This window comes from Cohnella endophytica (assembly GCF_003628305.1).
GTDB classification, from domain to species: domain Bacteria; phylum Bacillota; class Bacilli; order Paenibacillales; family Paenibacillaceae; genus Cohnella; species Cohnella endophytica.
Genome location: NZ_RBZM01000005.1, coordinates 57,672 through 115,342, shown reverse-complemented (window position 1 = coordinate 115,342; position 57,671 = coordinate 57,672). Strand labels below are relative to the sequence as shown.

Genomic DNA, 57,671 nt, shown 5'->3' with positions numbered 1-57,671 from the left:
TCCAAGGATTCAAGACGCATTCGGCCTTCATCGCTAATTTCCAACATGATTGCCCTCCGGTCCCGCTGTCCGTCCCGGGACCTGCGAATTAACCCTTGCGCAAGCAATTTATCGGAGATCGCCGTTATCCCCCCGGAAGTAATCGATAAATCATTGACTAATTGTTTGGATTGCTGGGGGCCTTCTAAATTCAAAGTGTACAGCACAAGGAACTGCGCATAGGATAAATCCGATGTATTGTTCCGATTCCACTCGGATTCCCACATTCGCATATGGATCATGAACTTTTTTGAGTAGGACTCAAGCAGCTCTTTTCTGTTAATCATCCGTATTACGCTCCTCTAACGACATATGTACATAACTGTTCGACACCATTGCATCTATTTCCTTGAATGATATCACAAACTAGCGCCGGAATTAAAAAACGCCCGGGTAAACACCCGAGCGGAAAGATTACATGGTTTTATTCCAATCAAAGCGTTGATCGGCGAAGCATCGAATAAGAAAACAACAAATAGATCATTGTAAGAAGTGACAATCCCGATGCCGCTTCTATCGCGGTCACGTCTCCTAACCAATCTCCTATGACAGTCCAACGATCGTAGAAGCTCAGAAGAAAAAGACTAACTGTCATAATAATGAAGATCGCTAAAAAGAACGTATACAGCCCCGTCTTGCCGAATCTTCGATGAATGCTAGAGATTGCAAAACCTAGAAAGAACAAATGGAGCATCGTAGCCGCTTGTATCCAGATCTGCCCGATTCCGTTGCTATCGCTAACATAAGGCAAGTTAAAGAAATGCAGTTTCATTCCCCACCCACCGGTCAATTCGCTTTCGATATAACCCAATGCCCACAGGATAATCGCGGAGCCGACGCTTATTATCGCTATCGTTGCGAGAGTACCCAGGAAATAATCCTTTCTCCTCACGCTATAACTAATCGCGAACGGGAAGGTTTGCGCCACGCTGGCGATTCCCGCAACTAACATATAAATATGAATAGAGGCCAGACCTCCCGTGTAAATCTCCACCCCCGACGTACTCCCGATAATAAGATTCACGCTAAAGCTAATCATTAAGATTACCCAAGGGAGAATGATCCACCCCCATTTATCTTGCAGATGAATTTTCATAATTCCCGGCAATCGATTCATAGCGATATCTCCGCCTTTCTGTCCCATTTGCCATTCGTGAGATGGACGATCATTTGCTGCAAAGATACCGGCGCGATCTCTAACCCGATTTCCGCGGCTTGCCGATGTTCTTGGGCCGAAAGCTCCCCTAACAGGGTAACCGAGGCTAACCCCCCGAACGGTTCCCGGTTAATTACGTCCTTACCCGCTGTGAAAGTATCCACTTTCGAAGCGGTTCCGATAATTGTTGACGCCCTACCGCGAAGGGCATCCGCTTCCTCGTCAATAATGATCTTGCCTTTATCTATGACCAGAACGTGTTCTAACATTTGGCTGACCTCATCAATAAGGTGGGTGGATAACACGATCGTGCGAGGGTGCAAAGCATAATCTTCGAGTAGTCTGTTGTAAAATAAGCTTCTTGCCACGGCATCCAGCCCTAAATATGGCTCGTCGAATATCGTAAGCGGGGCACGGCTGGCTAAGCCGACGATAATCCCGACAGCGGATAACATTCCTCTTGATAATTTCTTGACTCTGCGTTTCAACGGGAGCTGGAACTCCAAGACTAGAGAGTCGGCGAAATCTTGATCCCAGTTCGGGAATAAGGAGGAAGCAATGCTCATGACATCGATAACGCGATAATTATCCGGATATTTCTGGCTCTCCTTAACGAAACAGATTCGGTTCAATACACGCGCGTTCTCATAGGGAGCTTCGCCGAATACTTTCAGTTCTCCGCTAGTGGCGAACAATTGCGCCGTGATCATGTGCATAATCGTCGTCTTGCCTGCTCCGTTCCGTCCTAGCAACCCGTAAATTTTATTTTCCTCGAGCTTAAAGCTGACGTTGTCGACCGCATTGACTTTGCCGTAAGCCTTCGTTAACCCTTGGAGTTCGACGACCGTGCTCATTGTTCTTTATCCCCTCTCCGAATCATTTCGGTTAATTGTTCGGCCGATATGCCAAGCTTACCCGCTTCCTTGACCATGGAGACGACGTATTGCTCGTAAAATTGTTCCTTGCGTTTCTCCATGATTTTCGTTCTGACACCCGTTGCCACGAACATTCCGATCCCTCTTTTCTTATACAAAATTTCTTGATCGACGAGTAGATTGACTCCCTTTAATACGGTTGCCGGGTTGATCTGGTAAAATGCCGCGAACTGGTTCGTCGATGGAACCTGCGACTCTTCGGGAAGATTTCCTTCAATGATGTCGTTCTCGATGCGTTCCGCGATTTGCACGAAGAGGGGGCGGCTTTCGTCCATCGATAATGTCATTTCCTCACCACCACGTTAGTCGGTTAGTTACTCATGTAATTAACTATATAACCAAAACATTCTTTGTCTACAGCAATCTTGTCGAAAATAAAAAAAGGGCTGCCGCTAGTTGCGGCAACCCCAATTATCGTATGTACTCTTCCATATCGGTCAGATCGGCATTTCTTTCCCGGTGTAATCGACGAAGCGGAACCGGGCACCCGGGACCGTATGGCGTTCGATCAGATCGAGAATTCCTCGAGCGGGCAAACGCGGATCGGTCGGCGCATTGCTTCCACCCATATCCGTTCTCATCCAGCCGGGATGTACGCCGAGCACTTGAATATCGCGTTCCTTCAAATAAACATGTAGTTGCTCGGAGAACATATTCAAAGCCGTCTTCGAGATTGCGTAAGGATAATCTCCCGGATAGGCGTTCGAGATGCTTCCCGCTTCGGAGGAAATATTGATGATGGCAGCTTGCGTTTCGGTTAGTAAAGGCAGGAAATGTTTGACGACTCTCATAGGGCCGTACAAATTAATCTCGAACGTCTTCGCCACTTCATCCATATCCAGAAGCTCGATCGGCGTATTCCGGGCTGTGAGAATCGCGGCGTTGTTCACGATGGCTCCGAGCGTTCTGCCTTCATGTTGCAAACTCGCAGCGAGTTCGGCAATGCCTTTCTCGTCCGTCACGTCGAGGCGAGTCAACGTAAGTCGTTCGCCATGCTTGTCTCCCAATAGCTTCAATCCTGAATGATCTTCATCCGGGTTGCGTACGCCGGCGATGACGGAATGCCCTCTTTCTAGCGCTTCCGCGGCGATTTCATAGCCCAATCCCCGATTGGCGCCCGTTATCAACACATTCATGCGATCTCCTCCTCTAGCTTACTTCTTATCGTTCTCGAGCAGTTCGACCAACACCTTCAGGTCTTTGAAAGTATCGATATACGCGTATCTGCCGCCCTCGTATTCCCCTTTCTGTTGAAGGGAGAAGCCTTTGCGGTCAAGCAGTTCTATTTTCTCCTTCATGCCTTCGATAACGAAAGCGATATGGTGCGGGCCTTCTCCGTGCTCGTTCAGGTAATTTCTCCAAGTGCTAGGGTGCTCGTCCGGCTCGATGAGCTCCAACTGCAGCGAGCCCATATCGAAGAAAGCCAGTTTCGCGCGCGCTACGCTCGGCTCGCCGTTATATTCGGTCTGGGCTTTGTCCAACGTATCCGTTAGAAAGGCTTCAGGCTGAGGAACTCCGAAAAATTCCGAGTACGCTTTGCTTGTTTTCTCGATATCGTTAACGAGAATTCCGATTTGCGTAATGAAGTGATTGCCGAGAAGTCCTGACATTGTCATTACCACCTTTGATTTTATTGGGGCATCCGGTTAAATCTTACGACAAGAATTCCTCACGATAAGTTGGCAGTCCAGCTTTATTTCCTTGAACTCTGCCGTGGAGCCTTCGATTCGGGCGATCAAATTCGAAGTCAACTGCTCAAGCATATCTCCGAAATTCACCCGGATCGTCGTTAGCGCAGGATGATGCCTCTCGCTAAGCGCATGATCGTCGAAGCCGATAACGGAAATGTCTTCCGGTACGCGCACTCCGTGCTCTTTGAATGCCCGAATCGCGCCGAACGCGACGCTATCGTTGGCCGCGATGATGGCCGTAGGCAGATCGCCCTTACGTTCAAGCAAGACGGTCGCCGCATCATAGCCGCCGTTTTCGTGAAAGCTCCCCGCCAGTACCCACGACGGATTGACGGACAGTCCGCGAGACGCCATCGCCGCCTGATATCCCTCGAATTTGGTTTGGCCGGACAAGCGATTTCGATCGCCGTTAATGACGCCGATATCCGTATGTCCCAATTCCGCCAAATAATCGACCGCTTGTCGCATCCCCGAATCGTTATCGAAATTGGCGACCAACCGGTTGGACTCCGGAAGTCCCGGCGGCTCTTGGTCGACGACTCCGACAATAAAGCCCTCCGAGATCAGATCTTCGATAATAGGCTCTCGATCCGACGCACCTATGAATATGCCCCCGTCGATTCTCCGTTGGAAAAAAATCTCACGTACGCTCCTGACCGTCTCTTCGTCGTGCGCGTCGCGAATAAGGTTAGTCAGCACGTAATAGCCGCATGCCGAGGCATTCTCGATGACGCTCACGATGAGCATATTGGTCAGAATATCTCCTGAGACTTTTCCCGGTCCGATGAGGAACAAGCCGATCGTCCGTGCTCGTTTACCAGCCAATACTTGGGCGGAGACATTCGGATAATAGTTATATTGCCGAATGACTTCCATGACTTTGTCGCGGGTTTGTTCGGGGACGTTGGCATAGTTGTTGACGACTCTGCTGACCGTGCTCCTGGACACACCCGCCAACCGGGCGATTTCCTCGCTCTTTATATCCTTTTTCTTCAATTACGGTTAGACCTCTTTCGTGAACGCGCGTTTACAAGCTTATCATACACAGGAATCCTTCTTGTGTAAACGCGCGTTTATAATATACCTGTGCGCAACTTACTCCACTTAAGTCGCTAAAAAGGCAGGATTCCCGCCCTCGGGAATCCTGCCTTCACTTTCCTATGCTAACGCCTAACGGCTCAGTTGACCGGTTTGCTCTCTTCAATATAATGATCCGAGATAAGATGATTCAGCTTCTTCTTCGCGGAAACCTCGATGTCGTGGTTGTTGTGGAACTTGATGCCTGCCAACGCCATCGCTTCCTTCATCGTTAATTCAATCTTAATCGTATCGTCCCCTTGAGGAATGCGTACGGTTGAATTCATTACAATCACCTCTCCAATCGGTTAATTTAATGGTTGCACCTAGCCTGCCCGAAATATGGAAATGGTATGAATTGGTCTGCGACGTAATCGAGTGATGTTAGATTTATTTGTTGATTTGGCGCACTTTCAATATAACATACCATGTCAGGTGTTGCAAGTAAAAAGGGTATCGTAATCGCCCGTTTATCGATGTTGATTTCGTATCGATAGCTCGGTAATCGATCGCTTGCCGGGATGGGAACGACAACCCTCGCATTTTGGCTTTATTTTCGCTACAATTATACCGACTTAAGTAAAGGACGGATGCAATGATGGCAACGATAGATCTATCGAACGAAAAGGCTCGGTTATGGGCGGACAAAAGATTTCATACGTGGAACTTCGAGATGCGGGAGCAATTCGGCGAGAAAATATTCAAGGTCATGCTGGACGCGGGCTTTACTTGCCCGAACCGTGACGGTTCGATCGCGGCGGGCGGCTGCACGTTCTGCAGCACGAGAGGCTCCGGAGACTTCGCCGGCAGCCGGCGCAACGACCTCGTCTCGCAGTTCAACCAGATTCGTGACCGCCAGCACTTAAAGTGGCACGAAGCGAAATATATCGGTTACTTCCAAGCCTATACGAATACTTACGCCCCCGTAGAAACGCTTCGTGAATATTATGAAGTCATTCTCGAGCAACCCGGAGTGGTCGGCTTGTCGATCGCGACCCGGCCCGATTGCTTGCCGGACGACGTGATCGATTATTTGGCCGAATTGAACGAGCGCACGTATTTATGGATAGAAATGGGCTTGCAAACGATTCACGAATCGACCTCGGAACTCATCAATCGGGCTCATGATACCGATTGTTTTGTTGAGGCGGTACAACGCTTAAGGGCGAGAGGCATTCGCGTTTGCGCTCATATTATCCACGGGCTTCCCGGGGAAACCCGCGAGATGATGCTGGATACCGTGAAAGCCGTCGCCGGCATGGACGTGCAAGGGATCAAAATCCACCTTCTGCACCTGATGCGCAAAACCCCGATGGTCCGCCAGTGGCGAGACGGCTTGCTCAGATTCCTCGATCAAGACGAATACGTGTCCCTCGTCGTCGATTCCTTGGAGCTACTCCCGCCGGAGATGATCGTTCACCGCCTCACCGGCGACGCGCCGAGGGATTTGCTGATCGGCCCGATGTGGAGCTTGCGCAAATGGGAAGTTCTCAACGCTATCGATGCCGAATTGGTTCGCCGCGACAGCTGGCAGGGTAAAGCATGGAAGGGCGTGTAAGATGGGATTCCTATCCGTCTTGAGCCAAGCCCAGCGCTGGGTGAAGGAACGTACCCTACCCGGGGATATTGCCGTGGACGCCACGGCCGGCAACGGATCCGACACTTTGTTCCTGGCACGAACAGTCGGCCCGAAGGGCACCGTGTTCGCATTCGACATTCAAGCCGAAGCGCTCGAGAGCACTCGCCGCAGGCTTGAATCCGAAGCCATGCAGGAAGAACTCGCGACGGTCGCGCTCGTGCGCGAAGGACACGAAAACATGTCGGAAGCTATCCCGGTCGAACGGCATGGCCGGATCGCGGCCGTCATGTTTAATCTCGGATACTTGCCCGGCGCCGAATCCGACGTCATTACGCACCCTGCCAGTACGTTGGCCGCCTTGGAATCCGCGTTACGCATGCTTCGCCCGGGAGGAATCGTAACCGTAGTCGTTTACCCCGGACACGAAGGCGGTCAAACGGAAGCGGACGCCGTATCTTCGTGGGCTGAAGCGGTATCTCCCGCCATCGCGCAAACGGTCGTCTATCGCTTTCCGCAAAAGCTCTATTCTCCCTATCTAATCGCCTTGAACAAAAAATAGGAGGTTATCGCTCATGGCCGTGAGTAAAATCGAGCATGTTGGCATAGTCGTTACTTCATTGGAAGTATCCATTCCGTTCTACGAGAAAGTCGTCGGTTTGAAGCACACGGAAACGTTAACGCATACGAACGGCGTGATCCGGTTGGCGTTCCTCTCCTTCGCTTCCTCTTCCGAGACCGAGATCGAGCTGATCGAAGGATATACGGGAGAAGTCGCCCGCGAAGGCCGCGTGCATCACGTCGCCTTTACGGTAGACGATATCGAGGAAGAGTACCGCCGTATTGGCACGCTTGACGTCGCAGGCGTAGACGATGAAATTACCACGCTGCCGAACGGTAGCCGTTACTTCTTCTTTAACGGTCCGGACGGCGAGTCCATCGAATTTTTCCAAACGACCCGAGGAGGCGCGAACTAAGATGAGCACACAACCCTATCCGTTACATTTCAAACCTGAATTCAAAGAAAGAGTATGGGGTGGACGGGCGCTGGAGAAATTCGGCTTCGACGTCCCTCCGGGAGCCATCGGCGAAGGATGGATGATCGCGGATCACCCGAACGGCGTATCGCACGTTACGAACGGAGCGTTCGCGGGCAAAGGACTTGACGAGATTCGCGAATCCGTCGGCGCGGAATGGTTCGGTACGAAGGGCGGCGGTTCCGGAACCGGACGTTTCCCTCTCTTGATCAAGTTGCTTGATTGCAACGACGACTTGTCGATTCAAGTGCATCCGAACGATCACTATGGCAAGCTGCCCAAAGGCGAACTCGGCAAAACGGAAATGTGGTACGTGCTCGACGCCAAGCCGGACGCCAAAATCATCTACGGGTTGAAGCCGGGAGTCGATCGCGCGAAAATGGCGAGCGCGATCGAAGAAGGACGCATCATGGATACGCTGCAGGAAGTATCCGTGAAAGCAGGAGATACGTTCTACATCCCCGCAGGAACCGTGCACGCTCTGTGCGCCGGAGTCCTCGTCGCGGAAATCCAGCAGAACTCGGACACGACTTACCGGCTGTACGACTACGACCGCCCGGGACTGGACGGCAAGCCTCGCGAATTACATATCGAAGATTCCCTGAACGTAACCGCCTATGAAGGCTCCGGAGCCGCGCGCATGACTACGGACGGCGCGAAGCCGGGCGAGTGGCTGACGCTTGCCTCGTCGCCTTATTTCAAGACGGACAAAGGCGTCGTCCGAGGACAGTGGACGTTGTCCACCTCCGAAGAAAGCTTCGTCATCCTGATCGTCTGCGAGGGCTCGGGGAGCATCGGTTGGCCAAGCGGCCTGGTCGATGCCCAAGCCGGCGACTGTTTCCTGCTCCCCGCCAACTTGGGGCAATACACGCTGGACGGTTCGATGACCGTGCTTCGCAGCCTCGTGCCTTAAGAGGAAATCGACATCGTTTGTCGAATTAAGTGTGCAGGTTGTCCGAAAGATTAGAAGCTTGCTACTCCGAAAGGACGGATCGTCGTGCGAAAAGGATTGATTTTATCTGGGCTTGGAGTCGCCGTATGGGCCGTGCCCACTCTCTTCTTCGCCCTATTCGGGAAATGGGTCGTATTGGAAGTCGGGGAAGCCTACTTCGGTTCTTCGTTGTTTCTGCTCGAAATGCTCACTTTCCTGCTTTTGATCGGGATCGCCTTGATCGTAAGGCTCCGGTTGCTGCGCGAACGGGGCTCCGCAACCCATTTCGGATTCGTGGCCGCCGTCATCGGATTGTTGCTCAATACGTATACCGCTTGGCATAGGGATTCGGTTTTCCCTTCTTTCACGGAAGGTCAGCACCAAGCTTATACCGTTTGGATGTCATTGGCTTACGCGCTGACGCTTATCGTTCCGGCGGTCGTGGACCGTCTCGTTAAGGAAACGCATGCAACGCCGCTGGATAACCCGGAAGCGCCTAACGACAATGAAGTTAAGACCGAAGCGGAGCAACCGTCGCTTCCGTTCGAAGCACCTCCGACCAGCGAAGGCCACGAAAGATGACGACTTCCGCCGAGCAGCACAAGAGCGAGGCGCCGAAAAGCGTCTCGTGCGGGATCATTACCGTGTCCGACACGCGCACGCCGGAGACGGACAAGAGCGGACAGCTTATCCGGCGATTGCTTGAGGAACAAGGACATACGGTGACGGAATACGCGATCGTCAAAGATGAGTACGAGCAGATTAAAAAGCTCGTTCGCGGCGCTGCAGCCGATCCGAACGTGGACGTCCTGCTTCTTAACGGCGGAACGGGTATCGCCGGCAGGGACACGACCTACGAGGCGGTACGCGGCGAGCTAAGCAAGGAAATGCCGGGTTTCGGCGAGATTTTCCGCTTTCTGAGCTTCACCGAAGATATCGGCTCGGCGGCGATTCTATCCCGCGCGATCGCGGGCACGATCGAGAAGACGGCCGTCTTCTCGATGCCGGGTTCGACCGGCGCCGTACGCCTGGCGATGACGCGATTGATCGTGCCGGAGCTCGGACATGTCGTTCGCGAGCTTCGTAAGGATTAGACCGTCCCTTAATAAACAAAACAACCTCCGATCTCCCGCTGACATGAAGCGGGGTCGGAGGTTGTTTGCTTTACCGGTTTAAGAAATGCGCCGAAATGAAATCAACCGCAAGACGTTGCTGATCTCCGGTGACAACATGGCCGGAGAAAGGATACGGAACGATCGTTTTCTCGCAATCGACCCGATTAAACGCCGCGTAGATCGTCTCGGGCATCGTTACCGGATCTTTTAAGCCTACCGTGACGAAAAGTGGAATCCGAATGCGATGCGCCAGATTCATATTATCGAAGTAGCTTAATGTCTCGAGCACCGTATCCAGTTGTTCCGGGTTACGCTCGATGAACGCGGCGGCCTCGGATAACGAGCTCGAGGAATTCAATATCCCGAAATCCATCTGGCACATGTTCGGAATATGCGCCACCGCGATCGCGGCTTTGTCCGACAAGGCGGCGGCGATCATCGCCAGACCGCCTCCTTGGCTCGCGCCCGATGCGCAGATACGCTCCGCATCGACTTCGGGCTGCTCACTCGCCCAATCCAATGCTTTTAACGCATCGATGGTTATCGCTTTGTAATAGAAGGAGTCCTTATCCAGAATGCCCTGGGTGATCCACCCTTTGGTCATTCCGTAATCCTGCGGCATCAGGTTGCCCGTTTCCCCCGATTGGCCCCGAACGTCAATGGCGAATACGGCGATTCCCATCAGCAAGTATGCGGCATACTCTTCGGGATATCCTTTGCTGCCCGTGTAACCATGATAGAGAACGACGCATGGCAACTTCTCCTCTTGCCGGAACTTGGGAAGCAAATACCAGCCGTGAATCGGAGTCGCATCGTAACCCTGGTATTCTACTTTGCAGGCTTTCATGTAGGCGTAAGGCGTTTCCGTTAACGTTCTCTTGGCATATAGGGGCTTGTCCGCGAATTGCTCCAACGTTAGATCCCAATAATCGTCCAAATCGGGTCTGGCGGTTAAGGGAGGAAGCAGGTTTTCTAGCTCTTCGATTCTCCTGGAGATCGCGTTGCTCGTCATTTCAGTATCGCCTCGATAGCCGATAACTCGTCTGCCGTAAAGTCCAAGCGCTGAAGCATGGCGACGTTATCGTCAAGCTGGCTTACCTTGCTTGCTCCGACCAACACGCTTGTCACTCGCTCGCCGCGAAGTACCCAAGCAAGCGCCATCTGCGCGAGCGATTGGCCGCGGGACAACGCAAGTTCGTTCAGCTTGCGAACTTTGTCCAGCTTCTCGGGCGTAATACTGCCTTCGTTCAGGAATACGGACGCGCCCGCAGCGCGGGAGTCCTGCGGAATGCCGCCCAGATATTTGTTCGTCAGCAAACCTTGTTCGAGCGGGGAGAACACGATGGAGCCGACGCCGCCTTCTTCGAGCACGTCTTGCAATCCGTCCTCGATCCAACGATCGAACATGCTGTAGCGAGGTTGATGAATCAACAAAGGCGTACCGAGCTCCTTCAGAATGCGAATGGCTTCCTTCGCTTCCGGAGCGCGGTAGTTCGATACCCCCACGTACAGCGCTTTGCCGGAACGAACGATTTGATCCAAAGCCATCATCGTCTCTTCGAGAGGCGTTTCCGGATCCGGACGATGGTGATAGAAAATATCGACGTAATCGAGACCCATGCGGGCAAGGCTTTGATCCAAGCTGGAGATCAAGTATTTGCGGGAGCCGAAATCTCCGTATGGCCCGGCCCACATGCCGTAGCCGGCTTTCGTGGAGATGACCAGCTCGTCGCGGTAAGGCTTCATGTCCGTCGCTAACAGGCGTCCAAACATTTCTTCCGCGGAGCCCGGAGGCGGTCCGTAGTTGTTCGCCAAGTCGAAATGGGTAATGCCCAAGTCGAAAGCGTGTCTGACGAGCGCGCGGCCGTTCTCGAAAGAATCGATGCCGCCGAAGTTATGCCATAGTCCGAGCGATACCGCCGGAATTTTCAGGCCGGAACGTCCGACCCGATTGTATTTCATTGTAGCGTAACGATCGGATTTTGCTTGATAGACCATGTCCCCAACACCTCTCGACTTATGATTTAATGGCTGCCGCTTGCCCGTCGGGCTGCGGCAGTGCGACTAACTGAGGACCCGCTTCTTCTCCGGAGTAGAGGAATACGAGCACCGAAGGGTTGGAACGATCCACGCGGCCTTCGTTCACCCAAGTTCCGTAATCGAACGGCAAACGGTCCAAAGTTCCTTTTTTCTGCAGCTCCCGTTCTTCCATCCCGAGCTTCTCGGCCGCATCTTTGAGAGCGGCCGTCCAATCCCTTTTCTCCAACCGTCCGTCGTCCCACCACAACTTGCGAGGCTTGTACTTATGCTGCAAATAGTAGTCGATCTTCAGCAAGCCATGCGCGACGTCGAGATCAAGCTCGGGTCTCGCGTCCTCGGTAAGGAAAGCCCATAATCGGGAGAACAGATCCTCCAATTGATGGCCGATCCGGCTCCATCCCCTTGCTTCCCAGAAATCGCCGAACGCTTGGAAAAAGTCGAACGGCGACGGATACGCCTGATGGATCAAATATTCCATCGTCCGATCCATTCTGTGGGCGTTCCAGAATTTCTCCAGCACGTCTTCCACCCGCTTGATCCGCACGATGTCGCTGAACGGCATCAGATCGTTGCCCAGCATCTCGTATGGCGCTCGCTCCGAATAGATATAGCCGAATTTCGAAGCGTCGTTACGAAGTCCGGTGCCCCTCAGCATCTTGAGGAAGCCCAGTTGAAGCTCCTCCGGACGCAGCGCGAACACGTCGTTAAACGTTTTGCGGAACGTATCGTAATCCTCATGAGGAAGACCCGCGATCAAGTCCAGATGCTGGTCGATCTTCCCGCTCCCCTTCACTTTCTCTACCGTGCGGGAAAGCTTGGCGAAATTCTGCCGCCGCTGAACGGCGATATTCGTCGGGTCGTTCGTCGATTGAACGCCGATCTCGAAGCGGAATACGCCCGGCGGCGCGTGTTCCGCCAGAAAATCCAACACCTCGGGACGCATGATGTCCGCCGTGATCTCGAACTGGAACACGCAGCCCCTATGGTTATCGATGAGAAACTGGAACACTTCCATCGCGTAATCCCGCTTGATGTTAAACGTCCGGTCCACGAACTTAATGAGCTTAGCTCCGTTATCGATCAAGTAAGTAAGCTCGGCTTTTACCCATTCGATATCGAAATATCTGACGCCGACCTCGATGCTCGACAAGCAAAACTGGCAGCTGAACGGACAACCCCGGCTCGTCTCGAAATAAACGACCCTGTTGCGCATCGGCACGAGGTCTTCCTTGAACCGGTACGGAGTCGGAATCGTATTCAGGTCGAGCTTAGGCCGCGACGGGGTAATGACGACTTGGTCGCCCTTACGGTAGGCCATGCCGAATACGAAATGATATTTTTGCTCGCCCGCGACTTGCCGAAGCAAATCCCTGAACGTCTCCTCGCCTTCGCCCATGATGATGAAATCGACGGACGAAAGACGGTTCATCCAATACTCGGTGTCGTAAGAAACCTCGGGACCGCCAAGCATGATTTTCGTTTCGGGCAACACTTTGCGGAGCATGTCGACGATGACGATCGTCTCTTCGATATTCCATATATAACAAGAAAAACCGATGACGTCGGGTTTCTTCGCGTACAAATCGGCCGCAACGTTCATCGCCGGGTCTTTAATCGTATATTCGGCTATTTCCACGTCGAACTCGCCCTGAGCGTAGGCTTTCAAATATCTCAGAGCGAGCGAGGTGTGAATGTATTTCGCGTTTAGCGTCGTTAAGACGACTTTCATGACTGATTTCCTTTCAACTCGCAGAATTCTTCTCCTCTATATTGTAGCGGAAATGAATCCTGGGGGAAACCTCTGAACGCGGGCGAAGAGGAGCAACTGCTACTTTTTGGCGTAATTGATCCAAACCGTCGTTTGCTCCAGCGTTAATATTGTCAACGTAACTTGCCATGATTTCGTATTGACTTTGTACATTTGCGCGCCGCCGCCCGCTTCCAGGTCTTGTTCGATAATTTCTAATCCTTGATCCTTCAGGATTTGACGGTAGCGCTCTCCCGTTTCTTCTATAGATTCGTCTACATTATATCGGATGTGGTAATAGCGCTCTCCTTTGTGGATGCCGGGACCCGTTTGACTTGACGTCACGTTCTGGGCGTTATCCAAAACGGGAAATTCATTGGGCGCTTCCGGAGAAGGGGCGGCGCTTTCCTGTTTTGTCTCCTCCTGTTGGGGAAGATGATTCTGGCTGTTAATCGAACCTAAAGCATTCTCATTTTTGCCTCCGCCGCAGCCGGAGACGGCTGCGGTCATAAGGACGCCTACCAAGAGTACACAAGCAAATCTAGTTGTTCTCATGCAAACGCACCTTCTCCTTCTACATGGAATGACTGCTTCCGATCAGCTTAGCCTTCTGAAGCATCCGCTGAACGATAGTCGCGGTTTCCGCTCTAGTGATGTCGCCGTAAGGCATTAGTCGTTGACCGGAGCCGATAACTAGCGCGCTCTTCGCGGCCGCGGCGACCGCGTTCCTCGCCCAAGCGGCAACGTCTGAGCCATCGGAATACCGGGATAGAACAGCATCCGCATCAGTAGCGCTAATGTTCGTGTCCAAGCCAACTAGCTTCATCGCCCTTGTGATTATCGAGATGGCTTCCTGGCGGGTAATCGTCCTCATTGCGCGGAACGTTCCGTCTTTGTATCCATCGACGATCCCGTACTCCTGTGCTTTGGCTACCGCTCCCACGTACCAATTACCAGCCGTCACATCCGAAAAAGAGGAAACTTTCCCGTTATCGGCCAGCCCTAATGCCCGCACGACGATTGCCGCGAACTCCGCGCGGGTAATGGCCGCATCCGGCCGGTAATGCGTGTCGTCGGTTCCGTACACGACCATCCGCGAAGCTAAGTCTTTCACTGCATCTTCTGCCCAATGTCTATCGATGTCCGCAAACGTCATGGGACTATCTAAGAGGATGTATGTGCTATTCGTCAAGCTGTGGAACACGGCGTAATTTAACCCATCACGCGATGCGAAGTTGGTCGGTACGGGGCGGATTGTTCCGTCCGTCTCGAGCGCTGCGGCGGTCGTGATCTTACGAGGGTCTGCGCCGTTAGGAAGCGGAATTTCACGCTTCACGTAAGCGCTGAACTTGTTTGCGTTCGCCGTTTTACCGTTGAACGAGGCGTCCACCGTATAATCCACGGGGAAACCAACGACTGTATACTGGCCTTTGCTCATCGCGGCCTTTGCCAATCGCTTGATGATATCAGCATCTCCCTTGGAGATGCTCACATGGACGAAGATTTCCGACGGCTTGGCGGTATCTCCCAGTTGCTTCGCCAAGGAATCGATCCGAATTTCCGATGCAGGAAGCGTATAGTTCCCGATCGGCGATTGCAGCTCCAACACGGCCTGCTTTTTTTCCAATGCTTGCACGGCATCCCCGGTCAAAACCACCGTCACTTTGTCCGAACTAGCCGCTACCGGAAAACCGATTATCGGCCTGTTTCCCGCGCCGGCGAGTAGCGCAGCCAATCGGGACGTATCCACCGTCACCGTATACGCGGACTTTTCGCCTTCTTGCGAAGTACCGGCTGCGGCAATTTGCTCATACGCTTTGCCGTCGATAAAAATTCGGAAGCGCGCCGCATCGTTGGACGTTCCGCTTCCCCCTCCCGGCGCCGGCAGCTCGGAAATCGTAAACGCGATTCGTTTGGTAAGCTCATTCCCGGCATGGTCCATCACTTTGAAGTCAACGACATGGGAACCCGGCGAGGTTACCTGAAACGAACCGTTCGCTCCGCTTGCCTTTTGCGCTTCGCCGTCATCCAGTTGATAAGTGACATAACGAACGCCCGACTCGTCATCGGATCCGCCGAATTGAATCGTTACGGGCTGCGTATAGGTCGCGCCGTTCGTTACGCCGTTTACGTCGAGACTTGGCGCGACTTTATCCGTGGGATTTAATCCGACATGCAAATCCGTCACCGGAGGAGGAACCTGCACGGCGCGGCTAATAACGGTTTGGAATCCGGGACGGCTCACGATCACCCGATATTCCCCTGCCGCCGTGTCCCACGCATATCGGCCGTCTTCCCCGGTCAATTGTGGATTGGTTGCCGGCGAAAGCTTTCCGGGATAATCATTCTCGCTCATGTTAACCCATTCGCCCAACGCAGGATCGTTGTATTGCAGAACGACCTCGGCTCCGGGCAGAGGCCAAACCTTCTCGTCTCCTCGCGCAGCATTGTAAACAATCCCGCTCGGATCGATTAATTCGATGTTGAATTGGACTTTTTTTCCGCATTGAGGAATCATTTCGATCAATAAAGGAGAAGCCGTTAATCCCGATTGCTGCGGGTTAAATACATAGGACCATGCGGCGCCGGGAATCGGGTTCATAAAACCTGAATACGTCAATCCGTTAGCATCCGTCGCTTTGAACGCGACTTCCGTCGTACACGAATCAAAGGCGACTTGAAACGCAAGAGTAGCGGATCTAATGGCTACCGGAATTCCGTTACTTCGATAGGCTTGAATTCCTTTCATCGTAACATTGGACGGCACGGTAGGCGTCAATGCTTCAATCTGATACGTAGCGCTTGCAAACGGTTCGGAAGAGCCCTCCAGATAAGCATACACCGATAATTGATGAGTTCCTTCTTCGGTAGGCTTCACTTTCCATGTCGTTTGCGCCCCTTTACCCGAGGGAACGTTGCCGACAGGATGGACGGCGTCGTCGTCAACAAGACTCAACCCCGATCCGGGTATAAGCTTAAGCGTTACGTTAGCAAGGTCGCTTCCCGAATTGTTTAAGGAAGCTTGCAACTGGAAAGGAACGGTTGACCATTCCGAATAAGACAAACTTTGTCTGCCGTTGAGCACTAAAGTTGGATTGCTTCCGGTTACATTAAATCCCTCGACCGGAGTGGGAACCTTAGACGTAAATACGTTAAGCGGCGTTTGGTAGCCTAGTTGCCCATAGAAGTTATTTCCCCATGTCCACAGGGTTCCGTCGTTTTTGATGGCTATCGTATGGGCATCCACCGTACCAATGGAGACGATACCGTCTATCCGATCCGGCTTTACGGCCCATAAACGATCCTGGTAAGTATTTTCGCCGAGTTGGCCGCTGCTGTTTAACCCCCAAACCCGCAGCGTGTTGTCGTTTAGCAAAGCAATCGTATGCATTCCTCCTGCCGCAATGGAGACGACTCCGTTCAGCGCTTGTTGGGGATTTAGGCTGTTAAGTACCTGAACGGGGTCACGGCTGGAAGTCGTTGTTCCGTTTCCGAGTTGTCCGGAAGAGTTCCATCCCCACGTTACTACCGTCCCGTCTTCATACAACGCGACGGTATGACCGTAGCCCGCCGATATGGCGCTCACGGGGTTCAAGTCAGGCACCCGTTGGGGAATAAGGTTAGCCATGTTGGGACCCGTATCGTAGCCTAGCTGCCCCTTATCGTTGTTCCCCCAAGTCCATACCGATCCATCGCCTTTCAGAGCTACGGAATAACTGTAGCCCGCCGCAATGGCGACGACATCGCTTAAGTTTTTCACTTGCACGGGCGAGCGAACCGTCGTCGTAGTTCCGTCTCCGAGTTGACCGTAATCGTTCCTTCCCCAGGCCCAGACCGTACCGTCTTTTTTGAGGGCGACGGTATGGCCGTAACCCGCCGCAACGGCGCCGACATTGTTCAGGTTGGGGACTTGTACGGGAACGGAACTATAATATCCATTCGCGTTGCCGAGTTGGCCGTAATCGTTGCTCCCCCATGCCCAGAGCGTTCCGTCTTTTTTCAGGGCAAAAGATTGTTCGGCACGGGCTGCAACCGCGACAATCTCGCACAACGCGATCGCTCTCACAGGGGAGATGCTGTTATTGAACGAACCGTTTCCAAGTTGACCGACCGACTGGTTTTGCCCCCATGCCCATACGGTTCCGTCTTCGCGTAACGCAACGGTATGACCGCTCCCTCCAGCAACCATCGGCTTCGTCGTAAAATTAGAAGCGCAGTCGGAATCCTGGGCAACTGCGAGGTTCGGAAAAGAGGAGAAGAACATAGACAACAAAACGACGAGCGATAAGACGCTTTTGATCCGTTTCGGAAAACGAGTTTTCAAGGCAATCCCCCCCTAAAGAATGACTGAAATTGCCGGTTTCTTCAGCCGTATTTTTCTAATCGTACCATCGCGCGAAATCCAAAAAAATTAACCGAAAGTCGTAATATAGTAGTAGCGAAGTAGAAAGTACGGCATTAGGGCGCAACAAAAAGACACAGTCCCGGCAGGGCGGTAATGAATGCCTACCTAAACGTGTCTTCAAGTTTTGCTTATTGATTTCCCTTAAATATGTTTAACAATTGCACGCGATTTTTGACATGCAGCTTTCTAAAAACGTTGGAAATATGCTTTTTCACCGTTGCTTCGCTGAGACAAAGCCGTCCGGCGATTTCCAGGTTAGAGTCTCCTTTTATCAATAGCTCGACAACTTCTTTTTCCCGCATAGACAAAAGCAGCAGTCGTTCATCCTCATCGTCTTGTTCCTTCGGAAGGCCGAACGCAGCAATCATTTTATTCAAGTATTGTTGAAGCTTTTCTCCTCTTGTATCCAAGACGAAATACGGGGTTGGCTTCTGATCGTCGTAATCGAAGTGAACGATATTTTTTGCTTTCTCGAGCCCCAGGCTTTGAAAAATGGCGTGAAAAAAAGGAATAACCGGGGAGGTCGTTACGACAAAACCGGCGGACAGCATGTAACTGATGAAAGTTAACCCGGCAGCCTGTCGCATGGATACATCGGCGTAGTCTCGGACGTCGATCGACGCAACGAAATAACCGGCTTTGGAATCGCTTGGAGTCCTAAGCTCTTTGAGTCTGGATTCGGATAGATTGGAGAAATACGCAGAGGATAGAGGTTTAGATTTTAAGTATTCCAACGTTTGTTCATGGATCGGTATAATGACCGACATGCCGCATATTTCGTCTTGAGAATCCCGGATCAGCTTAACGCTTCCCCGGTCCAAATCGTATAATTCCCGTAAGCTAACATGCTTCCAGCATTTTAGGCTTTCTTCGGCCGTTATGACATAATCGAATCGTTCGTTCATCTCCAGGTTCGCATGTTTAATGAGTACGTCCTTGACGCAGCGCAGGCGACTTTCCATATACCGCTCGGCTTCGGCCCAATTCGAGGGTTCAAGCGGTTCCAATCGATAAGAAACGGATTGTTGATAGAAGAGCGTTCGGATCAACTGATCCCCGGTATAATAAACCCACTCCGCGCTCTCCCAAGCAACCTGCTTTTTCTGGATCGATTGCTTCAGATTGAGGTAATAATGCAAAATACATCGCTTCCATAATTTGTCGTAATATTCCGGCCTTCGCAGACGCAATCCATGGCCTATGGCATCCCGCAACAAATCGTGCAGCATCCAACCTCGGTCTAACCTTCTGATAAAAGAATATCCCGTCAGCTTCAAAAATTGTTCCGTCGTAATTTGCTTCTCCATGATGAAGCTCAGTAGTTCCTGATTAAAGTGCCTTAGAACGGCCGCCGCCTCTACCAATTCCCGCATATCGTGATGCGGAACCTCTTTTAACCAAGTTTCCAAGACGCGGGAAAAGACATCTTGACCCTCGGCAAACGCGGATTTCCGCGAGCTTTTGGCCAATGTAGTCGATACGAGCAGAGACAAGGTCAAGGGATGCCCTCTTGTTTGCGACCAAATGCTGCGAATCTTCTCGATCTGCTTAATTCCCGAACGATCCAGGTATTGTTTGACGGCTTCGTAATCCAGATCGGCAAGCGGCATACTGTATATCAGCTGCCGCCATGCGGGCGAAGATTGCCATATTCCCTGCAACGGAAACCTGCCGGATATTATCACAAGGATGTTAGAGCCAAGATGGGCTACGAACTCGTCTCTTAGCCAAAGCTGCATTTCCCCAAACTCTTCAAAAGTATCCAAGGCGAGAACGATCCTACCCTGCTCGGAGGCTTTCTGAATCGCATTCAGGCAAAACTCCTTCAGCAAGCTGGCATCCGTTCGCGTTTTTTGTATGATAGGTTCAGGATAGCGAAGCAAGCGTAAAAGATGCAGGCAAAATACTGCGGGATTCTGCGAGAAACTATGGCCGTCCAGCAAGAGGAACTTGACTAGCGCTTTCTCGGAAAGTCGCCGAAATTCGTCCAGTAAATAGCTTTTCCCCACTCCGCCTGTACCGTACAGATTAACGATTCGTCTATCTGAGGGACCAGCTACCAATCGTTCAAGGAACGTCTGGACTTCCTGATCTCGACCTACGAGATAATGCTGTTCTACTCGATCAATTTCGCTTGCTATACTGTGAGGTCGTTCCTCCATCGACATAACGTCCGGTCACTTCCCCTCCATGTGAGAGTTATAGCTCCTGGTAATAACTTCAATTAGAAAGGGGTAAATCCCTTTTTTCGCAGTCGTTTTCCCGCTTTCACTTACTGACGAAAGCCAAAAAGCGCCGGTCCGCATGACCGGCGCTTTCTTTTTTCGCTTTTAGCTCTTCGTTTATGCTTCTAAACCGTCATTCTTGATGACGTCCTGAATGAAATAATAGCTATCCTTCGGATGACGCTCAAGCGTCTCGTAGTTCGTATACACGATGCCGAACCGCTTGCGGTAGCCTTCCGCCCACTCGAAGTTATCGAGCAACGACCATGCGAAGTAACCCTTAAGAGGCACTCCGGATTCGATCAGGCGGTGGCACTGAATAAAGTGCTTCTTGAAGTATTCCTTCCGAAGCTCGTCATGCACGCGATTGTCTTCGGTTAGAACGTCTTCATAGCAAGCGCCGTTCTCCGTAATGTAGATCGGCGTATCGCCGTACTCTTCATGAGCCCAAGACAATACTTTGTAAAGACCGTCCGCATACACGTTCCAGTCCATATACGTTTTATCGAAGCCGATTTGCACTTCTTCGCAGTCGAACAGCCCTTCGTCTTTCTTGTAACGTCCGAAGCCGCCGCTATAGAAGTTCACGCCGATGAAATCGATCTTCTGCGAGATCGCCTCCATATCGCCCGGCAAGATCGGAACGGATGCGCCCTTCGTCTTGAACCAGTCGACCATGAACTGCGGATAAGTCCCCTTAAACGTCGGTTCCATGAACCACTCGTTATTGTACGCCCTGTTCCGGCGCGCGGCTTCCGCGTCTTCCGGCTTCGTCGTATACGGCTCGAACCAATACAGGTTATGCGTCGTGCCGATCTCGCCTTGAATGCCGAGCGCGCGGAACTTCTTGACCGCTTCGCCGTGCGCGACCATGCAGTGATGGGCGACGTTGATCGCGAGCTGCAAATCCGTGTTACCCGGGGCATGGGCGCCGATATAGTTGGACAAGAAAGACACGCACCAGGTTTCGTTGAACGTAATCCATTGCTTGATCTTGCCGTCGAAGGCTTTGAATACGACTTCCGCATAGTTCACGAACGCGTCGATCGTATCGCGGTTATCCCAGCCGCCCTTGTCTTGCAAGGCTTGCGGGAGATCCCAGTGGTACAGCGTTACGCAGGGCTCGATACCCGCCGCGATCAACGCGTCTACGACCCGGCGATAGTAATCCAAGCCTTTCTCGTTGACTTCGCCCGTCCCTTGCGGAAAAATACGCGGCCATGCGATCGAGAAACGGTACGCCTTAACGCCCAATTTCTTCAGAAGAGCGATATCTTCTTCGTAACGGTGGTAGCTATCGCACGCGACGTCGCCGTTATCGTCGTTAAATACTTTGCCGGAAGTATGGGAGAAAGTATCCCAGATCGATAAGCCTCGTCCGTCTTCTTGATAAGCTCCTTCGATCTGATAGGATGCCGTAGCGGTCCCCCAGACGAAATCCTTCGGAAAATCGATTTTTGCCAAAATAAACCCCTCCACGCATGTTTTGATCCGTTATAGAAAACGATTTCTAAACTTTTATATTCGTCACGGATCGCATCTATTCCTGCCTAGCGTGGATAGGGAAAACCGTTTATTTTTTCCCAGCTGCCAACAGCGAGCGGGCCTTCGCCTCCAATTGGTCCCGGAATTGCTTCACGGCGGGAATATCCTTCTGCTCTCCGTTTTTGTCTTTAACGAACAAAGCGTCCTTGGACTCGGCAGCGATCTGAAGCAGCTGCTCGGTCAGCTGTCCGATTACCGTACCTCCATGGTCCGCCGCCATTTGTTCGTATTGCTTCTTCACTTCGGGCAACAGATGAAACGTCTCGTAATCGAATATCGGCGTATTATCCAAGCCGATCAAATACATGCTCAAATAATTGACGAAGCGATCTTCGACCTTGGTTCTCTCGGGCGTGTCCGGAAAGGTTACTACGTAGCTCTCCGCCGCTAGCGCTCGGTCTTCCAATTCATCCAACGAGATGATTAGGCCGCCATCGCCCGCGGATGCGTTATCGGACTCCAGGGCCAGAACTCCGAGATAAGCTTTCATAGCCGTTGACGTCGTTTGATCCCCGTACGTCAAGAGCTTCCCGTAATCCACGATCGGGAAAAAGTATCCTTCCGACGTCTCCAGCTTGTAACCCCCGGCGATCGTCGTCTTCAAGAGCTGCTTAAACGAATCGTCCGTCAAAGCGTCGATCTGCTGCTCGTCGATCGGCCATAACAGCGAAGAAAGCTTCCGTTGGACGTTGTCCGCATCGAATTTTTTCTCTAGTTCAGGCAGGTTTTTTACGTAGTAGCTTTCCAACGCGCGCATCATTTCATCCGCTTGCTCTTGCCGTACCTGGCCGATCCCCTTTTTCAGCGAAGCGACCAGTTTGTCGGCGGAAGGATTCGAAGAAGCAAGCTGCCGGAATTCGTTAAGGATCGTCGGGCTTTGGTCTTGGCTGGGCGACGGTGACGAGGACTCCGACGGGGATGCCTTGGAGGGCGAAGGAAAAGCGGACTCCGTCGGGCTGTCGGATCCGGTATTATTGACTCCGCAACCGCCGAGAACTAGAGTTAACGCGGTTAGGATCACGATTGAATTAGAGCGAAATGTCATCGTAACAACCTCCTTATCTAATAGTAAAACGATACGATCAGGGGTTATGTTGCATGGGTTAAGCCCGCTCGATTGTGACAATGCGGAAGCCATGAAGAGAGATAATAATTCGACGTAACGTTCTTTTTCACCTTTACAAGCCGTATATAGAAGACGCTGTGCGAGATTTGCGATACAATAAAACGATATTCCAGAGACAGAGAGGGAGAAACTACAGATGCCTTACCGCCTTATCGCCATGGATTTAGACGACACGTTATTGACAGACGAGCTTACCGTATCCGAAGCGACGCGCCAAGCGATGACCGCAGCAATCGCCCAAGGAGCTCACCTGACGATCGCGACGGGCAGAATGTTCGACTCCGCCCAGAAAATCGCCAGGCAAGTTGGACTTAACGTCCCTATTATTACTTACCAAGGTTCGCTCATTAAGAACCTGCTTGACGAGGAAGTTTTGTACGAGCGTTCCGTTCCTGTCGAAGTCGCCCTCGAATTGAACGACTATTGCCAGACGAACAGCCTTCACTTGCAGAGCTATATCGACGATAAGCTCTACGTTTCCGAAGACAACGATAAAATCAAAGGTTACGCCGCACAATCCAAAATTCCGTACACGATCGAAGCCGATTTCTCGCGCATCGTAGCAAGCGATCGGCAGACGAAGCTGCTCATTATCGACGAGCCCGCGAAGCTCGACGCGTTGCTGCCGGAATTGAAGGCCCGGTTCGGCAGCCGGGTGCACTTGACGAAATCGAAGCCGAACTACCTCGAGTTCATGCACCCGGAAGGCACGAAAGGACACGCGCTACGTTTCCTTGCCGCGCATTACGGCATTCCGATGGAAGAGACGATCGCGATGGGCGACGCCATGAACGACCACGAGATGGTCCAAGCAGCCGGACTCGGCGTGGCAATGGAGAACGCCGTTCCCGCGCTGAAGGAAATCGCCGACTTCGTGACGCTTAGCAACAACAACGATGGCGTCGCTCACGTGCTCGAGAAGTTCGTTTTGAACGCTTAAGGGCCTAAGTATCGACGAACTAGCAAGCGATAAATCTAACAAAAGAGCCGTCCGTTCAGTCATTTTCACATGACCTAAACGGACGGCTCCTTTTTCTCTAGCGAATTACTGAGATAACGCATTGCGCGTAGCCAAAATATACTTTGAAGTATCCAGCGGATTAACGCCTCGTCTGGTCCGCTCGGCATGCACGTCGGACGGACTATCCTGATAGCCGTCGAAGTATGTCGTCAGCGTGCCGCGCCCTTTCGTCATCGAACCCAACCGTGCCGGAAAATCAAGCGAGGTTGCGACTGGAAGTCTGCCTTCCAGCTCGATGCGGCCTTGGCGGGTCTCGGGCGCTTCGAACTCCCCTCGCATCGTCGCGAGCTCGCTCATCAGCTTGCCGCCGTACTCCTCGGGAGCGGTCAAGCGGAAACGGAGCATCGGTTCGAGCAGCTTCGTTCCCGTATGAACGAGCCCATCCATAATGCCCATCGGGGTCGCCACGACGAAGTCGAGAGGGTGCGTATGCCATACGTGATGCTCGCCTTCGATTAACGTCACCTTCAGATCGGTGACGGGCCAGCCCTTCAGCCCTTGCTCGAGCGCCTCCGGTACCCGTCTAGCTACCTCGTTCTGATAGCTATCGAGCAGTCTCTCCGAACGAACCGTCGAACGATAGTTCAAGCCGCTTCCGCGCGCTGCCGGCTCGATGACGAACCGCAGAATCGCCCAGCATGGCTTCGGCATCGTATAGGCGACGAATCCTTCAGCCGTCTGTACCGGCGTTTCCTTGTAAATAACCGAAGGCGCCCCGAACGTAACCGAGAGGCCGAATCGGCTAAGCAGCATTTGACCGAGCACCTCGACTTGAATCGGCCCCATAACGCGGACATGCAGTTCCCTGTCCTCTTGCAGCCATTGCACGTCCAGATGGGGGTCTTCGTCCGCCAATTCTTGGAACGCCGCGACGACCGCAGGATACTCCGCATCGTTCCGCCAATGTGCTTGAACCGTAAGCAACGGTTCGGCGATTCGCCTTTCTCCCGGCACGCCAGCCGCTTCCCCGATGATGTCCCCGATCCTTACCCGGCTCCATCCGCACACGACGGCGATATCTCCCGCGTTCAGAACGCCGACGTCCTCGCTGCGTTGTCCGTCCATTTTCCGAATTTGGGTGACCTTCTCTTGGATATCAAGCCCCCGGTGATGAACCGTGTCCCGGTTGCGCAACGTTCCGCCATACAATCTAACGTAGGCCAAGCGCCCCATCACCGGATCCTTGTCCAGCTTGAAAACGACCCCGGACAGCGGTGCGTTCGCTTCGCCCTTCGGAGGCGGCAATAGATCGACGATCGCATCCATCAGCTGTCCAATGCCGATTCCCCGATTGGACGCGCCGAACAGGATCGGAAACAGCCGCCCCTCCCTTACGCTATCGGTAAGAACCGGGAGCAGCTCGGCATCCGCGACCGTCCCCCGGTCGAGATAAAGCTGCAGCAAACCGTCGTCCTGCTCGGCTACCTTCTCGGCCAAGCGTACACCGGCCTTCGTCCTCATCTGCGAGTTCGAGGTCCGGGACTCTTCCAACGACAATAGATTAACCGCGCCCTCGAACTCCGCTTCGAGACCTTGCCAAGCCTGAATCGGAATCGCGTCCGCGGACAGTAACCTGCAAATATCGTCGATCACTCGATCCGGATCCGCGCCCACCCGGTCCATCTTGTTCACATACAGAAGCGTAGGAATCCGTAAATCCCTTAACGCTTGCCAGATGACCTCGGTCTGGGCTTGCACGCCTTCGACCGCGGACAGGATCAACACCGCTCCGTCCATGACTCTAAGAGAGCGCTCCACTTCAGAAAGGAAATCGACATGCCCCGGCGTGTCCACCAGGTTAACCTCGGTGCCGTTCCACCCGAATCGGGTAACGGCGGCACGAACCGATATTCCCCGCGCGCGTTCTACTTCCAGCCAATCCGTCTGAGCCGTCCCCTCGTCGACGCTGCCCAGTGAACGAATCCTGCCGCTTCGATACAAGATTTGTTCGGTCGTCGTCGTCTTGCCCGCGTCGACATGGGCGAATATGCCGACGTTGCGCAAAGCCTTTCCAGGCGAGTCCGATCTAGACGCCAAGCTGTTTCTCCAGCTTCAACGTTTTGACAGTACCTTCGGGACGCAGGACAAGCTCCTGATCCACGATTTCGTAGCCCATGTTCTGATAGAGCACGAGGTTGTTCTGAACCGACTGACGGACCTTGCATCTGCTTACGTTAAGGCCTTTGGAAATCGCGTGACGCTCGATCCATTGGACAAGCTTACGGGCATGTCCCCTTCTGCGGCGATTCGGAACGACGGATAAACGGAAGAAATAAATGACGTCGCCTTCGATCTTGAAGCGAACCATCGCGGTAGCCGTATCGTCTTCGAATAGAATCGCGGCGGACTCGCTTTGCGATCGCAACGCTTCTTCGATCGCTTCTTCGGTTTCCTGCAGCGCGCTGGAAGGCGGTATCGCCGTCCTGTATTCCTCGAACGCGATCATCATTAAGGAATAGACCGTGTCCGCATCTTCCGGAGTCGCTTCGCGAATATGTATTTCGGGATCCTTGCGCAGCTTAAGCTGCGGTTTCGGTTGGCTCTCCGCCGTTTCATCGGATTGTACGGCTGCCTCTTCGCCTACGTCGTTCCCGTCCGCTTCGGAAGTCGTTACTTCTTCCGCTTCCGATTCCGCTGTCGAGACGGCACCGGCGGATTTGAAATAGTCGCGAGTCGATTTCAAGAAAAACAGCATCATGAGGATAAGCGACAGCATGAGTTGAATTTGACCGATGATAGAAGAGATCAGTACGACGAACGACAAGAGCAGGGAAGGAACCAGCCTTTTCTTGCGAACGAAATAAATCATGAGCAACAAAGCGGCAAAACCCGCGAACAAGATTCCGTACGGCGGAGTAGCCCCGTCTTTGTTGGCGTAGTTGATGACGGAAGGAATGATGATTAAATCGATCGCTACCAAAATGTAAAGGATAATGTTCATGACTTTAATGCTGATTGGCTTGAGCAAAATTAGTCCTCCCTATTCGCTGTCCCAGATGCGTGATCGAGAATGGTTAGCGATTCCTGTAATTCGATTATTATACCAAAAAAACCAGCCCCGCGGTTAGCTTTCCCGCGTCGGCTGGTTCCTACCCTACTTACGAATGATGCGATTATCGGGTACCGCGTCTTCTTGCGAAGCTCCCTTCCATACATAGGTCGCCGTCGTCTTAGAGGGAACGGCCGTTTCTAGTTGCCTGCCTTCCGTTAAAATCCTGACGGTCTGTTCTCGAGCAGTCCGATTCACGACGACGATAGCCGTCGAGCCGTCCGGATTGCGAAAAGCCGCATTCGTGACGGTATCTTCGGAGCCGTAAGGCGTTCCGAGCAGACGCGCGCCCGGCCGGACGAATCTGGCAAACTGGGCGGTCAAATATAGCTCCGGCGTCGCCCATATGCGGTCAGGGTTCGATGCATCTTGGACGAGCAAGGTGGGATCCGGCGTGCCGACCCATTGGTGTCTGCCGAACTTGCTGTCCAACATCGTTACCCAGGCATTATAGCTTGAAGCGCCTTCCCTGAAATATCGGATAAGCCTGTCCGCGCCTTTCGTCCCCCACAAAGAACGTTCGGTGAGATGGATCGAATGGCGAGGATAAGCGCTACCGAGCTCCCGCATGACCGATGGTTCGCCCTCGTAATCGTGCAAGGCGATTCCGTCAACCGCCCTATACGCGGAACTATCGTTCAGTATCGGAGCCGCGTATTCCCAGGCATCGCTGAAATTATGATCGAAAATCCAGATGGCCGTGTCCAACCCGCGCGCGTCCAATTCCTTCCTTAAGGCGAGCGCCAGCTCCCGTTGACGCTCGGGCGTCATGCGGCAGCTCGGATAATCGATCTCCAGCAGCGGTTCATTCTGCAACGTAATCGCATGAAGCGTAATTCCCTCCGCGGCGTACGCTTCGATCGCCATACGAAAGTATTTGGCCAATGTATCCGTGTATTGTCGTCCCTCCTTCAACATACCGCGCTTCAGGTCTCCGGAAGTCTTCATCCAGGCCGGGGGCGACCAAGATGAGGCAAAGAATTTCAATTCCGGCGAGATCTCTTTCATACGTCGGAGAGTAGAGACGATGCCGAGCTCGATATCTTTTCGAATGGAGAAGTGCTCTAATTCGAAGTCGCTCCCTCCTTCTTCGATATCGTCATAAGTATAGAAGGGCTGCCCGGTAAAGTCCGAAGTGCCGAGCGTGACCCGCACCAAACTAAAGCCCGCCCCCCGCTCGGGATCCAGCAATAGCGCCATAACGTCTTCCCGTGCCCGCTCCGACATTCGTCTCAAGTTAAAGACGGTGCTCTCTTCCATCGAAATCCCGATGCCGAGCATCTCCTGCCGCTGGATTCCCGGATCGATCGGAATCGTCGTCCCGCATGCGCTAGCGGAAGGAGCCGAGAAAGGAATGTCCGGCATTCGGCTCAGCGCGTAACGGATTTCTTCCGGACGGCTGAACCATTGCCGGCTGCCGGGATTTTGCTCCGAGCTCCACCAGACCTCTGCCATGCCGTTGTATTCACTGTCGTGCCTTATTATTGTCAAAGCAGGTTCTCTCCTTCGCCCGAATATTGAAATAAAAGAGAGAGAACGACTGGTCGACCGTCGTCTCTCTCCCTTCATCGAAACGTACCCTTATTGGATGCCTTTTTCGTCTAGGTAAGCATTGGTTTGCTTCTGAACGTAAGCCAGCAACTCATCGATTCCGGCTTTTTTGAGCTTCTCGCGATAAGTGGCCAACGCTTTCTCCGGATCGGAGACAAGTCCCATCATCAAGGGTTGACCGTATTGCTGGAACACTTGGTTAACGGCCGTCACCTGGGTTTTCACTTCTTGATAATCCATCAGCACCGGTGCGAAAATATTGGGCTTACTCTCGGCTTTGAACTCCTCGTTCAGCTTATCAAGGCCATCCCAACCGCCTTCTTCGCTGCGCATGTTAGGCTCGTAACGCCAGCCCCAGCTGGCGATGTCGTACTTGGTTACGACTTTCGGATCTTGGCCTTTAGCCGGAACGACGATATGCTTGCCGTCGCCGAGATCGTCATAATGCAAGCCCGCGATTCCATAAGTCATCAAGTTAAAATATTTCGGATCGTTGCGCAGCTTGTCGAGCACCATCAGCGAACGCTCGGGATTCGCCGCGCTTTTCGGAATCGCCATGCCGTTGTTGATCGACAGGTTCGGAGTCGCGTAATTATGGAAACGAGTGAAAGGGAAATATCCCAGTTGGATATCCGGATTGGACTTCTTCAGATCGTTGATAAAACCACCGGCGCCCGCCGGGTTACGCCAATAGACGGCTCCGTTGCCTGTCTTGATTCCGTCGCCGGCTTCTTGCTGGTCGGAAAGCGTATTGGAAGACCAGAAGCCTTTCTGCGCCCAAGTCTTCATTCGTTTTACCCAATCCTCGAACTCTTGAGTGAACGGGTAGGCGACGATATCGCGCGGCGTATCGTAGGACTTCGCGACGATGAGGCCGCTGTCTCCGCCGATTTGCTTGAAGTCGAAGTTGCTAAGGAATAAATAAAATTGCTCGTTCCATGCTTTGCCGTTAATCGGAATCACTTTCGGTTTAGCTTTCTTGACGCCGTCCAAATAAGCTTCGATCGAATTCAAGTCCGTGATCTCCGGAAGGTTCAGCTGTTGGCGCCAGTCTTCGCGATAGACGATCCCGTCCGGCGTATATTCCGGGAAAGTGCTTGGCACGGCGAATATGCTTTCCCCTACGCTAACGTCGTCCCAATCTTGCTTAGGAACCGTATTCCAAGTTTCGGGCGCGTAAGTAGGCAGCAAATCCTTCAGATCCATGAATGCGCCCTTCTTGGCGAATTTGTAATAATCCGCCCAGCTAGAAGCGAAGATCATGTCGATTTTCTCGCCGGAAGTGAGCAGCAGATTGTATTTCGTCTGCCAATCCGTCCAAGAAGTGAAATTCAGTTTTACCGTCGTATTCAGATCTTGCTCCAGCATCTTGTTCCATTCCGCGACGACCTTTTCGGTATCTTTGTGCGCGTCTCCGAGCAAGTACCAGTTAAGCGTTACTTTCTTGGAAATATCCGGTTTGTTAGCTTCGCTAGCCGCAGGCGACGTATTTCCGCTGGCCGATGCGTTTGGCGAGGCGGATCCGGACGCGCTAGGTTTATTGTTGTCTTTGCTGCAGCCTGCTAGCGTAGTAGCCAGTAACAAAGCGGCAAGCATCCCTATTCCCGCTTTTTTTCTCTTCGTCTGTGCCATGATACATTGACTCCTCCCATAGTAACAGTCAAATTTATATGTTAGCCGGCGTCCCGGTTCTAACCTTTGATAGCTCCGATCGTGAGCCCCTTGACGAAGAAACGCTGCACGAAAGGATACAAGAAAATAATCGGGCCGGTAACGACTACCGCGGCGGCCATTTTGAGCGTTTCCGCGGGCGGCTTCATATCGGCGGACAAATTGCCCGCGATATTCGTTTTGAGGACGGCCGCGCTTGCCAATATTTTGTATAACAGAAACTGCAGGGGGTACTTGTCTCCGGACGTAATGAACAAATTGGCGCTGAACCAATCGTTCCAATAGGCTAAAGCCATGAACAAACCTATCGTGGCAAGTCCGGGAGTCGATAAGGGCAAAATCAGCTTGCGATAGATCGTAAAATCTCCCGCCCCGTCGATTTTGGCGGATTCGACGATGGATTCCGGAATCGACTTAATGAAATTTTTCATCAATATGATATTCCATGCCCCGACCAACGCCGGGAGCACGAGAGAGAGATAGCTGTCCTTCAGATCTAGATAACGCACGATGAGGATGTACCATGGGATCAACCCTCCGCTAAACAACGTCGTGAAGTAAATGAAAAACGACAGCTGGTTGCGGTAAAGGAAATCTTTGCGGGATAGGACGTAACCCGTCATCGAAGTAAGGAACAGACCGACCAGCGTTCCGCAGAGCGTGATCAGAATCGTCACTTGGTACGCCTTTAGAATTTGTCCGGGTTCGCTGAACACGGCTTTGTAGGCCAATAGGGTAAAATCGTTCGGAATAAGCTTGAATCCGTCAGCGAGAATTTCCGTCTCGGCCGTGAAGGACCCGGAAATAATGAGCAAGAAAGGAAGCAGACAGAGCAGGCTGATCAACGTAAGGATCAGATAACCCGCAACATTGAATACCTGTGTCGATCGTTCCGTTTTCATCGGGTTATCCTCCTAGAATAGAGCGTAATCTTCGCGCGTTTTGCGAATGATATAGTTGACGGTCAGTACCAACGCAAGCCCGAAAAAGGATTGATACAAGCCGGCGGCCGTCCCCATTCCGATATCGAAGTTGACTGCGAGGGAACGGTAGACGTATGTATCGATAATGTCGGTGGACTCGAACAGCATGCCATTGTTGCCTATGATTTGATAGAACAGATCGAATTGGCCTTTAAGGATCCCGCCGAGGCTAAGCAGGATAAGGAGCACGAAAGTCGGCACAAGCATCGGGATCGTTATGCTGCGTATGCGCTGGAATATATTCGCTCCGTCGATCTTGGCCGCTTCGTAATATTCGTCGCCGATGCTCATGATCGCGGCCAAATAAATAATCGTTCCGTAGCCGAGCCCTTTCCAAATGCTGAAGAACACGATGATATATTTCCACGGCGATGTGTGCATATAGAAATCATAGCCCGGTAAACCGAGCTGCTGCAGCAGCGTGTTGATAACCCCGTTCTCCGAGTTGAAGAGGTTAAAGACGAACGCCCCCACGAGCACGAATGAAATGAAATAAGGCAGGAACATGACGGACTGAGTCGTCTTCTTGAAAAGCTTCCCCGGAATTTCCGCCAAAAAGATAGCGCATACAAGTTGAAGTAAATTGCCTAGAAGAATAAATGCCAGATTGTAAAGCACCGTATTCTTGGTCAGCGACCACAAAGAGCCCGACTCGACGAGAAACCTGAAGTTCTGCCATCCGATGAATTCGCTTCCAAACAGTCCGCCCTCGAAGCTGAAATTGGTGAAGGCGTAATAGATGCCCACCATTGGAAGATAAGCGAATACCGAGAAGAAGATCAGCGTAGGAGCAATCATCAAGAACATCACCCTATTGTGAACCAGCTCCGCTACCAATCGACGCATATGCGACACCCCCGATAAAAGTAATCGATTTCTTTTTTCTCACTCAGATCTTTCCTTACGACTCTAACTCCCCCCTTACAAAACAAGGGTTTTCCTACCCACCCAGATTATCTGTTGTTGAAATCGATTTCATTTTGAATTATATTAGAACTACGGATGTGTTGTCAAACAAATATTTTTCTCGAGGCAGATGAAAAATGGATATCAAAATTATTGACGTGGCGGTCAAGGCCGGCGTATCCGCCGCGACGGTTTCCCGTGTTCTGAACGGAAACGCCAGCGTCAAAACAAGAACGCGGGAAAAGGTAGAAAGGGCGATCGTAGAGCTAGGTTATCACCCCAACGCGGTAGCCAAAAATCTGCGTTCCCAGAAATCGATGACGATCGGGATTATCGTTCCGGACGTCAATGCTTCGTATTACACCGAAATGATCAAGGGAATCGAGAATATGGCTTATTCCCGTAAATACAAAGTCATCATTTGCGACGCGGAGAATGACCGGGACAAGGAACTCGCCTATCTAAATCTGCTGCTTAGCAGAACGGTCGACGGAATGATCTTGGCCACTCCGTCTTTAACGGACGACGAGATCAGCGGCTTCTCCGACAAGGGCTACAGCGTCGCGCTAGTCGGCAGGCGGATCGAGCATGATAAGGTTCCGTGCATTTTCACCGATAACGTGAAGTTCTCGAAGGAAGTCGTCTATCATCTTGTCGGACAAGGCTACCGGGACATCGTCTTCCTAAGCGGATACGCGGAGACGGTCGACAGCTACGAACGGCTGGAAGGTTATCTTAAAGGACTGAAAGAGCACCAAATTCCGTTCAGGCCGGAATTGGTGGAGAACGGCAATTTCAACGAAACGGGCGGTTACGAGGCGATGATCCGACTGTTCGACAAGAAACTGACGTTTACCGCCGTTTATGCTGCCAATGATGAGATGGCATTAGGCGTCTACAGGGCTTGCCGGGAACGGGGAATCCGGATTCCCGAGCAATTGGCCATCGTCGGCGTCGATAACAACCGCGTCAGCAAATATTTGAATCCGACGCTCAGCACGGTAAACCAACCCAAGTATGCCATGGGAGCGGTAATCGCGGAGAAACTGATCGACCAGATGAACGATGACGAATTCAGCGACGTAAAAATATTTAAGGTCGATTCGGAGCTCATTGTTCGCGGTTCTTCGGATTGTCGTCTTAGCGGTTAATGCGCACGGCGCAGTCTCCATAGCAAAAGTGCCCGCCGCCAGAAGTTGGCTGCGGGCACTTTCAGCTATCCTTCGTAACTTAGAAGGATGGTATCGGATCCGTTGTCGAGCTTGCGAAGTAGAGATCATCCACGTAATAGACGCCAGTGTTCCATTCTCCTATGCGGATTTCCTTGATAGCGGCTTTATTGATCCCCGTGACGGAACCGAGCGGCAACGAAATTTTCGTCCATTGATTCTGAACCGAGCTCGACGTCGTCCAGCCGTTCCATGTCGCGTTCGCGCTGTCGACGATCGTAACCCGGATCGTGTTGGACCCCTGCGTATCTTTGATGAAGAAATTGAGCAGGCTTTGCCCCGTAGCGTCGACGCTTCCTCCCGCCTGCGGCGTAATTTTCACGCTATTGGATGTCGTTCCCGGATCCCCGGAAGCGCTGACCGTCAGTTTAACGCTCTTCGCTCCGCCTGTGTTGGCGCTGCTCGGATCGGACGCGACGGTCGCTCCCGTCCCCGCGGAGAACCCCGTTCCCGCTTCGAAATTCTGGAACCAGATCGCGGTGCTGACCGGTGGCTGCTGGGAGAACGCCGGTACCGGATCGGAAGCCGCGCCGGCAAAATAGAGATCATCCACGTAGTAGACGCCTGAGTTCCATTCCCCTATGCGGATTTCCTTGATAGCGGCTTTATTGATCCCCGTGACGGAACCGAGCGGCAACGAAATTTTCGTCCATTGATTCTGAACGGAGCTCGACGTCGTCCAGCCGTTCCATGTCGCGTTCGCGCTGTCGACGATCGTAACCCGGATCGTGTTGGCCCCCTGCGTATCCTTGATGAAGAAATTGAGCAGGCTTTGCCCCGTAGCGTCGACGCTTCCTCCCGTTTGCGGCGTAATTTTCACGCTGTTGGACGCCGTTCCCGGTTCCCCTGAAGCGCTGACCGTCAGTTTAACGCTCTTCGCTCCGCCTGTGTTGGCGCTGCTCGGATCGGACGCGACAGTCGCTCCAGTCCCCGCGGAGAACCCCGTTCCCGCCTCGAAATTCTGGAACCAGATCGCCGTGCTAACCGGCGGTTGCGTGGAACCATTCGACAAAAGCACGCGGAAGTCTTGAATGCTCCACCAGGCAGGTCCGCTGCCGATTTGCGTCACTTTGATGTACCTTGCGGTGCTTTGCGCCAGATTGATCGTCGTTGCTGTCTGGGCCCCGGCGCCCGAGGCTACCGCGGTCCCCCAATTGCTGCCGTCGTTGGACAAATACAGCTGATACTGAATCGGATAATCCCCCGCGGATAAATCCGCATTGTCCAGAACCACTTGGTTAAACGTCTTCTGCCCTTTCATATCGACGACGAACCACATGCCGGACGTTTGGGCCGTCCCGCTCGACCAACGGGTCGATAGAAGATCGTCAAGCGCTTTGCCGGGATTCTCGATCCCATTGGATGCGGAAGCCGTAGCCGTCCACCCCGACCTGTCCAGCATGCCCGCTGGAATTGGCTGTGCGGGCCCGATGGACTGCCGAACCGTTTCGGCAATGACGGCGGCTCCTCTCTCGTTAGGATGGACGGCATCCGGAAAATAGAGCTGCATATTCTGGGTCGCTTCGTTCACGTGAATGACCGGGACGGCGGGAGACATCTCGGATGCCGCCTGCAACTGCTTGGGCACGACTTGATTCTGCATCACGGCGGAGTCGATGCCGTAAGCGTTGGCGCCGTACACGTAAGGACTAAGATTGAGATAGACGGTCGGATGGGAAGGCAACTGCCGGTAATGATCGATTAGCGCTTTCGTATCCGCGACGAATTCGCTGCCGTGCGCCTGCCAGTTCCATGACTTCGTGTCGTTCGTGCCGAGTTGAATAACGACGATGTCCGGATTCCAGTTCGAGCTGTCGCTATAAGCTTGAGTATTCCAATAAGGGGAGTCTCCGTACTTCAGCATCGTCGTTCCGCTGACTCCGTAATTGCGTACTTCATAGCCCGCGCCAAGTAAAGTTTGAAGCCTTGCCGGGTAGCTCTGCGTGGATGGATTGCTGACGCCGGCGCCCGCCGTGATGCTGTCTCCGACCGCGGCTACCTTAATCGGAGATGCCGCATGAACCCGTTCGCTTCCTCGCGCCCACAATGAAGCGCTTACAAACAATAAAGCCGTCAGTAACATATACAACATTTTTCTCACGATAATCCCGCCTTTGTTTGAGATGAATGATAACGAGTTCCGACGGAAGCCGTTCTTGGAAGGGATCTTCCGCCGGATTGTTCAAGTGTCGTGCCTAGGTGTGCTAGAAGTTACGATAATACAGGTTGTAAAGCTTGTAGAGAGCCGTCGCCGCTTCCGCTCTCGTCAAGGAAGAATTCGGGCGCAAATACCCGTTGCTTCCTTGGAAGATTCCCGCGGAAAGCAAGCTTTCGACGCTTGGGCGGGCGTAATCGGAAATCGTCGCTTTGTCCTTATAACTCTGCACGATTTGCGCGGAACCCTCCGCGATTTCCCCGTTCGCCGCGCTCATTGCGCGCGCCATCATCACCATCATTTCCTGACGAGTGACGATCGAATTCGGTTTGAACTCACCTCCTCCCGTGCCGTTCACGATACCAAGCGCCTTCGCCGCATGAACGGCCTCGTCGTAATAGGAGCCGGACTTCACGTCGGTGAACGAGGAAGTTCGCTCCGCTTGCAAATTCAGCGCTCTCATGATCGACACGACCGCATCCGCCCTCGTGATCGCCGCAGCCGGCGCGAATTTAGATGAGCCCGTGCCGTTAACGATTCCCTTGGAAGCAAGCGATTCGATCGCTTGTAACGCCCACCCGTAACGCTCGAGATCCCCGAACGTCTTCGTCGCGTTGACAATCGCGTAGCGGCTGAAATGGTGGGTCGTAAATCTCATTTGGCCGGATAGTTTATCGTAATGACCGCTAGTTACCGGTTCCGCTTTCTGTCCATCCTCCGACAGATGCCGGAAGGTCAGTCGCTCCGGATGGAGAATCTCTTCCGCCGAAGGCCTATACGCCATCCGGAAGGAAACCGAGCTGCTCTTGCTATTCCAAGTCACCGGATTTCCGTCGATAGCCGCGTTAAGCGAAATGACCGGATGATTGCCGACCGCTTCCGCGACGGACGCGGTCGCTCCCTCGAGATCCCCTAAAGCGACGGTCACGGAGAGGATTTGGGCACCCTCGGCTCCGTAGCCCGCGAACATATCTCCCGGCAATGTCAACTGACCCATCGGGGTAGTTACTTCGATGCTGAGCTTTCCTTCGCCTATCAAATAATGCGCGGGCAATCGGATCTCGTAAGCCCTTGCTCCTGCTTCCGCCTTTATCTCGAATGAGATCGTTCGGCGCCCGTCCGCATTCGGGACGGCGGCATCGATCGCTTTACGAACGGCATCCGAATCCGGCTGCAGGACCGCCTTTTGAGTTGCCGCTACTCCGTTGCCCGTCCCGGAGGAAGCTCCCGGACCCGGCGCGTCCGTCTTCCGTTCGACGAGAATCGCGCCGTCTCCCGGTACCGCTTCATAAGACACGAACGCGCCCCCGCCCTCTTTTATCGGCTGCAACGCAATCGCTACGCCGTTGCTGGTTACGATAACATCGTTCCAATCCGTCGGTACTGTCGTGCGCAAGGTTAGCGGTTCATCGTACGCCGACTGATCCAACGTCCCGGATATTGTCACCTTAAAGCTCCGATCATTGATCCGATAGGTGTCTACGACAGCGTTCTGACGTTCTTTCAAATACTTGCCGACTTCGGCAAGCGTGCCGTTCCATACCGCGTCGGATCTTTCCTTCACGTAGGCATAGTGATTGTCGTACAAACCGAGATTCGGAGACGACCAGCCTTCACCGTTATTTCCGTGACCGGTCAGAATCAGCCAATTGGCTTTGGCGATTCCGAAATCCAGCCAGTCGTTCAGTTGCTTGACTGTCGTGGAGCTTTCCGGCAGCATGCTGTACAAGCTATAGTACTTCTTCGTATCCGGCGCATTGCCGGCATTGTTGCCTCCCTGACGCGCCACGACGTACTGCTTGGAGGCCTCCTGAACGACGGCATCGTTAAACGCGTTGTACGGCAAGGCTAGCGCCTGCGGGACATGTCCCGTATTCGCGGCGATCGCGTCCGCGGAGGCGTTCAACTCGGTCTTCATTTCCTGTGGAGTCAATGTCGTCAGATTTCGATGGGTATCGGTATGGCTGGCGACATCGAAGTAACCTTCGTCGAGAAGCTTCTTCCATTGCTCCCACGTTCCCGTTGAAGCGCCCATATCGTTATAGCCGTCCCGTATCCAGCCGCTGATTAACGCGAGCGTCCCTACAAGGCCGTATTTCTTGTGCAGTTCCGCGAACCGCAATACGGAATCGTAGATCCCGTCATCGTAAACGATCGTATAAGCCGCGGCTTTGCAATCTTTCCACTGGCAAACGGTCGTTTCTCCGGCTTCGCCGACTTGCCCCTTCACGGCTTTGGCTACCGTATTCGCGATGGCCCAAGCTCCCGCGGCGTTCGGATGCACTTTATCCGGAAAGGAAAAGCCCAGGTCCGACGTCGCCGCATAAACGTCGATGACGGTCGCGCCCGCCTCCTGCGCAGCGCGCTTAATCAACGGAATTACTCCGCTTCTAAGGACGGATCCTACGATGCCGTATGCCGCGTTCGGATCTTCGTTAAACACCTGAGGCGGAAGATTGACGAATACTTGCGGATGGCTCGGCAGCGACCGGTACGCCCCGATCATCTCCTTGTAGTCCGCCAAGAAGCTGTTTTCTCCGTTTTTCCAGTTCCAGGACTTCGTATCGTTAGTACCGAGTTGGATGATCACGATGTCCGGAGCGTAATTTTTGCTGGCTTCGAACGCAGTCTCGTTCCAATAAGGCTGATCGCCCGACTTGAGCAACGTCCGTCCGCTGACCCCGAAATTTTTCACCGCGTAGCCGTTGCCTAGAAGCGACTGAAGCTGCGCGGGATAACTCGTCGTGCCGGGAAAGTCCAATCCGGCTCCGGCCGTAATGCTGTCTCCGATCGCCGCCACCTTGATCTGCCCCGACGGAAGCGGCTTCTCGGGAATCGTCTCCGTATAAGTGGACGGAATCTCGTCGGAAGGATATTCCGCGAAGTACAAGTCGTCAAAATAGTACGTTCCGGGATTCCATTCGGCCAGACGGATCTCCTTCAGCTTCCGAATATCCGCGGACGTCTTGCTCAGCGGAATATAAACCTTGGTCCACTGCCCTTTCACGGATGCGACGTCCGTCCAATTGTCGGTCGACACCGTTCCGTCCGTATCCAGGAATGTCACATGTATCGTGTTGGAGCCCTGCATATCTTTCACGTAAAAAACAAGATAGTTAAAATCCGATGCATCGACGGAGGAAAGGCCGCCTTGCGGCACGATGTTGACGGATTGGCCGTTCGCTCCCGGCGAGCCGCCGTCGCCCTTCACCTCCAGCTTAACGCTGCCATGCCCGCCCGGATTGACTCCGAACGTCCGATCTACGGTCGCGACCGCATTCATTCCTTGAGTCACCGACGCATTCTCTTCTTCGAACGACTGGAACCAGCCGCTGCTTCCGACCGGGTACGCAGGCGGCTTCGAATCGCTCTTATAGGTTGAGACGTAAGCGTCGTCCACGAGCAGACGATCGTTGGCCTGCAATTCGATTCTTAATTCCGTAATGGCCATTGTATTCAAGCGCCTCGCGGAGAGCGGGACCCCTTGCGCCCCTTCAAGCGATACGCTTAGGCGGGTCCAAACGTCTTTGACCGTGTTCTCCGCCGTTCGGGTCGTCCAGACGCGTCCGTCCGCATCCGCGAGAGTTACGGTTAACTGCCGATTTCCCGTGGTGTCCTTGGCATAGAAATTAAGCACGTTGTAAACCGATAGATTCGCGTTGATCGCTCCGCCTTGCGGCACGAAAGCCGCATAGGCTCCTTCGGCGTTGCTTCCGGCCTCGATTTTCAAGCTTTTCGCCGCGCCGCCTTCCGGACTGTCCATCGCCGATTCAAGCGTAACGCGATGATCGGAAGCCATGAACCCTTTTCCCGACTCGAAGCTCTGGAACCATTCGGAGATGCCGACCGGATGAGGCGTCGAGCCCGTCGCGATTCGGTTGTACCGGTTATAACGTTCGGCGAGCACGTCCGTTACCTGCTTTGGCGTTTTTCTATCCATATGGTATAGACCCATCGTCTGCAAGCCGGTAATATTCGTATACCAGTTATACGCGGTCCACCAGGCCGCCCCGCTCAGTAATCCCGACGAGTTGGCCGAGCCGTCCTCGCTAACGGTTGCCGTCCTCGCGAAGGCGTTAAAAGTTCCCGTGAACAGCTTGAGCTGCTTCGTGTCCGAAGGACTTTCGTCTCCCGACCAGTAACCGTACTCCGTCGCGATGATCGGCTTGTCGGGATATAGAGCGTGTATTCTCTCGATCTCTTCCTGCGTTTCGGAATCGGTATTGGCACCGTAGAACGCGCCGAAATACATCGTCATTCCGATGACGTCCGCCGCCGAATGGGAGTGGTCGCTCTCTCCTTTGTACGGATTGGCCACGGCGGACTGCCCGACCAGACGCGTGCCGTCGATCGCATGGGCGGTATCCCTCAACTCCGCGATGTAGTTCACTCTTTGGAGCTGTCCGGCCGATTCGTTGCTTACTCCGTCGAACCATACGGAAGGACGATTATAGTTGCTGTAGATCATCTCCTCCAGCATCTGCTTCGCCTGACCGCGCTGGCGCTGCAAGTCGAATGCTTCCCCGCTGAACCAATATGCCGGTATTTCCTGCCATACCGCCAATCCGATCCGGTCGGAATACAAGTAGGTCGGCAAAGCATGCGGAAAATGTCCCGTTCGGATGAAATTAGCCTTCAGATCCTCCTTAATCTTGATCAGATCGCCGTAACGGGTCGCCGAATCCAGAGAAGGTCCTTTGTCGGCGCTGTCTTCCGTATATCCGACTCCCGCAAGGAAAGGAGCCAGTTCTCCGTTCAGTTTGATCTGAACGCCATCCGTATCGAGCGTCCGAATTCCGAATTGCGTATAGAAAGTATCGCGTACCTCGCCTCCCGAAATCTGCTCGACCTTCAAGACGTACAAATTCGGATGCGCCGGACTCCACAGCTTCGGTTCCGGGACTCGAATTCGAGCCGTATCGATCGCCTGCTCTCCCGATGCGACCGACAAACTCGCGGTTGCCGTCGCCACGGCAATCCGGCCTGCCAAATCGGAAGCATACTCGCTTAGCTTGTTGCCATCCGTGATATTAGCTTCATAGACGGTGTATTTAAGAGAGACCTGCTCGTTTGCAGCGCTCGTATTATCCAGAAACGCGCGTAACATAAGGTCCCCGTCCGTATTCAACGTCCGAACGTCGCCGCGAACGACGTATACGTCCGGAAGAAACTCCAAATACACATCCCGAAGAATACCCGTATAGTTGAACCAATCCGACTTCGCGTAAGGCAAGATCTCCCCGTTCGCGAAAGTATCCCATTTCGGATTATCCACGCGAACGACGATGACGTTGTCTCCGCCATAACGAAGAGCGCTTCCGACGTCGAGCGCAAAAGGCGTATATCCGCCCTGATGCCCGCCGACATATTGGCCGTTAATCCACACGTCCGCGAAATAGTTGACGCCCAGGAAAGAAAGTCGCGCGGGTTTCCCCGACAAAGAATCGTCTACGATAAAATGCTTGCGGTAATAGACTCCGTCCTGATAACCGGACTTATCTTCCTTATTCTCCGGACCGTTCAACGATTCGTAAGTCCCGATCTCGTCTTCCGGCATCGGAAGCATCTTGGTAGTCCAGCCCGAGTCGTCGAAGCCCGTTTCCTGCCTTCCATCCGCTTCCGTCTCCAACGCTTCGAGCCGCTCCGCGGTTCTCGGCGTTGCCGAGAGCTTCGAATCGAGCTTCGCTCGTTGCTTTTTCCAAGCTCCGTTCAAGGTCAAGTAGGCGCGATCCTTCTGCTTCTCGAAAGAACCGAGAGGCAGTCCGTTCATGAACGGCATCGCTTCGCCATCCACGTCCTTGAGCGACAGCTGCGTGTAACCCGCATTAGGGAAATCGTCGGTCGCGCTCTTGCCCAAATAAAATTCGTCGAAATAATAGACTCCGGCCTTTTGGGGAGTGATCGTTATCCTCGCAAGGCGAGAAAAGCCGAAATTCTCCGTCTTGTCGAGCGGCACCGATATCCGGGTCCAAACTCCCGCCGAAGTTTGCCCGTTTGGCGTTCCCTCGATCGTCTTGCCGTTTCCGTCCGTCAACTGGACTCGCGGCGTCTGCCCTCCATGCTCGTCGCGCAAGTAGAAAATGAGGTGGCTGAAATTCGTGGCATCGATTTCCGGGACATAGTCGTAAGGCTTGGTTTTGTCGATCGACGAACCTAGCGCTTGCGGCCTGATCGTCAAACCGTTGGTCGCCGGGTCTCCGGAATCTGCGGAAAGCACCGCCTTGAGACTGAAAGAACCATAGGCACTGGCCGATTGTTCCGCGTTTACGGAAGTCTGAACTCCACTTCCGGCGGTTAAGCCGTACTTCCCATCCTGCCCCTTCGTTTCGAAGCTCTGATACCACAGCGAGCCGATGTTCTCGTTCTCGCCGATGAACCCGGGCAAAATGTCGTCTTCGCCGCGCGCGAAATAAATATCGTCGATATAATAGCTGCCTTCATTGTATTGTCCGATGTCAACCGCTACGATTTTGGACAGATCGACGCTTGTCGCTCCCTCCAGAGGCAAAATCATTTTCACCCATTTGTTCTTGACGGACGAGGTAGCGCCCCATTTGTCCAGCACTCCGCCATCCGCGTCCAGAAGCCGGATTTCAGCTCCATTGCTGCCATTCGTGTCCTTGATATAAAACATCAAATAGTTATACCCCGATGCATCGAATACGGTTCCGTGCTTGGGCTTCGCCCTAAGATAAGTATTGTTGACGTACGGCCAGCCGGAAGCTCCCGTCGTAAGCAGCACGCTTGTCGTTTCCGCCGCGTTTGCCGTATCCGCAGCGGTCGTTACCGTTGCTCCGCTACCTGCCGCAAATCCCGTTCCGTCTTCGAAATCGTTAAATAGCGCCGTAGAATCCGGGACGTAGGCAGGCGAAGCATCGGATTCGCTCTGCGCCAAATAGAGATCGTCATAATAATAGACGTTTCCGTAACCCCAATAAGTGCCTAACTGAATTTCGGTCAGCCGGGAGAAATCGAGCTTCGTCCGATCCAATCGGACGATCATCTTCACCCATTGGTTGGACAAAGTTTTGACCGAATCCACGGATGCCGTATCCCAAATCGCGCCGTCGGCATCCTTGAATACCGCATGAACGTTGGATCCCGCTCCTGCCGTCGTGTCTTTGATATAGAAGATAAGGTAATTGTAAGGAGAAGCATCCGCATAGACCTCGCCCGTTTTTTTGGCGCCGTCCTGCGGCGTAATACGCGCGCCGTATATTCCGGTATTCCACGCGCCGTTAGCTTCCTCCCCTTGATCGTCCAAATACGTTTGCTGCTTGACCCTCAAGCTCCCTCCGCTAGAGGAATAAGCCGTCGGACTTGCCGTAGTAGAGGCAGTCGTCGCGCTGCCTTGTCCCGCTAGCCCGTAAGTACCGTCTTGTCCCGGCTCTTCGAAGCTTTGGAACATCATCGGCTCGGCAGGCATATCCGGGCCGCTTGGCGGATAAGCCGGCGGAAGATCGCTTGCCGACTTGGCAAAATAGAGCTCGTCGAAATAATATTGGTTCCCCCACCCCCAGTATTCGCCCAGAGAGACGGATACGAGGCGGGAAAAGTCGATTTGGGACTTGTCCAGCGGAATGGACAACCGCGTCCATTCATTCTTCACGGAAACAATTCCATCCGTGGGCGCGTTCCATGCGCGGCCGTCCGCGTCTTTGAAAACCACGTTGGGATTGTGCTCGTCCGCATCGAGAATATAAAAGCTAAAATATGCGTATTCGGAAGCGTCATACACCATAGCGTGCGTAGCTTCATCCATTTCGAGCGCGTCTTCGTGCGGTACCGCCGTAAACCCATAGACGCCCGTATCCCAAGCTCCTCCTTCCGGATTGTTCTCATTAGTCTGAATCAGGCGAACGCTCTTCTTGCTGTCTTCGGACGCGGTTTTACTACTTACGGCCGCCGCACTGGAAGCGCTTCCCACCGAAGCGATGCCATACTTGCCCGAAGTTCCCGGCAATTCGAAATTCTGAAACCATTTCACAGTCTGTTGCGCCGGATTGTCATCCTGCGCGTATGCTGCGCCGCTGCCAAAGCCGGCAAGCACCGAAGAAACGAACAACGCCATTACTAAAACCGCGGTTGAAATTTTGCCCGGCTTCCCGGGCCGGATCCATCCCTGCATCGTACTGCCCCTCTCTTGATTCGAATCGCTTATTTCTGTCCGACCATAAAATGAAATCGATTTCATTTTCATCGAAAAAAACTCCGTAGTCCTGATAACACGTATTGGAATCAATAAGAGTTACTAGGAAAACGGAGTCGACCAGTAAAATGAAATCGATTTCAATTTTCATTATAAGCAGTTGGAATAGTCATGTCAATTCCTTACCGCTCGGTTTCGGCTTTTTAATCGGGAGCTTGCCGCGAAGAAGATTCGCGAACGACGAGTTCGGATTGGACGATCATGATTCTCTCTCCATCATCCGGCTGATCGTTCAACTTGCCGATCAATTTTATCGTAAGTAGCTCGCCTAATTGAAACTTGGGTTGGTTTACCGTGCTTAAGCTAGGGATGATATATTGGGTAATCCGATTGTTATCCACCCCGACGATCGCCATCTTATGCGGAATGGCAATTCCGAGTTCCCGGCAAGCTTTGCTTACTCCGAGCGCCATTTCGTCATTCGCGGCGTACACCGCCGTAAACGGGATTCCTTTCAGAATCAATCTCTTAAACGCTTCGTAACCTCCTTCTTCGCTGAAATTACCGTTCTCGATCAGTTCCGGACGGAAGGGAACCATTCTTTCCTTCAGCGCTTTCATATAACCTTCCAACCGCTCATAGCTGTCCATTACGTCGGGATAACCGTTAATATAAGCGATATGCCGATGCCCGTTATCAAGCAAATGATTGACGACGTCCGAAGAGAATTGAACATTATCCGTCAAGCAACAAGGAATGTTGTCGTGAGCGATCCTTCTGCCGATCAGTCCGATGCACTGCCCCTTATCCGCCAGTTCTATTAACACTTCATCGCCCAAGGAAGACGACGCAAGAATCAATGCGTCTACCGTACGGTTCATCAATAATCCGAGATAATCGCGTTCCTTCTCCGGATTATTGTCGGCATCGCAAATAATCACTTTATATCCCAACGTATAAGCGGTATTCTGCACCCCTTTGATGATCTCCGCAAAGTAGGCGACGTTAATATCCTGAACGATGACTCCGATCGTCCGCGTTCTCTGGGAACGAAGATGCTTGGCGGCCGCGTTCGGATAGTAATTCAGTTCTTCTACCGCCTTCATGACCCGCTCGGTTGTTTTTTTCGTCACTAGGCTGCTATTGTTCAATACTCTCGATACCGTAGCCGGCGATACGCCTGAACGCTTGGCCACGTCAATCAATTTATGATCCATAAATCCCGATTCATCTCCCGAAAATGCCTCTTCAAAAATTATAGGATTAATGACCCATGAATACAAGTAAAATCCGGCGCGTCTACTCCCTTGCCTTAACAAAGAAGCGCTCCCCGAGGAGCGCTTCTTCAAGTTCACTGACCGGCAAGCACTTGGTACCAAACCCCGCGTTTGGAGTACAGCGTTTCCTTAACCCGATCCCAGCCTCCGAGATAATCGATCGTGAACAGATCCCGCGGCACCGGGAATTGCGAGTCCAAGCTGGAAGCAAGTTCTTCCCGCACCGGCCGAAATCCATGTTCGGCGAACAGCTTCTGCGCGGCGTCGGAATACAAATACTCGATGAAGGCATCCGCCACTTCCCTTACGCCGTGCCGGTCGGCGTTGCGATCGACGACGGCGGCCGGATTCTCGATCAAGATCGTGCTCGGCGGAACGACGATATCGTACTTCACGCCCTGCGCGATCCTCGCGAGCAATTCGTTCTCGTAGGTGACGATTACGTCGCCGACTCCGTATTCGAAGGCCGCCATCGATGCCCGTCCGCTCTTGTCCATCGATTCGATGTTGCGGTGGACGTCTTCGAGGAACTTCTTGGCCGCTGCCGGATCTTTATGTCCGGTCGCCAGCTCCGACTTCTTCAAACCCGCTCCATAGATCGCGTTGATGTCCCATTGCGCGCCTCCGGACGTTTTCGGGTTCGGATACAGCACCTTGACCCCCGGTTTTGTCAGATCGTCGAAGTCCCGTATGCCGAGCGGATTGCCCGCTCTCGTTCCCATGACGACGATCGAACGCGTAATCATGCCCTTGGTGGCATTGTTCGACCAGTCCGGACGGACGAGTCCGGCTTTCATCAGCTTCCGAATATCCCCTTCCAGAGCAAGCAACGTAACGTCGGCCTCGAATCCGCCTATAATCGCTCTCGCTTGAGTGCCGGAAGCTTCGTAAGATTCCTGAAAAGCCACCGTCTGGCCCGTCTTCGCTTTCCACTCGGCTTTAAACGCCGGAATAATATCCTGAAGGGCGTCCTTGGCGACGGAATACGCGCCGATCACGAGCGTAACGTCGCCTGCCGGTTTCGTTCCCGTCCCGACAACCTTATTGTTCTCTCCGGTCCCGCAACCGGATAAGGATAACGCTAGGATGATACAAACAAGCCATGCGGCAATCGCCAACCTAGGTTTACGTTTTCCCGTTCTCATCGCTGTCCTCCCGCGGTGCCCTCGAAGGCTCCCGCTCTTACCCTTAAATATGAACCGGCATCGGATCTTCCTTCAGCTTGTTCTCCATCACCCAGCTATCGTTGTCGTTAAACAAGTATGCGCGATGGATCAGCACTTGAACCTCGTCTCCCGGATGCAGGATTTCCTTCTCCAAGGATCGATAGGTCACGAGGCGCGCTGCGCCTAGCTCCACCTCTACCAGCCACTCGCTCCCGCGAAAATGCACATGGCGGACGCGTCCCTTCGCCGTGGCGGACAACAGTTCGAAATCGGACGGTTTACCGACTTCCACGTACTCCGGACGAATCAAAGCTTTCGTTCCAGGCCAAGCAGCCGCTTCTCCGAAGCCCAGCAGGGACGATACGTCATCGACGATCGTGGATTCGCCGATGAAGCTGGCGACGAACGGGGATTGCGGATTTTTATAAATTTCCCAAGGAGAGCCCTTCTGCTCCAGGCGTCCTTTGTTGATGATCATGATTTGGTCGGCAACCTCAATCGCCTCGTCTTGGTCATGCGTAACGAAAATCGAGGTGATGCCGAGACGATCGATCATGTCCCGCAGCCATGAACGCAGCTCGTGGCGAATCTTGGCGTCGATCGCCGCGAACGGCTCGTCGAGCAAGAGAAGCTGCGGCTCCGGAGCTAATGCTCTCGCGAACGCGACGCGTTGGCGTTGACCGCCTGACAGCTGATGCGGATAACGCTTCTCGAAGCCGGAAAGTCCCGTTAGTTCGACTAGTTCGGCTACGCGGGCTTTGATTTTTTCCTTGGACCATTTCTTGACCTCGAGGCCGAACGCGATGTTGCCTTCGACGGTCATATGCTTGAACAGCGCGTAGTTCTGGAATACGAAACCGATGCCCCGCTCTTGGGGAGGCAGATCGTTAACGCGTTTGCCGTGGAATAGGATCTCGCCTTCGTCGACGGATTCCAGTCCGGCCAGCATCCGCAGGATCGAAGTTTTACCGCCGCCGCTCGGTCCGAGCAAACCGATCAGCTGACCTTTCTCGATCTCGAAGTTCACGTCTTTGACCGCTTGGAATTCACCGAATTTCTTGTTCAATCCGCTGACTTCAATATGCATATCAATGCACTTCCCTTCTCGATTTGGCCCATTCCATGAGCAATAACAAGGTGACCGAGCCCGCAGCCAGCACTAACGCGATCGAATTGGCGGCGGTAAGATTAAAATTCTCGACGTCTTGGTAGACAAGCGTTGTAGCGGTTTGCGTTTTGTTGATGATATTGCCGGAAACGACGAGCACCGCTCCGAATTCCCCTAATGCCCGAGCTACGGTGAGCACTACGCCATATACGACGCACCATTGAATGGACGGCCAGGTTACGCGCCAGAATGTCGTCCACGCGCTCGCTCCGAGCGTTGAAGCCGCTTCTTCCTGGGCGCTGCCGATTTCCTGCAATACCGGCATGACTTCCCGGACGATTAAGGGGAACGTAACGAACAAGGTCGCGATGATCATTCCGGGCAAGGCGTACACGATCGATATGCCGGCTTTGCCGAATAATGCGCCAAGCGCGGTGTCCGGACCTAGCAGCAGCACGATCATGAGCCCGCCGATTACCGGAGATACGGCAAAAGGCAAGTCGACGATGCTGTTCAGAAGTTGCTTTATTTTTTGACCGAGCCAGGTTGCCCTGACCAGATAGAGGGAAAGCATTACACCGAAGAAGGCATTAATGACGGTTACGATAATGACGATCGTTAAGGTCATGAATAACGCGTGCAACGTCTCCGGACGGGATAACCCGTGGGTGAATCCGTTCCATCCGTCATTGAAAGCCCCCATCGTAATTCTTACGAGCGGCACGACGAGCAATAATGCGAATACCGCTACGGTCAGCCCGATCCATAGTCTTCTCATCCGCCCTTCCTCCTCATCTGAACGTAATTGACCGTCCATAGAATCAGGAAGGAGAAGGTCAGCAGCAACACGCTTACGGCGGTCGCTCCGACGGTATTATCGCTTTCGATTTCTCCGAAAATATAGACCGAAGCAATCAGCGTCTTACCCGGTATATTGCCGGCAACGAGCACCACGGCGCCGAATTCGGCCAATGCTCTGGAGAACGCGAGCATCGCTCCGCTAAGGATGCCCGGCAGCATGTTCGGCAAGATCACCCGCCAGAACGTCGCGGCTTTGGTTGCGCCAAGCATATATGCGGCTTCTTCCTCCGCCGCGTCCATTTCCTCCAGCAACGGTTGAACCGCGCGAATGACGAACGGGAACGTCACGAACACCATCGCGATGATGATCGCCGGCTGGTGGAACAAGATCGTGAATCCGAGCTTCTCCGACAATTGTCCGACGAAGCTGCGCGGTCCCAACAACAGCAAGATCATCAAGCCGGCGACGGCCGTAGGCAGAGCGAACGGCAAATCCACCAAGCTGTTCAGCAGACGGCGTCCCGGAAACCGGTAACGGATCAATACCCATGCGGACATCGTTCCGACGAGGATGTTGACGACCGTGGCGATAAGAGCCATCCGAATCGTCAACAGCACGGCTTTCCAAGCTAACGGCTCCGTGATGTTGCTGGCGAAATCAGACCAACCCGACGACAAAGACTGACCATAAATCCCTAGAATAGGAAAGATAATCAGTACCATAAAATAAAGCATGACGGCGCTGCGAAATCCCCAGCTCCACCATCGACCCTGCAGCATGGAACTCACGTTGTCGTGTACCTCCCGAAGCTTTAAGAGCATTATATAATATAAAACCTATTAAATTAGTGGGTATTATCACTTTACCAGAAATCGGAACGCTCCGTCAATGAAAAAGCGCATGGTCAGAAGCCTTTTTATTACAAATTCTAATGTAACCTATTCGTATGGCTTATGGGTTGTGAACTGTCGATTGGGCTCGAAACCTCGGACAGGGTATAATTAGGGGAAAATGATAGGAGGGGATTGTCCATGTTGGTTAAAGAAACGCTGCGTACGGCCAAGAGGGACGAGATGATCGACATCACCCGGCAAGTCGCTTCCCTTGTATCCAAACAGGGGATTCGCGAGGGCATTATCGTCGTTTATTGTCCGCATACGACGGCCGGCATCGCGATCAACGAAAATGCGGATCCCGACGTGAAGCTCGACGTTCTCATGCGCTTGGACGAAGTATATCCTTGGAATCATCCTCAATACCGGCATGGTGAGGGCAATACGGCATCTCACTTAAAGGCGATTACGACCGGCACTTCGCAGACGGTCATCGTAACCGGGGGCAAGTTGCTGCTCGGGCGCTGGCAAGGCATCTATTTCTGCGAGTTCGACGGACCTCGACAGCGAGAATATTACGTAAAGTTTATGGAGGGGTGACGAGGGCGGGGAACGGGAATGCTCCTCGTCTACAAACGAACCTACTCGCCATCGACGAAATAGCGTTCCTCGCCGATCTCGAGCAGGGCCTGTCCCTGCGTAATATCGGTGACCCACGCTTGAAACCGTTCCGCATCGCCGGCTTCGGGCAGGCAGTGCACCCTAACGCGATCCGTGAACGCCACCTCGCCGACTCTGAAGCCCCGGCCTCTCAGTTCGTTCTCCAGCTTGCCGTACCAAGTGTAGTCCACGTCTACGATCACTTCGCGATGTAACACGTGTACGATCGTCTCCGCCGCGTCGATCCCGGCGACCGCTCCGTCCGTATACGCGCGCACCAATCCGCCTGCGCCCAACATAATTCCGCCGAAATACCGGGTTACGACGACAGCTACGTTTTTCAAACCTCGGTTTTTGATCACTTCCAGAATCGGCTTCCCCGCCGTGCCGCTGGGCTCCCCGTCGTCCAACGCTTTCTGGAATTGGTCGCGCTCCCCGATGAGATAAGCCGAACAATTATGAGTGGCGTCCCAATACTTCTTCTTCAACTCTTCTATGAAAGCCATCGCTTCTTCTTCGGATTCCACGGGTTTCGCATGTCCGATGAAACGGGATTTCTTGATGACGATTTCCTGGTTACCGTACCTGCGTACGGTCGAATAACGGGATAACAATGGCGATTTTCCTTTCCGGTCAAACAAATCCGCAGTTTCGAACGTCTATATGATAACATAAAGTCTAGCGCTGGCGCAGACGTTCGGGCGAAGGCGTCCGGGTGCAAGTATATGGTAATCATGCTATAATTATGCGTGGGTTTATCGGGGGTTCTGGAGGGTTGGACATGTTCGCCAAGCGTTTAAAACAAATGAGGAAAAAGCGTAAATTAACGATGCAGGAAGTGGCCGATTTCGTCGGAGTCGCTAAGAGCACGTATGCGGGATACGAATCCGGCTATCGGCAGCCGACGATCGAGTCTATCCAGACGATTTCCCGGAAGCTGCGAACGTCGGCTGATTATTTGCTCGGGCTTACCGACTATCCGGAGATGCCGATCGAACCGAACCATAACGCCAAGGAATACTTAAACTACGAACGGTTGCACTGGGACGGCGTCCCCTTGGAGCAGGACGACTTGGACTTGATTCGCAATTTGCTCGAACGCGTTTTGCAGGGCCGAGCGGCTCCCTCTCCCAAGAAGGACGACTCATCCTCCCAATAGTCGCTGAACAGTCGCTTGCGCCTCTGTCTGAAGTTCCTTCTTCCGTTCCTCGTAGGCTTGCTTCCACTCTTCGATTTTCTGCTCCGATACCGATTCGCCGATTGCTTGATCGCTTAATTGTTCGAACGATGCATCGCATGCGGATTCCGCCGCGGACAGCTCCTTCGTCCATTGATCGCTCCAAGCCTTAACGGCATACGGATTATTGCGATCCGTTTGTTTCATCCCCTCTTCCGCGCCTTTCTCCGCTTCTTTCATTCGATCGGCGCACGTGGCTTGCGCCTTCGCCATTTCTTGTTCGTATTTCCGTTCCGAGCTTAACGGCGTCCCGACAACGACGCTGTCCGGCAATTCGTCATCGGCCGATTCGGGCTTCTGGTTAGAGTCGGCGATATTACCGTTGAAAGGCGTCTCGGGCTGTTGACCTGGTTCGTTGTCGGCATTAGGCCGCGATACTGATCCCTCATCCGCGCTAGGCGTTTGGTAGTTCTCCTCAGAACTTGGCTCGCCGGATTTCCCGGATTCTCCGGGCGGATCAACTTCCTCGCCATACGCTGGAATTCCCGATTGCGTCTCGTATCTCCCTCCCGATTCCGCCGCGGATTCCGGTATCGATTCCGATGCGGATACCTGCGAAGTCGCCCGTTCCGATAAACGGTCCGGCATACGTTTCTCCCCGGTTGCGTATGCGATAAAACTTCGATTCGCGGATTCCTTCCAATATAAGCCTCCCCACGCAATCAGCAGGACAACGATTAACGAAGCCAAGCCCGTAAGGACGGGGTCGAGTTTGCGTAGCTTGCGCAAGCCCCATATTCCGCGCCTGCGTCTGCTTCTCTTCCGTTTTTTGGCCATGTTTTTTCCATCATCCTTCCTATCGAAAATAGAGCCAGCCTTCTCTCCCGATAAGAAAGAAGGCTGGCTCGCGCTTAGAATCCTAGAACATCCGTAATAATCGCGTTAACCGTTTTTCTGACCTGATCCTGTGCCTCCTTGATCGCATTCTGCTTGTCGGTTTTATTCGCGTCCGTATCGTTGATCCGTTTTACGGCATCGTTGCCTGCCGCGGAAGCATCCACGACGTAACGCAGCTTCGCCAGCGCGCCCTTAGCTTTGCGCGCTTTCGCTTCGATCCCTGCCAGCTTCTCTTTCAAATCCTTGATGATTTGATCCATGTCCTCGACTTTTCCGACCGTCACTTCCTGCCGGAAGATGACTTGGGTAGGGCGCCCATGCGAACTCACGATCGCCGCCTGAATGACCGCTTTGCCGCTGGCCAATTTACTCGGAATCGTAACCGTACCGTTCGTTTCCACTTTGACGTCCTTGCTTCCGGAAACCTTGCTCCATTTCAGAGAAGAGGAGGGCAGTTGGACGCCCCATACAGACAGACTATAATCCTGGCGTTTGCCGTTCGAAGAAACTTTCACCGACGGTACCGCTTCGGAACGGAATAGCGCGACGATTAAGGCGTTATCCGCTCTTTCTTCGTTCTTGAGCTTGGATTGGAAGTTGGACATTGTCGCCCGCAAATCCGATGCTTTAACGCCGATGTTGCCCAAAGCCTCGCTCAGACCATAGTTCTCGCGGTCTGCCAGCACTATTCCCATCGCTTCGTTCAGAATCGCGGTCCGGGCTCCGGCGTCGTCGACCAAGGCGGCTAGATTTTTAGGTTTCAACTTCGCCATGAGATCGCGTACCGTACCTTCCACTCCTCCGCGATTTTCACTGTCGCCGAAGAGGAACACGAGTACATCGTCAACCTTTAAGCTTTTCGCGCCTCCCGCTGCCCCGATTGCCTTCAACGTCGCTTCATAATCCGGGTTGGCCAATAACGCTTCCAGATTGGAAGCTTGCGAATCGTATTGGAGCTTGCCGATATCCTGGAATAGCTTGAACAAGTCCGTTCTCAGCTTCGTCGAATTTGCGTCTCCAGGAAGCTTCGCGGAGATCGGCTTCCAAATCGGATCGATCAGCTTCAGGTTCGCGGAGACGTTTAACCCCGCGATCTCGTCTCTAAGCTTCCGTACGGCTTGCGCATCCGAAGGATCACCCGCGGCGAGAGCCGCCCACAGCTTCTCTTTCCGCGCAAGATAAGCTTCTACGGGGAACACTTCGCCTCCGATCGATTTCAACGTTACTTCTTGAACGAAAATGGTTTTGCCCTTACCGGTAACGGGGTTCACCAGCTCCGCCTGAACGATCGCGGTCGCGGTTTCGACTTTGCGCGGAATGGTGATCGTCCCGGCAGCGTCGACTTTGACGTCGGAACTTCCCGACACTTTCGTCCAGCGAAGCGCGGAGTCCGGAAGCTCGACTCCGAACGTCTTCAAGACGAATCGTTGAGTAAGTCCGTCCTCGCTTACGTCCGCAACCCCTGTCGTCTCGGAACGGATCAAGGCAACCGTCAAGGCACGTCCCGCGGCTTCTCCGTTCGACAGCTTCGCTTGAATGCCGAGAACTGTTGCCAGTATCGCTTGAGGCGGGATTCCAAGCCCTTGCAGCGCCGCGCTCAACTTATAGCTTTTCGTCTGGACGAACAGCTCGCCCATCGCTTGTTGCGCGAGCTCCGCCAAACCTTGTTGGCTGCCGAGCAAGCTCAGCAACTCCTCCGGCGATAACGCGGCTATCCGATCTCGTACGGCACCTTCCACGCCTCCAAGCTCGACTCCGTCTCCGAATAGGAAAACGAGCAAATCGTCCGCAGCGAGATTCTTCACCCCTCCCGCTACTCCGATCGCCTTCAGCAACGCCCGGAATTCCGGATTCGTCAGCACGGCCTCCAGTTCGGACTCGTGAGGATCGTACGAGATCGCACCGATCGCTTGAACGAGCCGGAACAGCGTTCCCTTGGCTTGCTCCTTATCGATGGTAGCCGGCAGCTTGGCCGCGATCGCTTTCCAGAGCGGATCAAGGAGCGCCGAACCTGTCTCGGCATCCCACGAAGCGATCTCGTCCCGCACGGCCCGAACCGCTTCCGCGTCTGCGGGATCTCCGGCCAAGAGCGCCGCCCGCAATTTGCTCAAGCGTTCCAGAAGCGATGCGACCGGGAATTTCGTCTGCTCCCCGTCATCCGCTCTTAACGTGATGCCTTGTTCGAAGATCACCTTCGCGGATCCGCCGTAAGGATTAATGAGGCTCGTCCGAATAACCGCCGAGCCTTTATCCGCTGCGAGAGGAATCGTCACGACGCCATTTTGCGCCACGCTGACTTCCGGATCCCCGGATACCTTCGTCCATTTCAAAGCCAAGGCTGGCACCTCGATACCGAATATCGATAGCTGATAAGATTGCGTACGGCCATCATCCCTCGTTTGCACTTTGGCTGTCGCCGCCGTGCGAAGATAAGCAACGGTCATCGCGTTAATGGCCGGCTCGTCCTTCTGAAGCCTGCCCAGAAAACCGAATACCATCGTTTGCACGTCTTGCGGCGTAACGCCCAAATTGGCCAGCACTGCGCTGAATTTATACGACCCGGTCTCGCCCAACAATTGCCCCATGCCTTGAAGAAGTACCGTCGTCATACCTTGCTTATCCCCTAACAGCATAAACAATTCGATTGCCGACTTACCGGCCATAATATCCGCGACCGTTCCTTCTACGCCTTTTAATCCCGCGCCGTCGCCGAACAGGAACTCGACCAGATCCTCCATGCTGATGCCCCCGATTCCGGCGGCCTCCGCGATCGCTTTCAATGTGGCGCGGTACTCGGGATTGACGCGGATCGCTTCCAAGCTTTCCCACTGGGGATCGTACGGAACGGAACCGACCGCTTTGAACAAGCGGAACAGACTCGTTTTCATCGCCGCCTTATCGACGGTATTCGGAAGTTTGGCTGCTATCTTGTTCCAGATCGGATCAAGCAGTCGCGCATCGGTCGCATCGTTCAAACCGGCGATCTCGTTCTGCAGGTTCAATACGTCCTGATAATCCGCCGGATCTCCTGCCGCAAGCGCGGCATGAATGGCGTTAAGCTTCCCGATGAACGCGCCGGAGGGAAGTCCCGTCATCGTTGCCTGCACCTTCGCCGGCAGCGAAGCTGCATCCGAATCCGGCTGCGACAACTGACCCGGAATTTGCTCAGGCAACGCCTCCGCCGCATAAGCGAATTCGGACAAACCCAGTTTCTCCGCCAGCCCTTTGCGGCTGAGCGGCAATCCTCCCAGTGAAGAGGCAATCAAGGATAAGGCTAGCGTGGATAATATCGCTTTCGTCTTTAACGTCATTAGGGACACCTCTATCGTAGGATTGTTTGGTTACTATTGCAGCACGGGAACCTGTTGCTTCACGCCTTGGCTCAAGCTGGGACGTCCGACGGAATAGTACACGAAATCGGTGCCCAACAAATGTTCTTCCTTGAACACGTTACGTCCGTCGATTAAAATCGGTTGGCTTAGCGCCGACTGCAGTCGACCGAGATCGACTTCGGAGAACTCCTCCCATTCCGTCAATAGACACAGGGCATCCGCCCCGCGGGCCGTATCCAGCGCCTCGTCGCACCAGACGACGTCGGACTTGCCGAAGAGAGTCCGGAAGTTCGCCGTCGCGATCGGATCGTATGCTCTGACATTCACGTCGTTGTCCACCAAATGCTGAATAATATCCAGCGCGGGAGAATCCCGCACGTCGTCGGTATTCGGCTTGAATGCCAGTCCCCAGATCGCGACCGTCTTCCCCTTTAACTCGCCGCCGAATATCGTTTCCAGCTTGCGGATCACGTTGAACCTCTGATCTTGGTTCACCTCCACTACCGAACGCAGCAGCTTAAACTCGTAGTCAACGTTGCCGGCGATCTGAATGAGCGCTCTCGTATCCTTCGGGAAACAAGAGCCCCCGTATCCGATTCCGGCTTTGAGGAACGATGGGCCGATCCGATTGTCGTACCCCATGCCTTCCGCCACCTGCGTTACGTCCGCGCCGACCTTCTCGCAAATATTGGCAATCTCGTTAATAAAGGAAATCTTCGTGGCAAGAAACGCGTTGGACGCGTACTTAATCATCTCCGCGCTGCGAATGTCTGTGACGACGATCCGTTCCGTAAGCGGGCGATGCAATAACGCCATCGTCGCCGCCGCGCTAGGCGACTCCGCTCCGATTACGATCCTGTCGGGATGTAGCGTATCCTCGATCGCCGAACCTTCCCGCAGGAATTCCGGCAACGAAATGCTGTCGAACCGCTTGCTCGTCCGTGCCCTGATCAGCTTTCCGATCCGCTCGTTCGTCCCCACCGGCACGGTGCTCTTCACGGCGACGATCTTGTAGCCGTTCATCGCGTCCGCGATTTCCAGTGCGGCTTGGTCGATGTACGCCAGATTCGCCTCCCCGCTCGGGAGCGGAGGCGTACCGACCGCGAGAATGATCAATTCCGAGAGGCGCACGGCCTCCGCAAGATCGGTCGTGAACGAAAGGCGACCCGCGGAACGATTCGCCGAGGCCAACTCTTTTAAGCCCGGCTCATAGATCGGGATGCCTCCGGCGTTCAAGGTGTCGATCTTGCCCGGATCCTTGTCCACGCAGATCACTTGATTGCCTAACTCCGCGTAGCAGACGCCCGACACGAGTCCGACGTAACCGGTTCCGATAACCGTAATGTTCATTCCCGACACTCCCTTTTTCCTCCGTTTATACGGCGCAAATATCCATGATTTCGTTCCAATCGAAGGCAAGCCGGACAATGTCTTCCTCGATGAGCTCCGTGCCGGTCTGCACTTCGATAATGTCCATCTCCGTCTCCGCGAGCAGGCTATGCCTGCTTTCCTTGGAGATGACGAGAACATCGCCCGACTGAATCGGGAAATAACGGCCGTTCAGCGCCATGACCCCCCGCCCGGACACGACCGTCCATACCTCGTCCCGGAGCTGGTGATACTGATAGCTGAGATTGCTGCCGGAAGCGACGCATATTCTTTTCGTTAATACTTCCTTCCCATCCGGGTATTTGTAATAATCGAGCACGCGATAGCGCCCCCAGCGCCGTTCTTCGTACATAGGACGCTGATCGGAATGCTTCATGACTTCTTTAATGAGCGGGCTGGCCGCTTTGTCGGACACCAATATCCCGTCCGGGCTAGCCGCTACGATGACGTTCGGAAGATTCAGCAGCGTGATCGGGATGTCCAGCTCGTTAATGACGTGGGTGTTGCCCGAATCCCCGGCGATAATCGCTTTGCCGATAACCGGCGTCTCGATTTCCTCCGTCAGCGTATTCCACGTGCCGAGATCCTTCCAATCGCCTTCGTACGGAAGCGCCACGACATGATTGGACCTCTCCACGATCTCGTAGTCGAAGCTGATCTTCGGAAGCCTGCCGTACTGCTTCGACATTTCTTCGTATTGAATCGGAAGGTCGTAAGAAATCAGAATATTAATGAGAAAATCGAGCTTGAACGCGAAAACCCCGCAGTTCCAAAGCGCTGCCCGTTCGATCATGGCGGCGGCTTCTTCCTCGCGGGGTTTCTCTTTGAAGCTGTTTACTCTCAAGTAGGACTTATCGGTTACGGCATTACCTTCAGGCTCCGCATTCGGCACGATATATCCGTATTTCTCGGAGGGAAACGTCGGCTTGACGCCCATAAGAGCCAGGTTCGCTCCCGATTCGTTCAGCACGCGATCGAGCTCCTTCGTCCGATGGAAGAAAGATTCGTCGACGTACGGATCGACCGGCATGACGACGACGGTCTCGTTCAGGCTCACTCCTTGCATCGAATACAAGTAAGTCGCGGCAAGCGCGATGGCCGGGAACGTATCTCTCCTCTCCGGTTCGACGACGATCTCGACATCGCTTCCGAGCTGGCTACGAATCATCTCGACTTGGGATTTGCTTGTCGCGATGCAGGCATGCGAGCCTAGCCCTGCGGAATTAATCTGCCGCCATACCCGCTCTACCATCGACTCCCGGTCGCCTTCGTCGTTCTTAAGCACCTTAAGGAATTGCTTGGAACGAGACTCGTTCGACAGCGGCCATAAGCGTTTGCCCGAGCCTCCGGACAACAGTACGATTTTCATTGCGATTCCCCCAATCGAGCGGATGCGATTCCCTTTGTCCACGTATTGTAATAGTTGGAGTTCTTGCCGTACGAATTGTCGAGCAGCACGTTGGGCTTGTCCATTAAGCACGAAAGGATGTGCCCATGAAGCCTGGAAGTCTGAACGCTTCGGTACCCGCTGAACCTTCGGACCGCCTTGCTCACGAGATAATCGCTGTATTTGCCCCAGATCGCCTGTACGGGCAAAGGTAGCGTCCCGCTCCGCTTCTTCAGCATCTTGCCGATCATGCCGATCGACTTCCTCTCGACTTTGTTGTACAA

Annotated in this window: 45 protein-coding genes (2 of these 45 cut by a window edge); 10 read left to right on the top strand and 35 right to left on the bottom strand. The window is 53.4% G+C overall.

What is annotated here, in order from left to right; translation table 11 throughout:
- The 8 genes from D7Z26_RS10865 to D7Z26_RS10830 form a co-directional block, all read right to left on the bottom strand.
- On the bottom strand, positions 1-326 hold the 5' portion of the coding sequence (locus D7Z26_RS10865; protein WP_120976766.1) for a MarR family winged helix-turn-helix transcriptional regulator. Its footprint begins 109 nt before the window's first position; the window shows 326 of its 435 coding nt (coding positions 1-326); its start codon is at positions 324-326; the stop codon falls past the left edge of the window.
- A gap of 146 nt (positions 327-472) precedes the next feature.
- Positions 473-1,156 (bottom strand): hypothetical protein, encoded by a 684-nt coding sequence (locus D7Z26_RS10860; protein WP_120976764.1) that lies wholly within the window; start codon positions 1,154-1,156, stop codon positions 473-475.
- Complete coding sequence (locus D7Z26_RS10855) at positions 1,153-2,049, bottom strand: ABC transporter ATP-binding protein (RefSeq protein ID WP_120976762.1); 897 nt, start codon at positions 2,047-2,049, stop codon at positions 1,153-1,155. Before D7Z26_RS10855 ends, D7Z26_RS10860 begins: the two co-directional genes overlap by 4 nt.
- Positions 2,046-2,417, bottom strand: coding sequence for a GntR family transcriptional regulator (locus tag D7Z26_RS10850; protein WP_120976760.1), 372 nt, complete (start codon positions 2,415-2,417; stop codon positions 2,046-2,048). Before D7Z26_RS10850 ends, D7Z26_RS10855 begins: the two co-directional genes overlap by 4 nt.
- Before the next feature lie 150 nt (positions 2,418-2,567).
- Positions 2,568-3,266, bottom strand: coding sequence for an SDR family oxidoreductase (locus tag D7Z26_RS10845; RefSeq protein WP_120976758.1), 699 nt, complete (start codon positions 3,264-3,266; stop codon positions 2,568-2,570).
- Between the two features lie 18 nt (positions 3,267-3,284).
- Entirely contained in the window at positions 3,285-3,740 is a 456-nt protein-coding gene (locus D7Z26_RS10840; RefSeq protein ID WP_120976756.1) for a VOC family protein, read from the bottom strand.
- 36 nt (positions 3,741-3,776) lie between these two features.
- Positions 3,777-4,817, bottom strand: a complete 1,041-nt coding sequence (locus tag D7Z26_RS10835) for a LacI family DNA-binding transcriptional regulator (protein WP_120976754.1) — start codon at positions 4,815-4,817, stop codon at positions 3,777-3,779.
- Between the two features lie 182 nt (positions 4,818-4,999).
- Positions 5,000-5,185 carry a hypothetical protein gene (locus D7Z26_RS10830; RefSeq protein ID WP_120976753.1) on the bottom strand — a complete coding sequence of 62 codons (186 nt, stop codon included), beginning with the start codon at positions 5,183-5,185 and terminating at the stop codon, positions 5,000-5,002.
- A 311-nt stretch (positions 5,186-5,496) separates the two neighbouring features.
- Between D7Z26_RS10830 and D7Z26_RS10825 the strand changes: the two genes are divergently transcribed.
- The 6 genes from D7Z26_RS10825 to D7Z26_RS10800 all read left to right on the top strand — a co-directional run bounded on the left by D7Z26_RS10825 (position 5,497) and on the right by D7Z26_RS10800 (position 9,536).
- Entirely contained in the window at positions 5,497-6,456 is a 960-nt protein-coding gene (locus tag D7Z26_RS10825) for a TIGR01212 family radical SAM protein (RefSeq protein WP_407643501.1), read from the top strand.
- Between the two features lies 1 nt (position 6,457).
- A complete protein-coding gene (locus tag D7Z26_RS10820) occupies positions 6,458-7,036 on the top strand; it encodes a class I SAM-dependent methyltransferase (protein ID WP_120976749.1) in 579 nt (192 codons plus the stop codon).
- Between the two features lie 13 nt (positions 7,037-7,049).
- Positions 7,050-7,451, top strand: coding sequence for a VOC family protein (locus D7Z26_RS10815; protein ID WP_120976747.1), 402 nt, complete (start codon positions 7,050-7,052; stop codon positions 7,449-7,451).
- 1 nt (position 7,452) lies between these two features.
- Positions 7,453-8,424 carry a type I phosphomannose isomerase catalytic subunit gene (locus D7Z26_RS10810; protein ID WP_120976745.1) on the top strand — a complete coding sequence of 324 codons (972 nt, stop codon included), beginning with the start codon at positions 7,453-7,455 and terminating at the stop codon, positions 8,422-8,424.
- Between the two features lie 84 nt (positions 8,425-8,508).
- Entirely contained in the window at positions 8,509-9,024 is a 516-nt protein-coding gene (locus D7Z26_RS10805) for a hypothetical protein (RefSeq protein ID WP_120976743.1), read from the top strand.
- Positions 9,021-9,536: a MogA/MoaB family molybdenum cofactor biosynthesis protein gene (locus D7Z26_RS10800; protein ID WP_120976741.1), complete on the top strand. Its 516-nt coding sequence runs from the start codon at positions 9,021-9,023 to the stop codon at positions 9,534-9,536. The genes D7Z26_RS10805 and D7Z26_RS10800 overlap by 4 nt, the downstream gene beginning before the upstream one ends.
- Before the next feature lie 70 nt (positions 9,537-9,606).
- Here the strand turns inward: D7Z26_RS10800 and D7Z26_RS10795 are convergent, their stop codons facing one another.
- The 8 genes from D7Z26_RS10795 to D7Z26_RS10760 form a co-directional block, all read right to left on the bottom strand.
- A complete protein-coding gene (locus D7Z26_RS10795; protein ID WP_120976739.1) occupies positions 9,607-10,569 on the bottom strand; it encodes an acetylxylan esterase in 963 nt (320 codons plus the stop codon).
- A complete protein-coding gene (mgrA, locus tag D7Z26_RS10790; RefSeq protein ID WP_120976737.1) occupies positions 10,566-11,555 on the bottom strand; it encodes an L-glyceraldehyde 3-phosphate reductase in 990 nt (329 codons plus the stop codon). Before mgrA ends, D7Z26_RS10795 begins: the two co-directional genes overlap by 4 nt.
- Before the next feature lie 19 nt (positions 11,556-11,574).
- Positions 11,575-13,326, bottom strand: a complete 1,752-nt coding sequence (locus D7Z26_RS10785; RefSeq protein WP_120976735.1) for a B12-binding domain-containing radical SAM protein — start codon at positions 13,324-13,326, stop codon at positions 11,575-11,577.
- A 99-nt stretch (positions 13,327-13,425) separates the two neighbouring features.
- Positions 13,426-13,899 (bottom strand): hypothetical protein, encoded by a 474-nt coding sequence (locus D7Z26_RS10780; protein WP_147423847.1) that lies wholly within the window; start codon positions 13,897-13,899, stop codon positions 13,426-13,428.
- Between the two features lie 19 nt (positions 13,900-13,918).
- Complete coding sequence (locus D7Z26_RS10775) at positions 13,919-17,668, bottom strand: RCC1 domain-containing protein (protein ID WP_120976731.1); 3,750 nt, start codon at positions 17,666-17,668, stop codon at positions 13,919-13,921.
- 209 nt (positions 17,669-17,877) lie between these two features.
- Positions 17,878-19,911 (bottom strand): helix-turn-helix transcriptional regulator, encoded by a 2,034-nt coding sequence (locus tag D7Z26_RS10770; RefSeq protein WP_158602261.1) that lies wholly within the window; start codon positions 19,909-19,911, stop codon positions 17,878-17,880.
- Positions 19,912-20,091: 180 nt separating this feature from the next.
- Positions 20,092-21,438: a GH1 family beta-glucosidase gene (locus D7Z26_RS10765; RefSeq protein ID WP_120976727.1), complete on the bottom strand. Its 1,347-nt coding sequence runs from the start codon at positions 21,436-21,438 to the stop codon at positions 20,092-20,094.
- Between the two features lie 109 nt (positions 21,439-21,547).
- The gene (locus D7Z26_RS10760; RefSeq protein ID WP_120976725.1) at positions 21,548-22,564 is read right to left on the bottom strand and encodes a hypothetical protein; all 1,017 of its coding nucleotides are present in this window, start codon (positions 22,562-22,564) and stop codon (positions 21,548-21,550) included.
- A 217-nt stretch (positions 22,565-22,781) separates the two neighbouring features.
- Between D7Z26_RS10760 and D7Z26_RS10755 the strand changes: the two genes are divergently transcribed.
- Complete coding sequence (locus D7Z26_RS10755; protein ID WP_120976723.1) at positions 22,782-23,585, top strand: Cof-type HAD-IIB family hydrolase; 804 nt, start codon at positions 22,782-22,784, stop codon at positions 23,583-23,585.
- Positions 23,586-23,690: 105 nt separating this feature from the next.
- On the opposite strand, the gene D7Z26_RS10750 is transcribed toward D7Z26_RS10755, so the two are convergent.
- From D7Z26_RS10750 to D7Z26_RS10725, 6 genes are all read right to left on the bottom strand, one after another.
- Positions 23,691-25,703 carry an elongation factor G gene (locus tag D7Z26_RS10750; RefSeq protein ID WP_120976720.1) on the bottom strand — a complete coding sequence of 671 codons (2,013 nt, stop codon included), beginning with the start codon at positions 25,701-25,703 and terminating at the stop codon, positions 23,691-23,693.
- Positions 25,693-26,634, bottom strand: a complete 942-nt coding sequence (locus D7Z26_RS10745; protein WP_120976719.1) for a GNAT family N-acetyltransferase — start codon at positions 26,632-26,634, stop codon at positions 25,693-25,695. The genes D7Z26_RS10750 and D7Z26_RS10745 overlap by 11 nt, the downstream gene beginning before the upstream one ends.
- 126 nt (positions 26,635-26,760) lie before the next feature.
- A complete protein-coding gene (locus tag D7Z26_RS10740) occupies positions 26,761-28,206 on the bottom strand; it encodes a glycoside hydrolase family 30 protein (protein WP_233566801.1) in 1,446 nt (481 codons plus the stop codon).
- Between the two features lie 90 nt (positions 28,207-28,296).
- Positions 28,297-29,898, bottom strand: coding sequence for an extracellular solute-binding protein (locus D7Z26_RS10735; RefSeq protein ID WP_233566799.1), 1,602 nt, complete (start codon positions 29,896-29,898; stop codon positions 28,297-28,299).
- Between the two features lie 59 nt (positions 29,899-29,957).
- A complete protein-coding gene (locus D7Z26_RS10730) occupies positions 29,958-30,839 on the bottom strand; it encodes a carbohydrate ABC transporter permease (protein WP_120976717.1) in 882 nt (293 codons plus the stop codon).
- Positions 30,840-30,851: 12 nt separating this feature from the next.
- Positions 30,852-31,766, bottom strand: coding sequence for an ABC transporter permease (locus D7Z26_RS10725; protein ID WP_120976715.1), 915 nt, complete (start codon positions 31,764-31,766; stop codon positions 30,852-30,854).
- A 197-nt stretch (positions 31,767-31,963) separates the two neighbouring features.
- Here D7Z26_RS10725 and D7Z26_RS10720 point away from each other — a divergent pair, with 197 nt between their 5' ends.
- Positions 31,964-32,977, top strand: a complete 1,014-nt coding sequence (locus D7Z26_RS10720; protein ID WP_120976713.1) for a LacI family DNA-binding transcriptional regulator — start codon at positions 31,964-31,966, stop codon at positions 32,975-32,977.
- 79 nt (positions 32,978-33,056) lie between these two features.
- Here D7Z26_RS10720 and D7Z26_RS10715 read toward each other — a convergent pair whose 3' ends face one another.
- The 7 genes from D7Z26_RS10715 to cysT form a co-directional block, all read right to left on the bottom strand.
- Positions 33,057-35,147 (bottom strand): GDSL-type esterase/lipase family protein, encoded by a 2,091-nt coding sequence (locus D7Z26_RS10715; protein ID WP_233566878.1) that lies wholly within the window; start codon positions 35,145-35,147, stop codon positions 33,057-33,059.
- Positions 35,148-35,259: 112 nt separating this feature from the next.
- Complete coding sequence (locus D7Z26_RS10710) at positions 35,260-43,338, bottom strand: S-layer homology domain-containing protein (RefSeq protein WP_158602260.1); 8,079 nt, start codon at positions 43,336-43,338, stop codon at positions 35,260-35,262.
- A 224-nt stretch (positions 43,339-43,562) separates the two neighbouring features.
- Positions 43,563-44,576, bottom strand: a complete 1,014-nt coding sequence (locus D7Z26_RS10705; protein ID WP_120976706.1) for a LacI family DNA-binding transcriptional regulator — start codon at positions 44,574-44,576, stop codon at positions 43,563-43,565.
- Between the two features lie 134 nt (positions 44,577-44,710).
- Positions 44,711-45,781 (bottom strand): sulfate ABC transporter substrate-binding protein, encoded by a 1,071-nt coding sequence (locus D7Z26_RS10700; protein WP_120976704.1) that lies wholly within the window; start codon positions 45,779-45,781, stop codon positions 44,711-44,713.
- Positions 45,782-45,824: 43 nt separating this feature from the next.
- A complete protein-coding gene (locus D7Z26_RS10695) occupies positions 45,825-46,889 on the bottom strand; it encodes a sulfate/molybdate ABC transporter ATP-binding protein (protein WP_120976702.1) in 1,065 nt (354 codons plus the stop codon).
- A gap of 1 nt (position 46,890) precedes the next feature.
- Entirely contained in the window at positions 46,891-47,688 is a 798-nt protein-coding gene (locus tag D7Z26_RS10690) for a sulfate ABC transporter permease subunit (protein WP_120976700.1), read from the bottom strand.
- Positions 47,685-48,491, bottom strand: a complete 807-nt coding sequence (gene cysT, locus D7Z26_RS10685; RefSeq protein ID WP_407643511.1) for a sulfate ABC transporter permease subunit CysT — start codon at positions 48,489-48,491, stop codon at positions 47,685-47,687. The genes D7Z26_RS10690 and cysT overlap by 4 nt, the downstream gene beginning before the upstream one ends.
- 252 nt (positions 48,492-48,743) lie before the next feature.
- On the opposite strand from cysT, the gene D7Z26_RS10680 reads away from it, so the two are divergent.
- Positions 48,744-49,145 carry a secondary thiamine-phosphate synthase enzyme YjbQ gene (locus tag D7Z26_RS10680; protein WP_120976697.1) on the top strand — a complete coding sequence of 134 codons (402 nt, stop codon included), beginning with the start codon at positions 48,744-48,746 and terminating at the stop codon, positions 49,143-49,145.
- Between the two features lie 41 nt (positions 49,146-49,186).
- On the opposite strand, the gene D7Z26_RS10675 is transcribed toward D7Z26_RS10680, so the two are convergent.
- Complete coding sequence (locus D7Z26_RS10675; RefSeq protein WP_120976695.1) at positions 49,187-49,819, bottom strand: YigZ family protein; 633 nt, start codon at positions 49,817-49,819, stop codon at positions 49,187-49,189.
- 167 nt (positions 49,820-49,986) lie between these two features.
- Here D7Z26_RS10675 and D7Z26_RS10670 point away from each other — a divergent pair, with 167 nt between their 5' ends.
- Positions 49,987-50,364 carry a helix-turn-helix domain-containing protein gene (locus D7Z26_RS10670; RefSeq protein ID WP_120976693.1) on the top strand — a complete coding sequence of 126 codons (378 nt, stop codon included), beginning with the start codon at positions 49,987-49,989 and terminating at the stop codon, positions 50,362-50,364.
- On the opposite strand, the gene D7Z26_RS10665 is transcribed toward D7Z26_RS10670, so the two are convergent.
- From D7Z26_RS10665 to D7Z26_RS10645, 5 genes are all read right to left on the bottom strand, one after another.
- Entirely contained in the window at positions 50,350-51,219 is an 870-nt protein-coding gene (locus D7Z26_RS10665) for a hypothetical protein (protein WP_120976691.1), read from the bottom strand. The genes D7Z26_RS10670 and D7Z26_RS10665 overlap by 15 nt on opposite strands.
- Positions 51,220-51,293: 74 nt before the next feature.
- A complete protein-coding gene (locus D7Z26_RS10660) occupies positions 51,294-54,590 on the bottom strand; it encodes a hypothetical protein (protein ID WP_120976689.1) in 3,297 nt (1,098 codons plus the stop codon).
- 33 nt (positions 54,591-54,623) lie between these two features.
- Positions 54,624-55,961 (bottom strand): UDP-glucose dehydrogenase family protein, encoded by a 1,338-nt coding sequence (locus tag D7Z26_RS10655; RefSeq protein WP_120977579.1) that lies wholly within the window; start codon positions 55,959-55,961, stop codon positions 54,624-54,626.
- A gap of 25 nt (positions 55,962-55,986) precedes the next feature.
- Complete coding sequence (locus D7Z26_RS10650; RefSeq protein ID WP_120976687.1) at positions 55,987-57,369, bottom strand: sugar phosphate nucleotidyltransferase; 1,383 nt, start codon at positions 57,367-57,369, stop codon at positions 55,987-55,989.
- Positions 57,366-57,671, bottom strand: the end of a protein-coding gene (locus D7Z26_RS10645) for a polysaccharide pyruvyl transferase family protein (RefSeq protein WP_120976685.1). The gene runs 645 nt beyond the window's last position; the window shows 306 of its 951 coding nt (coding positions 646-951); its start codon lies beyond the right edge, outside the window; the stop codon is at positions 57,366-57,368. The genes D7Z26_RS10650 and D7Z26_RS10645 overlap by 4 nt, the downstream gene beginning before the upstream one ends.

Bases quoted from the DNA above. Each gene is read 5' to 3' on its own strand.
- D7Z26_RS10860 (WP_120976764.1), bottom strand. From the start codon at position 1,156: ATGAATCGATTGCCGGGAATTATGAAAATTCATCTGCAAGATAAATGG.
- D7Z26_RS10855 (WP_120976762.1), bottom strand. From the start codon at position 2,049: ATGAGCACGGTCGTCGAACTCCAAGGGTTAACGAAGGCTTACGGCAAA.
- D7Z26_RS10850 (WP_120976760.1), bottom strand. From the start codon at position 2,417: ATGACATTATCGATGGACGAAAGCCGCCCCCTCTTCGTGCAAATCGCG.
- D7Z26_RS10845 (WP_120976758.1), bottom strand. From the start codon at position 3,266: ATGAATGTGTTGATAACGGGCGCCAATCGGGGATTGGGCTATGAAATC.
- D7Z26_RS10840 (WP_120976756.1), bottom strand. From the start codon at position 3,740: ATGTCAGGACTTCTCGGCAATCACTTCATTACGCAAATCGGAATTCTC.
- D7Z26_RS10830 (WP_120976753.1), bottom strand. From the start codon at position 5,185: ATGAATTCAACCGTACGCATTCCTCAAGGGGACGATACGATTAAGATT.
- D7Z26_RS10825 (WP_407643501.1), top strand. From the start codon at position 5,497: ATGGCAACGATAGATCTATCGAACGAAAAGGCTCGGTTATGGGCGGAC.
- D7Z26_RS10820 (WP_120976749.1), top strand. From the start codon at position 6,458: ATGGGATTCCTATCCGTCTTGAGCCAAGCCCAGCGCTGGGTGAAGGAA.
- D7Z26_RS10815 (WP_120976747.1), top strand. From the start codon at position 7,050: ATGGCCGTGAGTAAAATCGAGCATGTTGGCATAGTCGTTACTTCATTG.
- D7Z26_RS10810 (WP_120976745.1), top strand. From the start codon at position 7,453: ATGAGCACACAACCCTATCCGTTACATTTCAAACCTGAATTCAAAGAA.
- D7Z26_RS10800 (WP_120976741.1), top strand. From the start codon at position 9,021: ATGACGACTTCCGCCGAGCAGCACAAGAGCGAGGCGCCGAAAAGCGTC.
- D7Z26_RS10795 (WP_120976739.1), bottom strand. From the start codon at position 10,569: ATGACGAGCAACGCGATCTCCAGGAGAATCGAAGAGCTAGAAAACCTG.
- mgrA (WP_120976737.1), bottom strand. From the start codon at position 11,555: ATGGTCTATCAAGCAAAATCCGATCGTTACGCTACAATGAAATACAAT.
- D7Z26_RS10785 (WP_120976735.1), bottom strand. From the start codon at position 13,326: ATGAAAGTCGTCTTAACGACGCTAAACGCGAAATACATTCACACCTCG.
- D7Z26_RS10780 (WP_147423847.1), bottom strand. From the start codon at position 13,899: ATGAGAACAACTAGATTTGCTTGTGTACTCTTGGTAGGCGTCCTTATG.
- D7Z26_RS10770 (WP_158602261.1), bottom strand. From the start codon at position 19,911: ATGGAGGAACGACCTCACAGTATAGCAAGCGAAATTGATCGAGTAGAA.
- D7Z26_RS10760 (WP_120976725.1), bottom strand. From the start codon at position 22,564: ATGACATTTCGCTCTAATTCAATCGTGATCCTAACCGCGTTAACTCTA.
- D7Z26_RS10755 (WP_120976723.1), top strand. From the start codon at position 22,782: ATGCCTTACCGCCTTATCGCCATGGATTTAGACGACACGTTATTGACA.
- D7Z26_RS10735 (WP_233566799.1), bottom strand. From the start codon at position 29,898: ATGGCACAGACGAAGAGAAAAAAAGCGGGAATAGGGATGCTTGCCGCT.
- D7Z26_RS10730 (WP_120976717.1), bottom strand. From the start codon at position 30,839: ATGAAAACGGAACGATCGACACAGGTATTCAATGTTGCGGGTTATCTG.
- D7Z26_RS10725 (WP_120976715.1), bottom strand. From the start codon at position 31,766: ATGCGTCGATTGGTAGCGGAGCTGGTTCACAATAGGGTGATGTTCTTG.
- D7Z26_RS10720 (WP_120976713.1), top strand. From the start codon at position 31,964: ATGGATATCAAAATTATTGACGTGGCGGTCAAGGCCGGCGTATCCGCC.
- D7Z26_RS10715 (WP_233566878.1), bottom strand. From the start codon at position 35,147: ATGTTGTATATGTTACTGACGGCTTTATTGTTTGTAAGCGCTTCATTG.
- D7Z26_RS10710 (WP_158602260.1), bottom strand. From the start codon at position 43,338: ATGCAGGGATGGATCCGGCCCGGGAAGCCGGGCAAAATTTCAACCGCG.
- D7Z26_RS10705 (WP_120976706.1), bottom strand. From the start codon at position 44,576: ATGGATCATAAATTGATTGACGTGGCCAAGCGTTCAGGCGTATCGCCG.
- D7Z26_RS10700 (WP_120976704.1), bottom strand. From the start codon at position 45,781: ATGAGAACGGGAAAACGTAAACCTAGGTTGGCGATTGCCGCATGGCTT.
- D7Z26_RS10695 (WP_120976702.1), bottom strand. From the start codon at position 46,889: ATGCATATTGAAGTCAGCGGATTGAACAAGAAATTCGGTGAATTCCAA.
- D7Z26_RS10690 (WP_120976700.1), bottom strand. From the start codon at position 47,688: ATGAGAAGACTATGGATCGGGCTGACCGTAGCGGTATTCGCATTATTG.
- cysT (WP_407643511.1), bottom strand. From the start codon at position 48,491: ATGCTGCAGGGTCGATGGTGGAGCTGGGGATTTCGCAGCGCCGTCATG.
- D7Z26_RS10680 (WP_120976697.1), top strand. From the start codon at position 48,744: ATGTTGGTTAAAGAAACGCTGCGTACGGCCAAGAGGGACGAGATGATC.
- D7Z26_RS10670 (WP_120976693.1), top strand. From the start codon at position 49,987: ATGTTCGCCAAGCGTTTAAAACAAATGAGGAAAAAGCGTAAATTAACG.
- D7Z26_RS10665 (WP_120976691.1), bottom strand. From the start codon at position 51,219: ATGGCCAAAAAACGGAAGAGAAGCAGACGCAGGCGCGGAATATGGGGC.
- D7Z26_RS10660 (WP_120976689.1), bottom strand. From the start codon at position 54,590: ATGACGTTAAAGACGAAAGCGATATTATCCACGCTAGCCTTATCCTTG.
- D7Z26_RS10655 (WP_120977579.1), bottom strand. From the start codon at position 55,961: ATGAACATTACGGTTATCGGAACCGGTTACGTCGGACTCGTGTCGGGC.
- D7Z26_RS10650 (WP_120976687.1), bottom strand. From the start codon at position 57,369: ATGAAAATCGTACTGTTGTCCGGAGGCTCGGGCAAACGCTTATGGCCG.